This is a genomic window from Ideonella sp., assembly GCF_041287625.1.
In the GTDB taxonomy this organism is placed as follows: domain Bacteria; phylum Pseudomonadota; class Gammaproteobacteria; order Burkholderiales; family Burkholderiaceae_C; genus Ideonella.
This window is the reverse complement of the sequence record NZ_JBGGNH010000013.1, coordinates 55,891-97,339: the sequence shown is the minus strand read 5'-3', so window position 1 is coordinate 97,339 and position 41,449 is coordinate 55,891. Positions and strand designations below refer to the sequence as shown.

The window sequence follows — 41,449 nt, the reverse complement described above, 5'->3', positions numbered from 1 at the left end:
AGCATCTCTGGTGCGCCGGCGAGATGGCCAGCCACATCGCCGCGGCCTATGGTCCCGCTGCTCGTCATTTCGGCACGGTGGCGCAATTGTTGAGCCAGATCGGCCAGGCGCCGGCCTTCTCGTCGGTGCTGGTCAAGGGCTCGCGCTTCATGAAGATGGAGCAGGTCGTTGCAGCGCTGCAGGCCACGACCCCCCAGGCCGCCTCGCAGGACAACGCAGGAGGCGCGCCGCATGCTGCTTAGCCTGTCGCAGTGGCTGCAGACGCTGTACCCCGACCAGTTCGGGTTTCTGCGCGTCTTTCAGTACCTGACCTTCCGTGCGGTGCTCGCCGCGGTCACCGCGCTGCTGATCGGCCTGGCTTTCGGGCCCTGGGTGATACGCCGCCTGACCGAGCTGAAGATAGGCCAGCCCATCCGCGAGTACGGCATGCAAAGCCACCTCGCCAAGCGCGGCACGCCCACCATGGGCGGTGCGCTGATACTGATCGGCATCGGCACCTCCACGCTGCTGTGGAGCGACTGGAGCAACCGCTTCGTCTGGATCGTGATGCTGGTGACCTTCGGCTTCGGCGCCATCGGCTGGATGGACGATTGGCGCAAGGTGGTGCTGAAGGACCCCGAGGGCATGCGCTCGCGCGAGAAGTTCTTCTGGCAGTCGCTGATCGGCATCGTCGCCGCGCTTTACCTCGCGTTCAGCGTTTCGGAGACCTCCAACCTCCGGGTGATCGAGCTCTTCATACGCTGGGTGCAGAGCGGCTTCTCCAACGAGTTGCCGCCCAAGGCCGACTTGATGGTGCCCTTCTTCAAGACTGTCAGCTACCCCTTGGGGGTTTTCGGCTTTATCGGGCTGACGTTTTTCGTCATTGTCGGCGCCAGCAACGCCGTCAACTTCACCGACGGGCTGGACGGCCTGGCCATCATGCCGGTGGTGCTGGTGGGCTCGGCGCTGGGCATCTTTGCCTATGTGACGGGTAGCTCGGTCTACTCCAAGTACCTGCTGTTTCCCTACATCCCCGGGGCCGGCGAGCTGATGATCTTCTGCGCCGCGATGGCGGGCGCCGGCCTGGCCTTCCTGTGGTTCAACGCCCACCCGGCCCAGGTCTTCATGGGCGACGTCGGCGCGCTCTCGCTAGGCGGCGCGCTGGGCACCATCGCCGTCATCACGCGGCAGGAGATCCTGCTGGGCGTGATGGGTGGCATCTTCGTCGTCGAGGTGCTCTCGGTGATGATCCAGGTCAGCTGGTTCAAGTACACCAAGCGCAAGTTCGGCGAGGGCCGGCGTTTCTTCAAGATGGCGCCGCTGCACCACCACTTCGAGAAGTCGGGCTGGAACGAGACCCAGGTGGTCATCCGCTTCTGGATCATCACGATGCTGCTGTGCCTGATCGGCCTGGCGAGCCTGAAGCTGCGCTGATGAACGCCTTGCACGAACTCCCCGTGTTGATCCTGGGCCTGGGCGACTCCGGCCTGGCGATGGCGCGCTGGTGCGCGCGCCACGGCGCGCTGCTGCGGGTGTGGGACTCGCGTTCGAACCCGCCGCAGGCGGCTGCGCTGGCGGCGGATGTGCCGGGTGCCGTGCTGTTCAGCGGCGCGCTGGCGGCCGAGTCGCTGCTGGACGCGAAGCTGGTGCTGAAGAGCCCGGGCCTGGCGCCTGGGGACGAGCGCATCGCGCCGCTGCTGCAAGCGGCCCGCGCCGTCGGCATCGCGGTGCAGGGCGAGCTGGACCTCTTCGCCCGCGCGCTGGCCGAGTTGAAGGCGGCACGGCGCTACGAGCCCAAGGTCCTGGCGATCACCGGCACCAATGGCAAGACCACCACCACCGCGCTGACGGCGCTGCTGGTGGAGCGTGCCGGCCGCCGCGTGGCCATCGCCGGCAACATCGGCCCGACCATGCTGGATACGCTGAGCGCGGCGCTGGACTTGGAGCCGGCGCCGGAGACGGCGCTCGAGGTGCTCGTCGAGGCGCAAGCCGTGCCCGAGCTGCCGGCCTCACCCGAGATGCTGCCTGCCGAGACCGAGGCCGAGGCCGAACCGGCCGCCAACGACGAGATGCTGGAGCCGGACGACGACGTGGTCGATCCGCTGGAACTCACCGAGCTGGCCGCGCTGGACGGCGCACCCGAACCGGCCGATGCGCCCATGGCCGGCGCACTGCCCGAGGACGAAACCCCGCTGGTGCTGGCCCCGCCGCCGCCCGCGGCCCCGGTCTTCGAGCACCTGCCCGAGGTCTGGGTGCTCGAGCTTTCCAGCTTCCAGCTCGACGGCGTGCAGGGCTTCGAGCCCAGCGCCGCGACGGTGCTGAACATCTCGCAAGACCACCTGGATTGGCACGGCAACCTCGCCGCCTACGCCGCCGCCAAGGCGCGCGTCTTCGGCCCGCAGACCCTGATGGTGATCAACCGTGACGACGCGATGGTCGAGGCCATGGTGCCCGCCCCCGTGCTCGTCAAGACCGGCCGCGGCCGCCCGACCCGCGCCCTGACGCGCCCGGTGCTGCGCTTCGGTCTCGACGCCCCCCACAAGGCCGGCGACTTCGGCCTGGTGACCGAAGGCGGCATGGCCTGGCTGGTGCGCGCCTTGCCCGCCGACGAAACCATCAAGCGCCGCAAGGACGAAGAGGAAGAGATCCACCTGCAGCGCCTGATGCCGGCCGACGCGCTGCGCGTGCGCGGCCGCCACAACGCCGCCAACGCGCTCGCCGCGCTCGCGCTGGCCACGGCGATAGGCTGCCCGCTGGCCCCCATGCTGCACGGCCTGCGCGAGTACCGCGGCGAGCCGCACCGCGTCGAGCTGATCGCCCAGGTCGGCGGCATCGAGGCCTTCGACGACAGCAAGGGCACCAACGTAGGCGCGACCGTCGCCGCGCTGAGCGGCCTGGGTGCCGACAAGGCGCCGTCGCGCCTGGTCGTGATCCTGGGCGGCGACGGCAAGGGCCAGGACTTCACGCCGCTGGCAGCGCCCATCGCCCGCTACGCCAGGGCCGTGGCCACCATTGGCCGCGACGCCGAAACCATCGCGCAGACCCTGGCGGCCACCGGCGTGCCGCTGCAGCGCCACGCGACGCTGGAGGCCGCCGTGCCGTGGTGCTTCGAGCAGGCGCAGCCGGGTGACGCCGTGTTGTTGAGCCCGGCCTGCGCCAGCCTCGACATGTTCCGCAACTACGCCCACCGGGCAGAAGTGTTCGCCGCCGCCGTGCAGGCGCTGCTGGCTGAGCGCGGGGAGATCGGCACATGAAGCTCTCGGCCACGGCTCCCGGCTTCGCCGGCTGGCGCGAACGTGTCGGCAGCCTGCTCTTCTGGAACAAGAAGGAGGGCGACGAGCACCTGCCCATCCGCGACTGGATCCGCGTGGGCGGCAGCAAGCCCACGCAGGTGGCCGGCTTCGACCAGGCGATGGTCTGGGTGGTGCTGGCGCTGCTCGCGCTGGGCCTGGTGATGGTGTACTCGGCCTCGGTCGCGCTGCCGGACAGCCCGAAGTTCTCGCGCTACCTGCCCACCCATTTCCTGACCCGCCACGCGATCGCGATCGCCATCGCCTTCGTCACCGCACTGGTCACCTTGCAGGTGCCGATCTCGGTCTGGGAGAAATGGGCGCCGTGGATCTTCGTCGCATCGCTGGCGCTGCTGATCGTGGTGCTGCTGCCCTTCATCGGCAAGGGCGTCAACGGCGCGCGCCGCTGGGTGCCGCTGGGCCTGATGAACTTCCAGCCCAGCGAGCTGGCCAAGCTGGCCATCGCGATGTACGCCGCCAGCTACATGGTGCGCAAGATGGAGGTCAAGGAGAACTTCATCAAGGCGGTCTGGCCGATGGCGGTGGCGCTGGCCGTGGTGGGCGTGCTGCTGCTGGCCGAGCCCGACATGGGCGCCTTCATGGTGATCGCGGCGATCGCGCTGGGCATCCTGTTCCTGGGCGGTGTCAATGGCCGGATGTTCTTCCTCAGCGTCGCGGTGCTGGTGGGCGCCTTCGTGCTGATGATCGTCTTCAGCGAGTTCCGCCGGCAGCGCATCTTTGCCTACCTCGACCCCTGGAACCCGGACTACGCCCAGGGCAAGGCCTACCAGCTGACGCACTCGCTGATCGCCTTCGGCCGTGGCGAGCTCTTCGGCCAGGGCCTGGGCGACTCGATCGAGAAGCTGCACTACCTGCCCGAGGCCCACACCGACTTCCTGCTCGCGGTGATCGGCGAAGAGCTGGGGTTCTTCGTCGTGCTGGGCGTGATCGCGGCCTTCTTCTGGCTGACCCGCCGCATCTTCGTGATCGGCCGCCAGGCCATCGCGCTGGACCGCGTCTTCGCCGGCCTGATGGCGCAGGGCATAGGCATCTGGATAGGCGCGCAGTCCTTCATCAACATGGGCGTGAACCTCGGCCTGCTGCCCACCAAGGGGCTGACCTTGCCGCTGCTGAGCTTTGGCGGCTCGGGGATCCTGATGAACCTGATTTCGCTGGCGATCGTTCTTCGCGTCGATCAAGAGAACCGGCAACTCATGAGGGGTGGGCGGGCGTGACACGTCATCTGGTCATCATGGCTGCAGGCACCGGAGGTCACGTGATCCCGGGCCTGGCCGTGGCGCGCGAAATGCAGGCCCGCGGCTGGCAGGTCAGCTGGCTGGGCACGTCCACCGGCATGGAGAACAAGCTTGTGCCGCCGACCGGCATCGCGATGGACACGCTGGCCTTCACCGGCCTGCGCGGCAAGGGCCTGCTGCACACCCTGACCGGCGGCCTGCGGCTGCTGAAAGCCTTCTGGGATTCGATGCGCATCCTGCGCCGCCGCTCGGCCGACGCGGTGCTGGGCATGGGCGGCTACGTCTGCTTCCCCGGCGGCCTGATGGCCTCGGCGCTGGGCAAGCCGCTGGTGCTGGTGAATGCCGACGCTGCCCTGCTGATGAGCAACAAGGCCTTGCTGCCGGTCGCCGACCGGGTCGCCTTCGGCTTCGACGGCCCGGCGGTGGCGGGCATCAAGCGCGCCTTGGTGACCGGCAACCCGGTAAGGGCCGAGATCGAGGACATGGCCGCGCCTGCCGAGCGTTTTGCCGGCCGGCAAGGCCCGCTGAAGCTCTTGCTGGTGGGCGGCAGCCTGGGCGCCAAGGTGCTGAACGAGACCCTGCCCGACTCGCTGGCCGCCCTCTCGCCGGCCGAGCGCCCCAGCGTCACCCACCAGACCGGCGCGGCCCACCTCGAGAGCGTGACCGCGCGCTACGCCGCGCTCGGCGTGCAGGCCGAGATCCTGCCTTTCGTCGACAACATGGCCGAGCGCCTGGCCCATTGCGACCTGATCGTCTGCCGCGCCGGCGCGATCACCGTCAGTGAGCTCTGCGCGGCCGGCGTGGCGAGTGTTTTGGTGCCGCTGGTGGTCAGCACGACCTCGCATCAACGCGACAATGCAGGCTTGATGGCCGGACATGGCGCTGCAGTGCATTTGCCCCAGACTGAATTGACCCCCCAACGCCTGGCCGACGTGCTGCGCAACCTGAACCGCGAGACCCTGCTGGCCATGGCGCAAAAAGCGCGGGCCCTCGCTCGCCCCAAGGCCGCATCGCGTGTGGCCGATGAGATCGAACGCCTGGTGAACCCCCGGAGGGCCATGGCATGAAACACGCCGTCAAGCACATCCACTTCGTCGGCGTCGGTGGCGCCGGCATGAGCGGCATCGCCGAGATCCTGCACAACCTGGGCTACACGGTCTCGGGTTCCGACCAGTCGTCCACGGCGACCACGCGCCGCCTGGCCGAGCTCGGCATCCGCATCCACACCGGCCACGACGCAGACCACATCCGCGGTGCCGAGGCGGTCGTCACCTCGACCGCCGTGAAGGGCGACAACCCCGAGGTCATCGCTGCCCGCGCCCAGCGGGTGCCGGTGGTGCCGCGCGCGGTGATGCTGGCCGAGCTGATGCGGCTGAAGCAGGGCATCGCCATCGCCGGCACCCACGGCAAGACGACCACCACTTCGCTGGTCACCAGCGTGCTGGCCGAGGCCGGGGTCGACCCCACCTTCGTGATCGGCGGCCGGCTCAACAGCGCCGGCGCCAACTCGCGCCTGGGCGCTGGCGACTACATCGTCGTCGAGGCCGACGAATCGGACGCCTCCTTCCTCAACCTGATGCCCATCCTGGCCGTCGTCACCAACATCGACGCCGACCACATGGACACCTACGGCCACGACTTCGCCAGGCTGAAGAGCGCGTTTGTCGAGTTCCTGCACCGCATGCCGTTCTACGGCGCGGCCATCCTGTGCGGCGACGACGCCGGCGTGCGCAGCATCGTGCCGATGATCTCGCGCCCGGTGGTCACCTACGGCTTCGGCGAAGACGTGCAGGTGCGCGCGGTCGAGGTGCAGGCGCTGGAGGGCGGCCAGATGCGCTTCATCTGCCAGCGCCGCAACGGCGTCGCGATGCCCGACCTCGCCGTCACGCTGAACCTGCCGGGCGTGCACAACGTGCTGAACGCGCTCGCGGCCATCGCGGTGGCGACCGAGCTGGAGCTGCCCGACGCACCTATCGTGCGCGCGCTGGCCGCCTTCGACGGCGTCGGCCGCCGCTTCCAGCGCTTCGGCGAGCTGCCGGCGCTGCAGGGCGGCGAGTTCACGCTGATCGACGACTACGGCCACCACCCGGTGGAGATGGCGGCGGTGATCGCGGCGGCACGCGGCGCCTTCCCCGGCCGCCGGCTGGTGCTGGCCTTCCAGCCGCACCGCTACACCCGCACGCGGGATTGTTTCGAGGACTTCGTCAAGGTGATGGGCCAGGCCGATGCGGTGCTGCTGACCGAGGTGTACGCCGCGGGCGAGGCGCCCATCGTCGCCGCCGACGGCCGCTCGCTGGCCCGCGCGCTGCGCGTGGCCGGCAAGGTCGATCCGGTCTTCATCGACGACGTCAATGAGCTCTCGCAGGAGATCCGCGCCTTTGCCAAGGCGGGCGACGTGCTGATCACGATGGGCGCAGGGACCATCGGCGGCGTGCCGGCGCAGGTGGTCGAGCTGGCGAAGGGGGCGGTATGAACATCGATGTGAAGTCGCTCGGAAAAGTGGCGGTGCTGATGGGCGGCGATTCGGCCGAGCGGCCGGTCTCGCTGATGTCGGGCAACGGCGTGCTGGAGGCCCTGCGCTCGCTGGGCGTGGACGCGCACGCCTTCGACCCCAGCGAGCGCGAGTTGGCCGAGCTCAAGCGCGAGGGCTTTGCCCGCTGCTTCGTCGCGCTGCATGGCCGCCACGGCGAAGACGGCACGGTGCAGGGCGCGCTGGAGCTGCTGCGCATCCCCTACACCGGCTCCGGCGTGATGGCCTCCAGCATCGCGATGGACAAGGTCATGACCAAGCGCATCTGGATCGCAGAGGGCCTGCCGACGCCGCAGTACCGCTGCCTGAAGAAGGCCGAGCATGCGCGCGAGATCGTGCGCCAGGTGCCGGACCAGCTGGGCCTGCCGCTGATCGTCAAGCCGGCGCGCGAGGGTTCGTCCTTCGGCGTCACCAAGGTCGCCGGCTACTCGGGCATGAACGAGGCCGTCGCGCTGGCCGCGCAGTTCGACCCCGAGGTGCTGTGCGAGGAGTTCATCGAGGGCGAAGAAGTCACCTGCGCGGTGCTGGGCGAGGGCGACGGCGCGGTCGCGCTGCCGGTGGTGCGCATCCAGGCGCCCGACGGCAACTACGACTTCGAGCACAAGTACATCTCCAACGACACACGCTACCTCGTGCCTAGCGGCCTGCCCGAAGCCGAGGAGGCCGAGATCCAGCGCCTGGTGCTGCAGGCCTACCGGCTGCTGGACTGCCGCGGCTGGGGCCGGGCCGACATCATGATCCGCGGCGCCGACCGCAAGCCCTTCCTGCTGGAGATGAACACCTCGCCCGGCATGACCAGCCATTCGCTGGTGCCCAAGGCGGCCCAGGCTGCCGGCATGGGCTATCCGCAGCTCTGCCTGTACCTGCTCGCCGGCGCTGCCCTGGACACCGACGCCAAGACATGAAAGCCGCGAAGCTGCCCGCCGACATCCGCATGATGAACACCACCTCCACCCTGGTGTTCGTCGTGGCGGGCTGCGTGCTGCTCGCAGCGGCCGCGCTGTGGCTGGCCCGCCAGCCGCAGTTCGCGATACGCAGCATCAAGCTCGAAGGCGACGTGAGCCGCAACAACCTGAACACCATCCGCGCCAACGCGGCGCCGCGCCTGGCCGGCAGCTTCTTCACGCTGGACCTGCAGGCGGCCCGCCATGCCTTCGAGAGCGTGCCGTGGGTGCGCCATGCGGTGGTGCGGCGCGTCTGGCCCGACCGGCTGGTGGTGCAGATGGAGGAGCACCACGCGGTGGCCATCCTGAAGGACGAGAGCGGCAACGACCGGCTGGTGAACTCCTATGGCGAGGTCTTCGAGGCCAATGTCGGCGACGTCGAGGACGACCGCCTGCCCGAGTTCGACGGCAGCGACGAAGCCGCGCCGGCCCTGCTCGCGATGTACAAGCGGCTGCTGCCGCTGCTGCGCCCGCTGGAGGCGACGCCCGTGCGGCTGAGCCTGTCGGAGCGCGGCTCCTGGCTGGCCGAGCTGGATACCGGGCCGGTGCTCGAGATGGGCCGCGGCAGCGAGGCCGAGGTGGCGCAGCGGGTCCAGCGGCTGGTGAGCACCGTCAGCGGCGTCGCCTCCGCCCGCCAGCAGACCTGGACTTATGCCGACCTGCGCCACACCGACGGGTATGCGCTGCGGCTCAAGGGTTCCCCATCCGCCGCGACGCTGGCCGCCAGCGCGGCGGCCCGGCTTGCCAACAACGTCGCCATGAGTGCGTCAGCAACACACTGAGGGAAAGGCGCATGGCCAAGGAATACAAGAATCTGGTGGTAGGGCTGGACATCGGCACCGCCAAGGTGATGGCGGTGGTGGCCGAGGTGCTGCCGGGCGGCGAGCTGCGGGTCGCCGGGCTGGGCGTGTCCGCCTCGCACGGGCTCAAGCGCGGCGTCGTGGTCAACATCGACGCCACCGTGCAGTCCATACAGCAGGCCTTGAAAGAGGCCGAGATGATGGCCGCCTGCAAGATCGAGAGCGTCTACACCGGCATCACCGGCAGCCACATCCGCGGCCAGAACTCCACCGGCATGGTGATCGTGCGCGACAACCGCGAGGTCACGCCGGTCGATGTCGCGCGTGTCATCGAGACCGCCAAGGCGATCAACATCCCCAACGACCAGCGCCTGCTGCTGGTCGAGTCGCAGGAGTTCATCATCGACGGCCACGAGGTGCGCGAGCCCATAGGCATGAGCGGCAGCCGGCTGGAGGTCAAGGTCCACATCGCCACCGGCGCGCAGAGCGCGGCGGAGAACATCCTCAAGTGCGTGCGCCGCTGCGGCCTGGAGGTGGACCAGCTGGTGCTCAACCCCACGGCCTCGGCCGGCGCGGTGCTGACCGAGGACGAAAAAGACCTCGGTGTCGCGGTGGTGGACATCGGCGCCGGCACCACCGACGTGGCCATCTTCACCGGCGGCTCGATACGCCACACCGCGGTGATCCCTATCGCCGGCGACCTGATCACCAGCGACATCGCGATGGCGCTGCGCACGCCGACCAAGGACGCCGAGGAGATCAAGGTCGAGTACGGCGTGGCCAAGCAGATGCTGGCCGACCCGCAGGAGCAGGTCGAGGTGCCGGGCCTGGGCGACCGCGTGCCGCGCATGCTGAGCCGCCAGGCGCTGGCCGGCGTGATCGAGCCGCGTGTCGAGGAGATCTATTCGCTGGTGCACCAGGTGATACGCGATTCGGGCTACGAGGAGCTGCTCTCCTCGGGCATCGTGATCACCGGCGGCACCGCGGTGATGCCGGGCATGGTCGAGCTGGGCGAGGACATCTTCCTCAAGCCGGTTCGCAAGGGCCTGCCCATCTATTCGGGCGCGCTGTTCGACATGGTGGCCAACCCCCGTTCGGCCACCGTGATGGGTCTTCTCGAAGAAGCCCGGCTCGCCCACACGCGCGGCCACAAGGCCCAGCAGCAGGCGGGTTCGGTGAAGACGATGTTTGGCAAGGCGAAGGATTGGTTCCTGGGCAATTTCTGATGAAGTTCAACCCCGGGGCCGCAAACGACAACCTGTTTTTCCACGGCAAGAGGCTCGACACGAAGCCTCATGTTTCTCTCTCAACTGATACGGCAACTGCACACGGCAAAAGGAGCTCCACATGGCCATCGAAATGATCGAAGAGTTTGACCAAGGCACGCAGATCAAGGTGATAGGCGTCGGCGGCGGCGGCGGCAACGCGGTCGAACACATGATCTCGCAAGGGGTCCAGGGCGTGGAGTTCATCTGCGCCAACACCGACGCGCAAGCGCTCAACCGCAGCGCCGCGCCGCAGCTGGTGCAATTGGGCACCACGGGCCTTGGCGCCGGCTCCAAGCCCGACGTCGGCAAGAGCGCCGCCGAAGAAGCGGTGGAGGCGATCCGCACCGCCATCACCGGCGCGCACATGCTGTTCATCACCGCCGGCATGGGCGGCGGCACCGGCACCGGCGCGGCGCCGGTGATCGCGCGCGTGGCCAAGGAGATGGGCATCCTGACGGTGGGCGTCGTCACCAAGCCCTTCGACTTCGAGGGCGGCCGGCGCGGCAAGCAGGCCGACCTGGGCGTCTCCGAGCTGGAGGCCAACGTCGACTCGCTGATCGTGGTGCTGAACGAGAAGCTGCTCGAGGTGCTGGGCGACGACGTCACCCAGGACCAGGCCTTCGCGCACGCCAACGACGTGCTGAAGAACGCCGTCGGCGGCATCAGCGACATCATCCACATCCCGGGCCTGGTCAACGTCGACTTCGAAGACGTCAAGACCGTGATGAGCGAGCCCGGCAAGGCGATGATGGGCACCGCGATGGCCTCGGGCCCGGACCGCGCCAACAAGGCCGCCGAAGCGGCGGTGGCCTGCCCGCTGCTGGAGGGCATAGACCTCTCCGGCGCCCGCGGCGTGCTGGTGCTGATCGCCGCCGCGCGCTCGACCTTCAAGCTGGCCGAGAGCAAGAACGCGATGAACACCATCCGCCGCTACGCCGCCGAAGAAGCCCACGTGATCTACGGCACCGCCTACGACGACAGCCTGGGCGACCAGCTGCGCGTCACCGTGATCGCCACCGGCCTGTCGTCGGCCCGCCGCGCCCAGGCACCGCTGACGGTCGTCCAGACCAACCCGATGCTGCGCACCGGCACCGACAACCTGCCGCTGCTGCACCAGCCGCTGGGTGGCGGCTCGGGCGGCCAGCAAAGCTACGAGCACCTCTCCACCCCCAGCGTCTGGCGCACCGGCCGCACGCAGGCGGCTGCCAAGGTCGAGGCGCTGAGCTCGAACGGGATGGAGGAGATCGAGATCCCGGCATTCCTGCGCAAGCAAGCGGACTAGATGGGGCACCCGGTGCCGCGGGTACGCGGCACCACCCGCCGGGCGGGTTGCGCAGCCGCCTTGGGGCGGCCCGGCGCCGGCTGCGGGCGCGCGCAAGCCGACTCGGACAAGGGCGCCTTCTGGCGCTTTTGTCATTGATGACCGCGGGTTTGTCCCCTGTTCGGGTGACGCATGGTTGAGCCGATGCCGTCTCGCTGGCGATGCGGGGTCGTGGGCAGGGTGGTGGTGGCGGCCTGCCGGCCTACACTGCGCCCCACATGAATCCCATCTCCGTGGTCATCGTCGAAGACGACGAACGCTTCCGTGCGGCGTTCGCGTCCGTCGTGGCCGAGGCGGCCGACCTGCACCTGGCCGGCACCGCGGGGGATTTGCCGCAGGGGCTGCAACTGCTGCGCGAGCACAAGCCCGACGTGCTGCTGGTGGACCTGGGCCTGCCCAGCGGCAGCGGCATCGAGCTGATCCGCTTTGCCCACGAGTGCCTGCCGCAGACCGACGTGATGGTGATCAGCGTCTTCGGCGACGAGCCGCACGTGATGGCCTCGCTGGAAGCCGGCGCCACCGGCTACCTGCTGAAGGACACCCGCGCCGCCGACCTGACTGACCAGATCCGCTCGCTGCACGCCGGCGGCAGCCCGATCAGCCCGGTGATCGCGCGCCAACTGCTGCTGCGGCTGGCGCCCGAGGCCACGCCCAACCAGGCGCAGGCCGGCGAGCCGCTGCTCTCGGCCCAGGAGCGCCAGGTGCTGACGCTCAGCGCCAAGGGCTTCAGCTTCGAAGAGATCGCCCGCATGCTCAACGTCTCGCGCCACACGGTGATGACCTACGTGAAGCGCAGCTACCGCAAGCTGCAGGTGCACTCCAAGACCGAGGCGATCTACGAGGCGCGCAAGCTGGGGCTGGTGAGAGATTGAGCCCCCACGCTCCCTGGCGGTCGCTGCCCCCCGAGGGGGCTTGTGCAGCGGACCGGCGGAGCCGGATCCGCGCACAGTCCTTGGGGGTGGTGCTGCTAGCGACGTCGGGGCTGTTTGTTTTCGATTGGAGCGCTGAGCTGGGGCGGCGGTTGGCGGTGGCGGTCTTGGCCATGCTGTTCAGTGGCCTGGCATTGGCCCAGCCGGCGCAGCGCTTCGAACGGGCCTGGCAGGCCGAGCAGCCCTACACGCCGGCCTTGACCACCCCGAGTGCCGAGGTCGATCTGCGGGTGGACGCACCGCCGCCGGACGACACCGCGGCCTGGCAGCCCGTGAGCCTGCCGGTGTCCACGTCGCGCCAGGTGCCGCGCTCTGGCGGCGCGCCGCAGTTGCAGGTGCGCTGGTATCGCGTCATCTACACCGTGCCGGCCGGGCTGAAGGAGCCGCTGGCGCTGTACCTGCCGCGGGTGTCGGGCGGGGCGGTGCAGGTGATCCAGTTCGACGCCGGCCACTGGCAGATGCGCTGGGACGGCAGCGACCACCGGCGCGAGCAGTGGAACCGGCCGATCTGGGTTGATCTCGGCCCGGCGCCGCCGGCCGGCACGCGGCTGGACCTGGCGGTGGGCGTGGTGCACGAGGCGGGCGCCGGCCTGCGCGTCGCGCGCATCTGCGTCGGCCCGCGCGACGAGCTGGAGGGGCGGCTGGGCTGGCGCCGGCTGCTGCAGATCGTCGCGCCGCAGGTCGGCAGCATGACCTTCCTGGCGCTGGGCACGTTTTCCTTCATCTTCTGGCTGGGCCGGCGGCGCGAGCACGCCTACCTGCTGTTTTCGCTCTCGTCGGTGGTCTGGCTGCTGCGCAACCTGCACTACTACATCGACATGCCGACCGACCCGGCGGTGCTCAGCTGGTTCTGGTGGACCACCAATGCCTCGCTCTCGTGGGTGATGGTGCTGGTCTACCTCTTTGCCTTCCGCTTCGACCCGCGGCGCTACCCGTGGCTGGAGTGGAGCCTGGTGGGTTTCGTCATTGCGATGACGGTGGCGACCGCGCCGTTCTCGTGGTCGCCGATCAGCTCGCTGCTGCAACAGCACCTCATCAACACGGTCGTCGCGCTGGGGGTCACCGGCTGGCTCACGGTGGTGGCCTGGCGCGGCGGCGGACCGGAGTTCCGGCTGATCGCCGCGGCGCTGTGGGTGGCCGAGGCCTTCGGGCTGCACGACCTGCTGCTGGTGGCCGGCCGCATCACGCCGGAGAGCATCTACCTGCTGCCGTTCGCGAGCCTGGTGCTGCTGCTGTCCTTCCTGAATGCGGTGCAGAGCCGCTACGCGCAGGCGATCGACCAGGTCGAGCGCACCAACGCCCAGCTCGAGGGCCGGCTGGCCGAGCGCGAGGCCGAGCTGCGCGCCAACCACGAGCGGCTGCGCGGCATCGAGCGCGAGCAGGCGCTGCTGCTGGAGCGCCAGCGCCTGATGCGCGACATGCACGATGGCTTGGGCTCGACGCTGATGTCCTCGCTGGTGCTGGTCGAGCAGGGCCGGCTGGAGGCGCCGGCGGTGGCCTTGCTGCTGCGTGAATGCGTGGACGACCTGCGGCTGGTGATCGACTCGCTGGAGCCGATCGGCCATGACCTGATCACCTTGCTGGCGCTGCTGCGTCACCGGCTGGGCCGCCGCCTGGAAGCGGCCGGGCTGCAACTGGCCTGGGAGGTCGACGACCTGCCGCCGCTGAACTGGCTGTACCCGCCGGACGCGCTGCAGATCCTGCGCGCGGTGCAGGAGGTGCTGACCAATGTGCTCAAGCACGCCGGGGCCCAGCACATCCGCATTGCCACGCTGCAGCTGGGCGACAGGGTGGAGGTGCTGATCGAGGATGACGGCTGCGGTTTCGACACCGAAGAGGCGCCGCAGGGCCGGGGCCTGCGCCACCTGGCCCAGCGCGCAGCCAGGCTGGGCGGCGAGGTGCGCATCGACAGCGCACCGGGCCGCGGCACCCGTGTCAGGCTGCACCTTCCTTTACAGCGGAATTTGGCCGCTTGACGGACAATCCAGGGCTGCGCCGCAGTTCGCGATGCACCTTGCCAAGCCCGTCGCCATGCTCAAGCAACGCACCCTGAAGTCCCTCACCCGAGCCGTTGGCGTCGGGCTGCACAGCGGCCAGAAGGTCGAGCTGACATTGCGGCCGGCGGCGCCCAACACCGGCATCGTGTTCCGCCGGGTCGACCTGCCGCAGCCGGTGGACATCCCCGTGCGGCCCAGTTCGGTCAGCGACACCCGCATGGCCTCGACCATCTCGCCCGGCGGCGACCCCGGCGCGCCCAAGGTCCAGACCATCGAGCACCTGATGTCGGCCTGCGCCGGCCTGGGGCTGGACAATCTTTACGTCGACATCACGGCCGACGAGGTGCCCATCCTGGACGGCTCTTCGGCCGCGTTTGTGTTCCTGCTGCAGAGCGCCGGCATCGAGCTGCAGAACGCGCCCAAGCGCTTCCTGAAGGTCAAGAAGCAGGTGGAGATCCGCGAAGGCGAGGGCGCAAGGTTGATGTGGGCCCGGCTGGAGCCGTACCACGGCTTCAAGCTGACTTTCGAGATCGACTTCGGCCACCCCGCCGTGGACGCCACCGGGCAGCAGGTCAGCTTCGACATGGGCTCGGGCCGCTACAAGCAGGAAATTGCCCGCGCCCGCACCTTCGGCTTCACCAAGGATGTGGAGGCCATGCGCGCGCGCGGCCTGACGCTGGGTGGCAGCATGGACAACGCCATCGTCATTGACGATTACCGGGTGCTGAACAGCGATGGCCTGCGCTACGACGACGAGTTCGCCAAGCACAAGATCCTCGACGCGATCGGCGACCTGTATGTGGCCGGCGCACCGCTGCTGGCGGCCTACACCTCGTTCCGCGGCGGCCATGCGCTGAACAACAAGCTGCTGCGCAAGCTGCTGGCCGACGAGACGGCGTTCGAGTACGTCAGCTTCGAAGACGAAGCCCGCGCCCCGGCCGGTTTCGCCCAGCTCGCGCCCGCGTGGTGATGGTGCCCCCTACAGGCCTGCGGCCTGGTCCCCCCAAGGGGGAGCCGCCACCTTGGGGCGGCCCGGCGGTGGCTGATCTTCCCGATAGGAAACGATGCTGCTCTTTCGTCTGATCGTCGGCCTGCTGCTGGTCTCGGGCCTGTTGTGCTTCGCCGTCTTCGTCGCCACCGGCCGCCCGATCTGGCGTCGGCGGTCCATCCTCATCATCAAGTGGACGCTGGTGGCGCTGCTGGGTTTTGCGGCAGTGCTGGTGCTGGAGCGGATGACGGTGCTGCTGTAGCGGGCAGCGCGAGGCCGGACAGGAATTGCTGCACAGACGCGTCGCCGACCTCGATCAGGGCAAACGCCGCTGGGTTGCGCGTCCACTGGCGCAGCAGGCCATCCATCAACGCCAGCAGGCCCAGTGCGATGGTGCGGGTGTCCAGCGGCGTCTTGATCTGGCCCTTGGCCATGCCGCGTTGCAAGGTGGCTTCGAGCCGGTCCAGGAAAGCATTGAGGCTGGCTTCCTTGCGCTCGCGCACCGGTGCCATGTCATCGGCGTTGTACTCGGTGGCGTGCATCGCGATCGTGAAGACGCGGCGGCCGTGCTCGTCGTGCACGACGGCGTGCAGCGGCATCAGGATCATGCCCCGCAGCTCGTTGATGGTGTCGCCAGCGCGCAAGCCCATGGCCACCGCCCAGGGCATCTCCAGCGGCGTCTCCCAGGGCAGGGTCACGCGCTCCATCATGGCGCTGAAGAGCTCGGCCTTGTCTTTGAAGTGCCAGTAGATCGCGCCACGGGTCACGCCAGCGGCGGCTGCCACGTCCTGCAGGGAGGTGCGGGCGACGCCACGTTCCTGAAACACCTTCTCTGCAGCATCCAGGATCTGATTGCGGGTGATCTGCGCGTCCGCCTTGGTGCGCCGTACCATCTTTGAAAGACCCCGTATAAACCCCGTGAATGGACATACATTCTAGTTTGTATGTAAACTCGTTTCACTCTATTTCAGATAAATCCCTTCTACCGGCGTTGCCAGCGGGTGGAGGGGATTTGCTTGCGTTCATCCAGAAGGACTTCCATGGCCCACACGCCCTCCGCTTCTCTCGATGAGGTTTCGTCGCCCTGCGCCGCCTTGCGCAAGGCTTGGCACCTGGCGCCCCAGGCCGCGTGGCCGGTGCTGTCGCTGGGCGCGACGGCGCTGGTGCTGCTGTCATTGACGGCCTGCGGCCAGAGCGGTGACGCGGCCCACGCAGGTGGCCAGATGCCACCGCCGCAGGTGGGCGTCATCACCGTGCAACCGGCTTCGCTGGATCTCGCCACCGAATTGCCGGGACGGCTGGAAGCGGTGCGGACGGCGCAGGTCCGCGCCCGCGTGACCGGCGTGGTGCAAAAGCGGCTGTTCACCGAAGGCAGTGTGGTCAAAGCCGGCCAGAGCCTGTTCACGATTGACGCTGCGCCGTATCGCGCCCAACTGGACAGTGCCGTCGCGACGCAGGCCCGCGCCGATGCCGCACTGGCCAATGCCCAGGCCACCTACGACCGCTACAAGCCGCTGGCCGACGCCCGGGCCATCAGCCAGCAGGACTGGGTTGCCGCGCAGGCCGCGCAGAAGCAGGCGGTGGCCGACGTGGCCGCGGCCAAGGCGGGTGTGACGCAGGCCAGGCTGAATGTGGACTACGCCGCGGTGATCTCGCCGATCACCGGCCGCATCGGCCGCGCCGAGGTCACCGAAGGCGCGTTGGTCAGCGCCACCGAAGCCACGCTGCTGGCCACGGTGCAGCAAATCGATTCGCTCTACGTCAACTTCACCCAGTCGGCCACCGAAGCGCTGCGCCTGAAGCGCGCGATGGAGGCCGGCAAGCTGCAGTCCAGCACCAGCACCAAGGTCAAGGTGCTGCTGGACGACGGCAGCGAGTACCCGCTGCCGGGCAAGCTGCTGTTCAGCGACCTGACGGTGGACGCCACTTCCGGCCAAGTCACGCTGCGCGCCGAGCTGCCCAATCCAAAGGGCGACCTGCTGCCCGGCCTGTACGTGAAGGTGCGCATCGAACAGGCGCGCAGCGACGCCGCCATCCTGGTGCCGCAGCAGGCGGTGACGCGTGGCACCGCCGGCGACACGGTGCTGGTCGTCACCGCCGACAAGCAGGTCGAGCCGCGCCCGGTGCAGCTGAGCGGCTCCCACGGCAACCAGTGGGTGGTGCTGAGCGGCCTGAAGGCCGGCGAACAGGTCGTCGTCGATGGCTTCCAGAAGATCCGCCCGAAGACGCCCGTGAGCCCTGTGCCGTGGGCGCCGGCCGCTGCCGCCTCTGGCGCGCCTGCCGCGCCGTCGGCCCCTGTTGCTGCGTCGGCGGCTTCGGCCGCCAGCCATTGAGCGGAGTGCCCAGCGCATGAATTCCCGCTTCTTCATCGACCGACCCATCTTCGCGTGGGTCCTCGCCTTGTTCATCGTGGTCATCGGCGCGGCAGCCATCACCCGGCTGCCGGTTGCGCAGTACCCCACGGTGGCCCCGCCTTCCATCGTCATTTCCGCGGCCTACCCGGGCGCTTCGGCCCAGGTGCTGGAAGACAGCGTGCTGACTGTCATCGAGCAGGAGCTCAATGGCGCGCCCGGCATGATCTACATGGAGTCCAGTGCTGAAGCGACCGGCGCCGGCACCATCACCGTCACCTTCGAGCCGGGCACGGACGTGTCCATTGCCCAGATCGAAGTGCAGAACCGCCTGAGCCGCGCCACGCCGCGCCTGCCCGGCGCGGTCACGCAGCAGGGCGTGCGCGTCGACAAGGCGCGCTCGAACTTCCTGCTGTTCGTGATGCTGACGTCCAAGAACCCGGCCTACGACCCGGTGGCGCTGGGCGACTACGCTGCGCGCAACATCGTGCCCGAGCTGCTGCGCGTGCAGGGTGTCGGCCAGGCCCAGCTGTTCGGCACCGAGCGTGCGATGCGCGTGTGGATCGACCCCGCCAAGCTGGTCGGCTTCGGCCTGTCGGCGGCGGACGTCAACAATGCCATCCGCGCGCAGAACCTGCAGGTCTCGGCCGGCAGCATCGGCGCCTTGCCGACCGTGGCGGACCAGACGCTGTTCGCGTCCATCAACGTCAACGGCCAGCTGGCGTCCATCGAGCAGTTCGGCCAGATCATGCTGCGTGCCAACGCCGACGGCTCCACCGTGCGCCTGAAGGACGTGGCGCGCATGGAACTGGGCGGCCAGACCTATGCCAGCTCCTCGCGCCTGAATGGCGTGACGGCCACCGGCGTCGGCATCCAGCAGTCGCCTGGCGGCAATGCGCTGGCCACGGCCACCGCGATCAAGGAGCGCATGGTCGAGCTGCAGAAGTTCATGCCCGAAGGCGTGAGCTACGACGTGCCGTACGACAGCTCGAAGTTTGTCAAGATCTCGATCGAGGAAGTGGTCAAGACGCTGGCCGAAGCCATCGTGCTGGTGTTCATCGTGATGCTGGTGTTCCTGCAGAACATCCGCTACACCATCATCCCGACCATCGTCGTGCCGGTCGCCCTCACCGGCACCTTCGCAGTGATGCTGGCGCTGGGCTTCTCGATCAACGTGCTGACGCTGTTCGGCATGGTGCTGGCCATTGGCATCCTGGTCGACGACGCCATCGTGGTCGTCGAGAACGTCGAGCGGCTGATGGCCGAGGAAGGCCTCTCGCCGCGCGACGCGACGGTCAAGGCCATGGGCCAGATCACCGGCGCCATCATCGGCATCACCGTGGTGCTGGTCTCGGTCTTCGTGCCGATGGCCTTCTTCAGCGGCTCGGTGGGCAACATCTACCGCCAGTTCTCGCTGGCGATGGTGGCGTCCATCCTGTTCTCGGCCACGATGGCGCTGACCCTGACGCCTGCGCTGTGTGCCACGCTGCTCAAGCCGGTGCCGCACGACCACCACGAGAAGAAAGGCTTCTTCGGCTGGTTCAACCGTGGCTTCAAGCGCACCACCAAAAGCTACGAGTCGGTGGTTGCGCGCATCCTGCCGCGCGCAGGCCGCTTCCTGGTCATTTATGCGGTGATCCTTGGTGCCGTCGGCCTGATGTACACCCGCCTGCCCACGTCCTTCCTGCCCAATGAAGACCAGGGCTACCTGATCGTCAACGTGCAGCTGCCGCCGGGCGCGGCGCTGTCGCGCACCGAGGCGGTGATGAAGCAGGTCGAAGGCTTCTTCCTGTCGCAGCCTGAGGTGGACAAGGTCGTCGGCGTGCTGGGCTTCAGCTTCTCCGGCTCCGGCCAGAACGCCGCGCTGGCTTTCGTGCCGCTCAAGCCCTGGGACGAGCGCAAGGGCAAGGAGCACAGCGCACAGGCGCTGGCTGGCCGTGCCTTCGGTGCGCTGATGGGCATTCGCGATGCGTTCATCTTCCCGCTGTCGCCGCCGGCCATCCCCGAACTTGGCACCGCCACCGGCTTCAGCTTCCGGCTGCAGGACCGCACCGGCCAGGGACACACGGCGCTGCTGGCGGCACGCAACCAGTTGCTGGGCATGGCCTCGCAGAACAAGATCCTGGCTGGCGTGCGGCCGGACGGTCTGGAAGACGCACCGCAGCTGCAGCTGGACGTGGACCGCGAACGCGCTGCGGCGCTGGGTGTGACCTTCGACACCATCAGCACCGTGCTGTCGACCGCGCTGGGTTCCAGCTACGTCAACGACTTCCCGAATGCTGGCCGGCTGCAGCGCGTGGTGGTGCAGGCCGAGGCCAGTGCACGCATGACGCCCGAAGACGTGCTCAAGCTCTACGTGCCCAACAGCAAGGGCCAGCAGGTTCCGCTGTCGGCCTTCACGTCGACCCGCTGGGTCAACGGCCCGATCCAGACCGTGCGCTACAACGGCTACCCGGCGATGAAGATCAGCGGTGACGCAGCGCCCGGCTATTCCACCGGTGCGGCGATGGACGAGATGGAGAAGCTCGTCGCCCAGCTGCCGTCCGGCTTCGGTTTCGAGTGGACTGGACAATCACGCGAAGAAAAGCTCTCGGGTTCGCAGGCCACCATCCTGCTGGCGTTCTCGATGCTGGCGGTTTTCCTGTGCCTGTCGGCGCTGTACGAAAGCTGGAGCATTCCGGTGGCCGTGCTGCTGGTCGTGCCGCTGGGCGTGCTGGGCTCGCTGTCGGGTGTGTGGCTGCGCGACATGCCCAATGACGTGTACTTCAAGGTCGGCCTGATCACCATCATCGGCCTGTCGGCGAAAAACGCGATCCTGATCATCGAGTTCGCCAAGGATCTGCAAGCCGAGGGCAAGAGCCTGCTGGCGGCCACGCTGGAGGCCTGCCACCTGCGCTTCCGGCCGATCATCATGACCTCGTTCGCCTTCATCCTCGGCGTGCTGCCGCTGGCGATTGCCAGCGGTGCAGGCTCGGCCAGCCAGCGTGCCATCGGCACCGGCGTGATCGGCGGCATGATCACCGCCACCGTGCTCGCGGTGCTGCTGGTGCCGGTGTTCTTCGTCGTCGTGCGCCGCATCTTCAAGGGCGGCCATGAGCTGCGCCACCATGGCGCGTCGATCTCCGGCGGCAAGCCAGACCCCGCGGCTGTCGCCGCGATCACCGACAAGCAGGAGGGCCGTTGATGCGCCGCCATCGTTTCGCCTTTTCCGCGCTGCCGCTGGTCGCGAGCCTCTTGCTGGCCGGCTGCATCAACCTGACCCCCGAGTTGCAGCGCCCGGCGCTGCCGGTGCCGGCCACGCTGCCCGGTGGGGCGGACCCATCTGCCCCGCTGGCGCTGCCGGCCTGGCACGACCTGGTGCGCGACGACCGGCTGCGCCAAGTCGTCGAACGGGCGCTGGCTGCCAACCGCGACCTGCGCGTGGCGATGCTGCAGGTCGAGCGCAGCCGCGCCCAGCTGCGCATCACCGACGCCGACTTCCTGCCCACCGTCAGTGGCGCGCTGCAGTACGAGCGCGCGCCCAACAGCAGTGGGGTGCAGGCCACCACGGTGACCGGCGGCCTGGCCGTCAGCAGCTACGAGCTGGACCTGTTCGGCCGCATCCGCAGCAACTCCGACGCCGCCAACGCCACGCTGCTGGGCACCGAGGCCGGTGGCCGCGCGGCCCGGCTGTCGCTGGTCACGCAGGTCATCACTGCCTGGCTCACGCTGGCTGCCGACGAGGAACAACTGACGCTGGCGCGCCAGACCCTGGCCTCGCGCGAGGACACGCTGAAGCTGACCAGCCTGCGCGCGCAGGTTGGCGCCGCGTCGGACCTGGACCTGCGTGCCGCGCAGTCACTGGCGGCCCAGGCCAAGGCCACGCTTGCCCAGTACCAGCGCCTGCGCAACCAGGACGAGACGGCGCTGAGCCTGGCGGTCGGCGCGCCGCTGCCGGCGCAGCTGCTGCCCGGCCCGGCGCCGCTGTCCACCGCGGCGACGGCAGCCAACACCGCCACCATGGCCACCGGCGAGTGGCTGGCGGACGTGCCGGCTGGCGCTTCTTCCGAACTGCTGCTGGCCCGGCCGGACGTGATCCAGGCCGAGCAGGCGCTGCGCTCAGCCAACGCCAACATCGGCGCGGCGCGGGCCGCCTACTTCCCGAAGATCCTGCTCAGCGGCAGCTTCGGTGGCGTGACCGACTCGCTGTCCAACCTGTTCGACAGCGCCACCAAGGCCTGGACCTTCACCGCGCAGGCGGCGCTCACCTTGTTCGATGCCGGCCGCAATCAGGCCAACGTCAAGGTGGCCGAGGTCAACCGTGACATTGCGGTGGCGCAGTACGAGAAGGCGGTACAGACCGCGTTCAAGGAAGCTGCCGACGCACTCAACGGCCAGGGCGAATGGCGCCGCCAGGTGCAGGCCCAGCAGCTGCTGCTGGACGCCGAGCGCGAGCGCACCCGGCTCACGCGCATGAAGCTGGAGGCCGGCGCGGCCAGCCAGCTGGAGCTGCTGGACGCCGAGCGTTCGCTGGCCACGGCCGAGCAGTCGCTGGTGCAGGCCCGGCTGTCCGAGCTGCTGAACCGGCTGGCGCTGTACAAGGCGCTGGGCGGCGAAGAGCGCATGGCACCCGAACAGACGGCCTCGGCCGCGAAGTGACCGCGGGTGCCGCTCGGCACCGCGATGAAAAAACCCGGCAGGCGCAGCGCACCTGGCCGGGTTTTCTTTTGGGCGCTGGGCGCTGCCCCGGGCTCAGCCTCTCAGTACAGCTGCTGGGCCAGGAAAGCCAGGCTGCGGCCGTGGGCCAGCGTGGCGCTGCGCGGGTGGTAGCTGCCGCGGGCCCAGCAGTTGAAGCCGTGGCCGGCGCCGGGGTAGACGTGGAATTCGGTGCCCTTGTGGTCAGCCATCGCGCCGCGCACCTGCTCCACGGCGCTGAGCGGGATGTGGTCGTCCTGTTCGCCGTAGTGGAACTGCACCGGGCAGCGCACCTGTGGCGCCAGCGCCAGCTGGTTCTGGATGCCGCCGCCGTAGTAGGCGACCGCCGCGTCGACAGGCATCATCGCCGCGGCGCTGAAGGCCAGCCGGCCTCCCATGCAATAGCCGATCGCGCCGACCTTGCCGCTGCACTCGGCGCGGCCCTTCAGCACGTCCAGCGTGGCCTTCATGTCGCCCAGCACCTGGTCAGACTTGACGGTGCCCATCAGCTCGTAGGCACGCTTGGCGTCTTCGCCGTCATAGCCGAGCTCGACGCGTGGCGCGTGGCGCCAGAACAGGTCCGGCGCCAGCACCACGAAGCCGTCCTGCGCGTACTGCTCGGCCACGCTGCGGATGTGCGGGTTCACGCCGAAGATCTCCTGCAGCAACAGCAGGCCGGGGCCGCTGCCGCCGGGTGGCAGCGCCAGGTAGGCGTCAAAGGAACCGTCCGGCCCGCCCACGGCGAGCCATTGCGTGCTGATGGGATGAGGCATCGAAAAATCCTGAAGGGTGTTGGGTGTCCGATCCGGCCTGCATCTCAGCCGAGCTGCTGTCCAAGGAAGCGCAGGGTGCGATCCCATGCCATCTGGGCCCAGGCGGCGTCGTATTGCGTCATGGCCAGTCGGCCCGGGCCCACGGCGGTCTCGTTGGCAAAGGCATGGTGCGCCAGGTAGCGGTGGCCTTCGTAGGGCACCTGGGCTTCTTTCAGCTTGGCCTCCAGGGCTTCGACGCCGCTCAGCGCAAAGGCCTTGTCCTGCGTGGCCCAGTGGGCCATCAAGGGGCGAGCGCCGATCTTGCTGGCGTCGATGAATTCCAGCGGCGGGTAGCCGTACCAGACCACGGCCGCGTCGGCTTCGGGCGCCATCACCATGGACAGCAAGCTCAGCGCACCGCCCATGCAATAGCCGGTGACCCCGACCTTGCCGCTGCCCAGGCCCTGGGCCTTCAGGTGTTGCACCGCGCCGCGCACGTCGTTCGCGGCCGCATCGCCGAAGTCCAGGCCGGTCATCAGGTGGTGGGCCTCTTCCTGCGCCACGGTGCTTTTTCCCTTGTAGAGATCGGGCACCAGCGCGCTGAAGCCGGCGGCGGCCAGCCTGTCGGCCACGCCGCGGATCTGGTCGTTGATGCCCCACCACTCCTGGATCACCACCACCGAGGCCACGGGCTCCGGCGCTTCGGCGCAGTACGCCTTGGCGCTGAGGCCATCGGCACGCTTGAATTCAATGAGCTGTCCCATGGGGCGTGTTCCGTTCAGAGAAGTGGCTGAGCTGACGCCTAGCGTAACTCAACGCCTTTTGCTGCCAAGCCGGCACGGCGCCATGCCGCGCCGCGCGGATTGTGTGCAAAAACCGAGGGGGCGCGCCGCGTTCGAGGGTCGACCCTCGTTGTCCGGGGCAAACGGCGCTCCCACAATCATTTGACCAAGCCTAAAGCCAGGTGCGAGGGGAATCACTGATGAAGGACGATGATCGACCGCTGATGGCCGAACTCCTCGGCGTGGACGCGCCCTGGAAAGTGATGGATGTGCAGCGCAGCAGCGGCACGCAAACCGTCACGGTGCACATCGAGCGGCCGCCGCCTCCCCAGGGGCTGTTCGGCCGGCGCGCCGCGGTCCCCGTGCGGCGGCAGTTGCGCTGGGAGCATGTGACGCTGGCCGGATGGCGCTGCCGGGTGCAGGTGGGCCTGCGCGACGGCGACGCCTTGCCTGCCACCGCATGGACAGGTGAAGAGGCGCCCGGCTACACGCGTGGCCTGCAGCGTCTCATCATGGATCTGCTGCTGGCCGGTGCCACCACCGAACAGCTTTCGGTGTTGTTGAAACTGCCCTTCGCGGACCTGTGGCGTCACAAGTTTCGGCTGGACCAGGGCCGCAGCAACACGGCTGCGCCGCCGGCGGCCCCTGGCCTGCCGCCGGAGGGTTCACCTCTGTGGCCTGCGCTGCTGATGGGCCGGGTGTCGCTGGATGTGAAGGCCCTTGGCCTGAGGCTGCTGCTGGCCAAGCTGCAGCGCGAAGCGGCGCTGCATGGCGATGCGGACCTGCATCGCCAGGCAGCGCAGGAACTGCACCGCTATTTCCTTCGCAGCCAGGCCGTGTTGCGCCACGAATTCGGCCAGCTCACCGGCCTGATGGCACAGGTCCCGGCAGCCATGGAGCGGGCCGTCGCTGCGCCAGTCGCGCGGACGGCTGCTGTCTCGGCAGACGGCGTGCATTCTCCCGCCGGGCAGGGCTTCGAGCTGCCGGACGCCACCGATCCATTGTGGCTGGCGCTGCTGCAGGGCGAGTGTTCGCTGGATGTGCGTGCCCTGGGTCTGCGCCTGCTGCTGACCCAGCTGCGCTCGCAGATCCGCGTCATCCAGGACAGCGATGTGCGCATGCTCAAGCTCGTCGAGATCCATCGTTACTTCGCACGCCATCAGGGCTCGCTGAGCTATGAGATTTCCCAACTGCGCAACTGGCGCGCTCACTGAAGAAACGGCCCGGCATGAGCACCAAGACAAGCTTGCAACATCGCCTGATGAGCCTGGCGCAGGCCACCGAGCTGATCCGCGCCGGACGCCCGTGTTGCATTGCGGCGGACGAAGCGCTGCTGCGGCGCCTGCCGCGCGGCCCCTGGATAGGCGGGACGATCCCGTACTTCATGGCCGAGCGCGGCACCACCACGCGAGAAGCGCTGTTCGTCACCGAGCTGCCCATCTCCGGCAGTGGCCCGCGCATCATGCGCTACGACCGCAAGACCCTGGAGCGGGTCTGCACGGACGGGCCTGAGCATGGCTTCACGCTCATCGTGATGCCGGCCTTCAGCAGCGCCCACGAGGCCTTCGCGCAGGAGGCGCCCGGCTATGCCGAGATGTACCTGCGCCCGCTGGTGGGCTGGGTTTCGGGCGTGCACCTCGACGACCTAGGCCGGGCCAAGCCGCTGGTCTTCGACGGCAGCACCGGCCTGGCGCTGGAGGATGGCGCGGTCGCCATGCACGTGCCGGTGCCTGCTGACAAGTTGGTACATGTGGACATCGTCAACCCGGTCTCGCCCGAGACCGGGCCGGCCATCGAATTCACGCAGGGCGGGTTTTCAGCAGGCGATTGCCGCATCGATGGCCGCAGCCACAACCTGCACGACTGGATGGTGGAGCGTGGCTTCAACACGCAGTTGCCTCTGGTGGCCGACTATTGCGGCGCATTGGTGAACGTGTGCATCCGGAAGCTCGACCCCCAGTCCCGGCGCGTGGAGTTCTATGCGCCGGTCTTTCCCGGCACGGTCTATCGGCCGGCGCGGCCGGTGGGCAACTATGTGAGCACCTTTGCCACGGCACTGGCCAGCCACCACATTCCCGGCGAACAGGTGTTCAGCTGCAATTGCGTGCTGAACTATGCCTACGGCGGCCTGGAGGGGCAGACCGTCAGCGTACAAGGCCCGGCCACCTTCGGCGAGATTGCCTACCAGCTGCTCAACCAGACGCTGGTCTACCTCTCGCTGGTGGACGAAGGGCAGTGAGCCCTTCCCCCGGTCGCCGTGCGTGGCTCAGCTGCGCTGGCGAGGCAGTGCCACGCCCAGGGCGTGGCCTTGGCCGTCGAAGGGCTGTTGCGTCACTCGCCCGCCCACCTGCGCGCTGAGCTGCGCGACGATGGCCAGGCCCAGCCCCGCATGGCCACCGCGCCCCTTGCCGGGGCCCATGCGCACAAAGGGCTGCAGCGCTTCGCTCAAGCCTGCGGGCGGCAGGCCGGTGCCGGCATCCCGCACCCAGAGCCTGCATTCGTCGGCATCCCCCTCCGCGACGATGCACACTGGCGGCCGGCCATGGGCCAGCGCGTTGTCCACCAGATTGCCCAGCAGGCGCTGGATGGCGAGGTCGGGGTAGCCGGTGCGCTCGGCACCTGCGCTGTCCTCGATCTGCAGCTGAACACCTTGTGCCGCGTACTGCGTGGCCAGCGCACGCAGCTGCGCGGTCAGGAGCCGGGGCTGGCCCAGGCTGATCTCGGCGCTGCCGCGGGCGAAGCCCAGGAACTGGCCGACAAAGCGCTCGACCGCGTCAAAGTCCGGTGCCATGCGCTCGGCCACCGTGGCGGGGCATTCGACATCCACCCGCAGGCGCAGCCGCGCCAGCGGTGTGCGCAGGTCGTGGGAGAGACCGGCCAGCAACCGGCGTCGCGGTCATCGCGTCGGCAATGCGGGCGATGGGCCGGGTGATCAGGCGGATGCCCAACACCAGGGTCAGGGCTGCCGCGAGGCCTACCGCCGCCAGGGCGGCCAGCAAGGGCAGCAGCGGGCCGCCTGGCGGTGGCGTGTGGCTGGGCAACAAAGCGGCAGCCAATTCGGGTTTTGCAGGCCGATTTGTGAGCCCTGGCGCACAAATGGCGACGCGGCATGCTGTGCTGCAGCACGCGGCGTCATGCGGTGGGCGTTGGGGCCTGAAAGCCACGCCGCCGTTCATGCGGCCGGCGTCACGCCGCATCGCGCGGCGTGACCGAATCAGTAGGTGCGGCCGCCCTTGAACTGCGCATGGGTGCGGCGCTTCAGGTCGGTGGCCTGGGCCATTGCAGCGAAGGAGCCACCGGCGTGGGCATGGGTGATCGCCAGGCCCAGCGCGTCGGCCGCGTCCTTGCCGGGCAGGCCGGGCAGGCGCAACAGCCGCATCACCATTTCCTGGATCTGCTCCTTGCGCGCATGGCCGTGGCCAACGACCGACTTCTTCATCTGCAGCGCCGTGTACTCGGCCACCGAAAGGCCGGCCGTGACCAGCGCGGTCAGCGCTGCGCCGCGGGCCTGGCCCAGCAGCAAGGTGCTTTGCGGGTTGACGTTGACGAACACGATCTCGCACGAGGCCTGCGTCGGCTGGTAGCGCTCGGCCACTTCGCGCACGCCGTCGAAGATGATCTTCAGCCGGTTCGGCAGGTCGCCCAGCGCCACGCCGGAGGTGGTGCGGATGGTGCCGCTGGCGATGTAGTGCAGCGTGCTGCCTTCGATTTCGACGACGCCGAAACCGGTGCACTGAAGACCCGGGTCGATGCCCAAGACGCGGACTGGAACACTCATGGTGTCAGCTTGAAGTACCAGCGTACCGAATGGAAGAACACCGGTGCGCCAAAGGCCAGCGGAGCGATCCGGTCCAGCAGGCCGACCGCGCCGGTGACCGAGGCGCGGTTGCCCCACCAGGCGACGCCTGCGTCTTTTTTCAGCGCCCGCATCACGAACTCGCCGATGTTGCCGGCGGCCGCGGCAATGGTGGCGATCAGGATGGCCTGCGGCAGCTTGAACGGCGTGATCCAGAACAGCAGCCCGCCCGTCACGCCGCCGACCGCCGCGCCCAGCGCCCAGGCCTGCAGCGAGAAGCTGCGGCTGATGGCGCGCGCCACTGGGCGGCGGCGCAGGCGCTGGCTCAGGGTTTCCTGCGCGAAGTAGGCAACGATGGCGACCAGCACGTAGAAGAACAGCAGGAAGGCGCCGCGGCCGGCATGGCCGGGGAAGTCCAGCAGCAGCAGCGCAGGCGCATGCGACAGGCCGAACACGCAGACCATGATGCCCCACTGGATCTTGGCGTTGCGTTCCAGGAAGCGGCCCGGGTCACCGGCCAGCGCGCTGATGACCGGGATCACGAAAAACACGTAGACGGGGATGAAGACCGAGAACAGGTCGAAATGCTGCCCGCCGACCAGCACGTACTGGATGGGCAGCACGATGAAAAACGCGAAGATCAGGCTGCGGTGGTCGCTGCGGCGGGTGTGCATCAGCGTGATGAACTCGCGCAGCGCGAGGAACGAGAACACGCCAAACAGCAGCGTGGCGCCAATCGGCCCGGAGAGCCAGGCCAGCCAGAAGGTGACGAGGCCGATCCACATCGCGCGCAGCTCGCGCACGAAGCGGTCATGGCGCAGCTGGATCTCGGGCGGCGCGTCTCCCAAGCTGCGCAGCGTGGCCCAGGTGGTCAGGCCGGCGAGCACACCGAAGACGATCACGAATAGCAAGCCGATCTGATGCCCGGTGCTGAGTTGAAGCAGGTCATGCATGGGCTTCAGCCTCCCGCCGGCCGCAGCGCGACGACGGCCGCGCGTGCACGGTCCAGGAATGCGCGTTTGTCTTCGCTGGGGTTCAGCGCCATCGGCGCGCCGAAGGTCACAGTGCACAGGATGGGCACAGGCACCACTTCGCCCTTGGGCATCACACGCTGCACGTTGGCGATCCAGGCGGGAATGAGCTGCACATTCGGGAACTGCGTGGCCAGGTGATAGAGGCCACTCTTGAAGGCTTGCGGCTCACCCTTGTTGCTGCGTGTGCCTTCGGGAAAGATGACCAGCGAATCGCCGCCCTGCAGTGCCTGCACCAGCGGCTCCAGCGGGTCCTGTGCATCCGGGCCTTCCTTGGCCCGGGTGCGGCTCACGTAGACGGCGTTGAAGACCTCGCGTGTCAGCCAGTGCTTGAACGGCGAGGCGGTCCAGTAGTCCTTGGCCGCGATCGGCCGGGTCTGCGCGCGCAGCTCACCGGGCAGCGAGGCCCAGATCAGCACCCAGTCCAGGTGGCTTTGGTGGTTGGCAAAGTAGATGCGCTGCAGTGCCTGCGGCGGGCAGCCTTTCCAGTGCCCTTGGGCGCCTGTGATCAATCTGGCAATGAAGGCCAGCAACTGGCCCGCGAGGTCGGCTCTGGTCATGGGGGCGGATGTTAGCCGGCTGGCGGGTCATGCCATGCGCTTGCTTCAGCAGTGCGCAGACACCGGCATGATGGCCCGTCCGATGGCCTTGGTGACATGCTCGGAGTGCCCGAGGGCAATGGTCGGACACCCGCAAAAGGCGACCCGAGATTCGCGCCGCCCTTGGGGGGATCAATGGCGGAAGTGGCGCGTGCCGGTGAGCACCATCGCGATGCCGCGTTCGTCCGCGGCGGCAATGACTTCTTCGTCGCGCATCGAGCCGCCCGGGTGGATCACGCAGGTCGCGCCGGCGTCCACGACCACGTCCAGGCCGTCACGGAACGGGAAAAACGCGTCGCTGGCCACGGCCGTGCCGACCAGGCTCAGGCCCGCAGCCTGGGCCTTGATGCTGGCGATGCGGGCCGAGTCCAGGCGGCTCATCTGGCCGGCGCCAACGCCGAAGGTCATGCCGTCCTTGCAGAAGACGATGGCGTTGCTCTTGACGAAGCGGGCCACGGTCCAAGCAAAGCGCAGGTCCTGCAGTTGCTGCGCGGTGGGCTGCAGCTTGGTGACGACCTTCAGCTCGCCGACGATGTCGATGGTGTCGGCCGACTGCAGCAGCATGCCGCCGCCCACGCGCTTGAAATCGAGCGGGTTGGACAGCTTGCTGATCGGCAGTTCCAGCAGGCGCACGTTCTGCTTGGCGGCGTAGGCGGCGCGGGCGGCCGGCGTGAAGGCCGGCGCCATCGCCACTTCCACGAACTGCTTGTTGGCGTTGATGGCCTCGATCACGTCGGCGTCCACCGGGCGGTTGAAGGCCATGATGCCGCCGAACGCGCTGGTCGGGTCGGTCTTCAGCGCCTTCTCGTAGGCTTCCAGCAGCGTGGCGCCCACGGCCACGCCGCAGGGGTTGGCGTGCTTGACGATCACGCAGGCCGGCAGATCGAAGGCCTTCACGCATTCCCAGGCCGCGTCCGCGTCGGCAATGTTGTTGAAGGAGAGCTCCTTCCCCTGGATCTGGGTCCATTGCGACAGCGTGCCCTCGACCGGCTTGGCCTCCTTGTAGAAGGCCGCGCTCTGGTGCGGGTTCTCGCCGTAGCGCATGCCCTGCACCTTGCTCAGCTGCAGGTTGAAGACCTCCGGGTACTCGGCCCGGGCCGGCACTTCGGCGGTCTTCTCTTCCGCGCCGGCTTCCAGCGCGGTGAGGTAGTTGGTGATCATGCCGTCGTAGGCGGCGGTGTGCGCAAACACCTTCTTGGCCAGCCTGAACTTGGTGGCGCGCTGCAGGCCGTTGCCCTTCAATTCGGCCAGCACCTGCGGGTAGTCGGTCGGGTCGATGACGACGGCGACGTCCTGCCAGTTTTTCGCGGCGGCGCGCAGCATCGCCGGGCCGCCGATGTCGATGTTCTCGATCGCATCTTCCAGCGTGCAGTCGGCCTTGGCGGTGGCTTGCGCAAACGGGTAGAGGTTGATGATGAGCAGGTCGATGGTGCCGATGCCGTGTTCCTTCAGCGCGGCCATGTGCTCGGGCACGTCACGGCGGGCCAGCAGGCCGCCGTGCACGCGCGGGTGCAGCGTCTTCACGCGGCCGTCCAGCATCTCGGGAAAGCCGGTGATTTCCGAGACTTCGGTGACCGGCAGGCCGGCGCCGGCCAGCAGCTTGGCGGTGCCGCCAGTGGACAAGAGCTTGATGCCCTGTGCGTGCAGTGCTTGGGCGAATTCGACGATGCCGGTCTTGTCGGAGACCGAGAGCAGGGCAGTGAGTTGGGACATGGCGTTACGGAGAGAGAAGAGGTGTCGGTTCCGTTCGCCCTGAGCTTGTCGAAGGGCTTCGACAGGCTCAGCCCGAACGGCGGTGTGAATCACTTGAGCAGCTTATGCTCAAGCAGCTTGCGGCGCAGCGTGTTGCGGTTGATGCCCAGCCATTCGGCGGCCTTGCTCTGGTTGCCCTCGGCCTGGCGCATGACCACGTCCAGCATCGGCTTCTCGACAGCGCGGATCACCATGTCGTGCAGCGAATGCGGCTCGGCGCCGTGCAGGTCCTGGAAATACTGCTCCAGCGTCTCGCGGACGCACTCCTCGATGTTCTTTTTGCTCATGGCTCTGGCAGCTTGGCCGGCAAACGACTGCCGGTCCTCAGGGGAAAAGAAAAGCAGGCCCGCCGGGCATCCCGGCGGGATGTCCGAGGGCCGGGTTCAGGCTTGTTGTTCGATCAGGTCCTGGTTGGCTGCCGAAGCAGGCAGCGAAGGCAGCAGCGGGTGGATGTCGGCCAGGTCGTCGAAGAAGGTGCGCACGGCGCGCAGCTGGGCCTGGCCATCGTCGAGCGTGTTCATCACCGCGCGAAAGGCCTCGCCGCCGGGCAGTGAACGCACCGCCCAACCGATGTGCTTGCGCGCACTGCGCACGCCGGCTTCCTCGCCATAGAGCTGGTAGTGGTCCAGCAGGTGCTCGGTGAGCCAGCGCTGCACGTCGCGCGTCGGCGGCGGTGGCAGGTATTCGCCGGTGGCCAGGAAATGGCTGATCTCGCGGAAGATCCACGGCCGGCCCTGCGCGGCGCGGCCGATCATCAAGGCATCGGCCCCGGTGTGCTTCAGCACTGCGGCGGCTTTCTCGGGCGAGTCGATGTCGCCGTTGGCGACCACCGGGATGCGAAGCGCGGCCTTCACGGCAGCCACGGTGTCGTGTTCGGCAAAGCCTTTGTAGCCTTGCTCGCGGGTGCGGCCGTGGAGGGTCAGCATCGCGATGCCTGCGCTCTCGGCGGCGCGGGCCAGCGCCAGTGCATTGCGCTCGGTGTCGCACCAGCCGGTGCGCATCTTCAGCGTGACCGGCACGCCGCGCGGCGCACAGGCTGCGACGACCGCCTCGACGATGGCCAGCGCGCCGGCTTCGTCGCGCATCAGGGCTGAGCCGGCCCACTTGTTGCACACCTTCTTGGCCGGGCAGCCCATGTTGATGTCGATGATCTGCGCGCCGCGGTCGATGTTGTAGGCCGCTGCCTCGGCCATCATCAGCGGCTCGGTGCCGGCGATCTGCACCGCGATCGGCGCGCTTTCGCCTTCATGGTTGGCCCGGCGCGAGGTCTTCAGCGACTGCCACAAATCCTTGCGCGAGGTCACCATCTCGCTGACCGCATGACCCGCGCCCAGCTGCTTGCACAGCTTGCGGAACGGCCGGTCCGTCACCCCGGCCATGGGGGCGACGAACAAGGCGTTCGGGAGCGTGTAGGGGCCAAGCTGCATGGGTTCGGTGCGAAAGCAGGGGAGTGGAGTCGGGGGCGAGCGTGTCCGACAGGCGGCGCGCCGGTTGCTCAAAAAGGAGGCAGGATTATAGGGGCTGGGCCGACGGCTGGCGGACACACTGGCGGTGACAATCTCCGCATGGATGTGGATGTCTGGTTGCAATCCTTGCTGAGTTGGCTGGCGCTGCCGAGCTTTGGCCTGTCGACGCTGTTCGTGGTGGCTGTCATCTCGGCCACGCTGCTGCCGCTGGGCTCCGAGCCTGCACTGCTGGGCCTGCTCTACCTGCAGCCGGACCTGTTCTGGCCGGCGATTGCGGTGGCCACCGCCGGCAACACGCTGGGCGGCGCCATCAGCTGGTGGACTGGCTACGGTGCCGAGAAGGCCTGGGAGCATGTGAAGCACCGCCCGCCGCGCGAGATGCGGCTGCTGGCCTGGCTGCAGCGTTTTGGTCCCAAGGCCTGCCTGCTGAGCTGGCTGCCGCTGGTGGGCGACCCGCTGTGCGCGCTGGCCGGCTGGTCGCGGCTGCCGTTCTGGCCTTGCGTTGGCTACATGCTGATCGGCAAGGCTGGCCGCTACCTGGTGATGACCACGTTGGCGCTGCACTGGTTTGGGCCGGCTGTGGCTTGAGCCGCCGGTGTTGGTCCGTGCCATCCCCCAAGAGGGGGAGCGGTCAAGCTCATTTCCGCCGGATTGTGACAACGGCCGGGCCCACAATGGGCCGATGTCGATCGCCACTCCGCACTACGAAGCGCTGAAGCGCACCTATGGCCGCCTGCACCGGCTGACTCATCTGGAAAGCATGGCCTCCTGGGACCAGGCCGCCAACATGCCGCCTGGCGGTAACCAGGCACGGGCCGATGCGCTGACCGAAATGGCCGGCTTGCTGCACCGCATGCGCACCGATCCGACGCTGCAGGCCCAGCTGAGCGGCGCCGAAGCCGAGCCGCTGGACGAAGCCCAGCGCGCCAACCTGCGCGAAATGTCGCGCGAGTGGCGGCGCAGCAATGCGCTGCCAGAAGCGCTGGTCGAGCGCCGCTCGCAGGCCACCTCGCGCTGCGAGCATGCCTGGCGCAGCCAACGGCCGGCCAATGACTGGGCTGGCTTCCTGCCCAACCTGCAGCAGGTGCTGGCGGTTGCGCGCGAGGAAGCGCGGCTGCTGGCCGAGCGCAGCGGCCTGGGCCTGTACGACGCGATGATGGACCAGTACGAGCCCGGCATGACCAGCGCCACTGCGGCGCGCGTCTTTGGCGAACTGCGCACCTGGCTGCCTGAGCTGATCCGCGCAGTGGGCGAACGCCAGGCCCGCGAGACGGTGGTGCCGGCCGTCGGCCCGTTCCCGCTGCCGGCCCAGCGCGCGCTGTGCGAGCGCGTGATGAAGCTGCTGGACTTCGACTTTTCGGCCGGCCGGCTGGACGTCAGCACCCATCCGTTCTCGGGCGGCGTGCCGGAAGACGTGCGCCTGACCACGCGCTTCTACGAAGACGACTTCCTGCCCAGCCTGATGGGCACGGTGCACGAGACCGGCCACGGCCGCTACGAGCAGAACCTGCCGCGCGACCTGCTGGGCCAGCCGGTGGCGCTGGCGCGTTCGATGGCCATCCATGAAAGCCAGAGCCTGGCCTTCGAGATGCAGCTGGGCAGCCACCCGGGTTTTGCCAGGCTGCTGTCGCCGCTGGTCAGCGAGGCCTTCGGCGCACAGCCGGCCTTCGAGCCGGCCAACCTGCACAAGCTGCTGACGCGCGTGAAGCCCAGCCTGATCCGCGTCGAGGCCGACGAGGTGACCTACCCGGCCCACGTGATCCTGCGCTTCGAGATCGAACGTGCGCTGATCGAAGGCGAGGCAGAGGCGGCGGACATTCCGGCCATGTGGGACGAGCGCATGCGCGATCTGCTGGGCCAGGACACCCGTGGCAACTACAAGGATGGCCCGATGCAGGACGTGCACTGGCCGACCGGCGCTTTCGGTTACTTCCCGTGTTATTCGCTGGGCGCGATGTACGCCGCGCAATGGTTCGCGGCCATGCGGCGCGAAATGCCGGCGCTGGACGAGCAGATCGCTGCCGGCAACCTCAGCCCGGTGTTCGACTGGCTCAAGCGCAACATCTGGCAGCAGGCCAGCCGCTGGACCACCGACGAACTCGCGCTGCGCGCCAGCGGCGAGGCGCTGAACCCGGCGCATTTCCGCGCCCACCTGACGCAGCGCTACCTCGGCTGAAGCCGCGGTTCGCCGCCCAAGCAAAAGACGGCCCACGGGCCGTCTTTGTTTTTGGCGAGCGTGGAGCGGTCAGTCGCTGGCGCCATCGCTTGTCTTGCGCACTGCCTTGCGTGCCGGCTTGGCCGCTGCCGCGGCCTTCTTGGCCCGCAGGCCGGAAGCCGCCTTGGCGCTTTGCTGCTTGGTCTTGTGCAACTGGGTGCTGAGCTTGGCGACCTGGGCCGTCAGCGCCTCGACCTGCGCGTTCAACGAGGCCATGTCCTGCGCGGTCGGCACGCCCATCTTCTTCAGCGCCTGCGCGGTGCGGGCTTCGAACTTGGCTTCCAGCTTTTCCCAGGAAGCGCCGGCCTTGTGCATCGCCTCGCCGGCCATCGCGTTCAGCGTTTCGCCGAACTCGCCGAGCTTGTCTTCGGCGGCGCCCTGGGCCGTCTGACGCTTGCGCCGCAACTCGGCGCCTTCCTGCACCAGCGTGTCGAAGGCCTTGCTGCCTTCTTCCTGGGCCTTGGCAAACGCGCCCACGCCAGCCAGCCAGATCTGCTGCGCCGAGGCTTTCACCGCGTCGGCCAACGGGCCGTCGAACAGGCTGGCGGGGTCGAAATCCTTGCGGTGGGTGGGCATGGGCGAGTCTCTCCAGTCAAAAAACAACGCAGGCGCGCCAGCTTGAGGCCGGTGCGCCTGCAGGTTTCACTTCTTGCGGATCGCGGTCACGGTGTACTGGCCATCGACCTTGTCGGCTTCGAAGACGACCAGGTCACCTTCGGCCAGGCCGTTCAGCAACGAGGGCTGACGGGCCTTGAAGACCATGGTCATCGCGGGCATGTCGAGGTTCTTGATCGCGCCGCTCTTGATCGTGACCTTGGCCTGCGCCGTGTCGATCTTGCGGATCTCGCCATCGGTGGCATGCGCCACCAGGGCCAAGCCAGCCAGGGACAGGCCGGTCAACATGCGGGCCCAACGCGGGGTCCAGGTGCTCATTTCAGTTTTCTCCTTGCCTGTCTGCAACGCTGCAGTGGCGCTGCGGGATGACCGGCGGCGCCAGCAGCGACGCCCGATGGTAGACCGGGCAGCCGCGCCGCAGCCGCCTGTGAGCAACCGTAACTGTTGCGGAGCTGTTGCAGCACCTGCGCGAGCCAGCTTTGAAAGGGTGCCGCGGCAGCGTCGCGCGGGCATGGCAAAACATCCTGACACGCCAGACACGCCTGGTGCGAAGTTGCCCGTTGCGGCCCTGATGGGTGAAATTGGAATCGGTTCCAGAATCCGCCCGCGAAGCCGCCGGCAGGCAGTCCGATGCCCCGCTTCGTTTCGTGGGCCGGTTGATTGGCGTCGCGCCAGCGGGCCTGCCCTCCATGCGCCCGCTGTGGCGCAGCAAATGATGAAGGAGACAACGGCATGCATGCATCCATGGGAATTGCGGGAGACGGCACCTGGCGTCGCGGCCCACGGGCAGCCCGGACCTGGTCACTCGCCTGGGTCTGGCTGTCGATCTGCGCGCTGCTGCTGGGCAGTTTCGCGCTGCCGGCCCGCGCTGCGGATTACACCGACGGCGTGGCCGTCTCGGGCAGCACCGCGACGATCTGGTTCAAGTCCAACGTCGCGACGACCTGGGTCGACGCGCACTACAGCCTCAACAGCGGCGGACAGCTGAACGTGCGCATGACGTATTCGTCGGTCAACGCGCGCTGGGAGCAGGCCGTCACCGGCGTAGCTTCCGGCACCGTGCTGAAGTTCAACTTCACCTACAACAACGGCAACCCGGCCTATGACACGCCGCAGGAAATCTACACCGTCGGCGGCACGCCGCCGCCGCCGACCTCGGACACGCCGGACTTCGGCGCCAACGTGTCGATCTTCGACCCGGCCACGCCGATCGCCACCATCCAGTCCAAGCTGGACGCGGCTTTCAATGCGCAGCTCAACAGCCCCACCGCACAGTTCGGCAGCCAGCGCTATGCCTTCCTGTTCAAGCCCGGCAGCTACAACGGCGTGTTCGCCAACCTGGGCTTCTACACCGCCATCGCCGGTCTGGGCCAGAACCCGGACGACGTGACGCTGAGCGGCACCGTCAACGTGGACAGCGGCTGGAACTACGGCGACCAGGGCAACGCGACGCAGAACTTCTGGCGCTCGGCCGAAAACCTGGCTCTGATTCCCAACGGCGGCACCAACCGCTGGGCTGTCTCGCAAGCCGCGCCGATGCGCCGCATGCACATCCTGGGCAACCTCGTGCTGGGCCCGTCCAACCAGGGCGATGGCCAGGGCTACGCGAGCGGCGGCTACATCGCCGACAGCAAGGTCGACGGCCTGATCGCCTCCGGTTCGCAGCAGCAGTGGTACACGCGGGACAGCAACCTCGGCAACTGGTACGACGGCGTCTGGAACATGGTGTTCTCCGGCGTCGTCGGCGGCCCGGCGACCAGCTTCCCGTCACCGCCTTACACCGCGCTGGCCACCACGCCGGTCTCGCGCGACAAGCCCTACCTGTACGTGGACAGCAGCGGCAAGTACCGCGTGTTCGTGCCCAGCACGCGCACCAATGCGTCCGGCGCCAGCTGGGCCAATGGCGCGACCGCCGGCACGTCCATCCCGATGAGCCAGTTCTACGTCGCCAAGCCGGCCGACAGCGCCGCCACGCTGAACGCCGCGCTGGCGCAAGGCTTGAACCTGTTCTTCACGCCAGGCACCTACCACCTGAACGACACGGTCCGCGTGACGCGGGCCGGCACCGTGGTGCTGGGCATCGGCTTCCCGACGCTGGTGCCGGACAACGGCGTCAACGCGATGTCGGTCGCCGACGTGGACGGCGTGTCCATCGCCGGCCTGCTGTTCGACGCCGGCACGGTCAACAGCGCCGCGCTGCTCACCTTCGGCCCGGGCACCTCGGCGGTCTCGCATGCGGCCAACCCGAGCTCGGTGCAGGACGTGTACTTCCGCATCGGCGGCGCGGTCGCCGGCAAGGCCACCACCAGCCTGGTCGTCAACAGCAACAACGTCATCGTCGACCACATCTGGGCCTGGCGCGCGGACCATGGCAGCCAGCCCACCGGCTGGACCATCAACACGGCCGACACCGGCGTGCTGGTCAACGGCAACAACGTGCTGGCCACCGGCCTGTTCGTCGAGCACTACCAGAAGTTCAACGTGGTGTGGAACGGCCAGGGCGGCAAGACCATCTTCTTCCAGAACGAGATGCCTTACGACCCGCCCAGCCAGGCCACCTGGCGGGCGGATGCCACCGGCTACGCCGCCTACAAGGTGGCCGACAACGTCACCACGCACGAGGCCTGGGGCGTGGGCAGCTACTGCTACTTCAACGTCAACCCGAGCATCCACGCGGCGCATGCCTTCGAGGTGCCGGCCGTCGCCGGCGTGAAGTTCCACAGCGCGCTGACCGTCTCGCTGGGCGGCGTGGGCGTGATCGACCACGTCATCAACAACACCGGTGGCGCAGCGCAGGGCACGGCCACGGTGCCGGTCAATGTGATCAATTTCCCGTGACCTCTGGCTGTTGAGGTGTTGCCCTGGGGCCCGCTGCAGCGATGCGGCAGGCCTTTTTGCTTTCGGCCGGCTTCCCGCTCATTTCGGCGGCCCCCCGGCAACGCAAATCCCTAGAATGCCGGCCAATCCCCTTTCAGCACTGGCGCGCCCGCCAGCACCACCATGAGCACGCTGCCCGCCGAAGACGCCCTTGCCCACATCCAGCCGCGCGACAAGGCCGAGATCCTGGCCCAGGCGCTGCCCTACATCCGCAAGTTCCACGGCAAGACCATCGTCATCAAGTACGGCGGCAATGCCATGACCGACCCGGCCCTGCAGCAGGACTTCGCCGAGGATGTGGTGCTGCTGAAGCTGGTCGGCATGAACCCGGTGGTGGTGCATGGCGGCGGCCCGCAGATCGACGAGGCGCTGGCCAAGATCGGCAAGAAGGGCACCTTCATCCAGGGCATGCGCGTGACCGACGAGGAGACGATGGAAGTCGTCGAGTGGGTGCTGGGCGGGGAAGTGCAGCAGGACATCGTCGGCCTGATCAACGCCGCCGGCGGCAAGGCCGTGGGCCTGACCGGGCGTGACGGCGGGCTGATCCGGGCCCGCCAGATGAAGCTGGCCGACAAGGACGATCCGAGCAAGGAACACGACATCGGCCAGGTCGGCGAGATCACCGCCATCGACCCGGCGGTGGTGAAGGCGCTGCAGGACGACCAGTTCATCCCGGTCATCAGCCCGATCGGCTTCGGCGAGAAAAACGAGAGCTACAACATCAATGCCGACCTGGTGGCGTCCAAGCTGGCCACGGTGCTGAAGGCCGAGAAGCTGATGATGCTGACCAACATCAAGGGCGTGCTGAACAAGGCTGGCGAGCTGCTGACGGAGCTGACGGCGCGCGACATCGACGACCTGATCGCCGACGGCACCATCAGCGGCGGCATGCTGCCCAAGCTGGCCGGCGCGATCGACGCGGCCAAGAGCGGCGTGAACACCGTGCACGTGGTCGACGGCCGCGTGCCGCATGCGATGCTGCTGGAGATCCTGACCGAGCAGGCCTACGGCACGATGATCCGCTCGCATTGAAAGCCGTGCGCCGCGTGGCGCGCCTGCGCGAGGGCGAGCGCGTCTGGCTGTTCGACCTCGACAACACGCTGCACAACGCGTCTGCCTCGGCCTTTCGCGGCATCAACGAACGCATGGGCGCCTACATGACGCGCGAGCTTGGGCTGGAGGCCGGCGAGGCGCACCGGCTGCGCCAGCTCTACTGGCAGCGCTACGGCGCCACCTTGCTTGGCCTGGTGCGCCACCATGGCGTCAACGCCGGCCATTTCCTGCAGGACACGCACGTGCTGCCCGGCCTGGAGCAGCAGCTGCAGACGCATGCGCACGACGTGGCGGCGCTGCAGCGGCTGCGCGGCCCGCGGCTGGTGCTGACCAATGCGCCGCTGGCCTATGCCGAGCGGGTGCTGGGCGCGCTGGGGTTGCGTGGCTTGTTCGACGGTGTGATCGCGATCGAGCAGATGGCGATGTTCGGCCAGCTGAGGCCGAAACCGGACACACGCATGCTGCAGGCGCTGGTGGCCCGGCTTGGCGTGCCGGCGCACCGTTGTGTGCTGGTGGAAGACACGCTGGCGCACCAGAAGGCGGCGCATTCGCTGGGCATGCGCACGGTCTGGATGCAGCGCTGGCTGAGGGCTGCACACACGCCGCCGGAGCCCAAAAATTGGCGCCGCCGGCCCCCCTATGTGTATGCCAGAATCCGCTCGCTTCAACAGTTGCGAAGTGTGCTGTGATGTCCGAAATGCCCGAAGCGTCTGAGTTGTCCGTGCCGGGTATGCCCGAGGTGTCTGCTGCTGCGCAAGCGCCATTGGCCGCGGTGGCAGCCGCTGGCGAGCCCGCCGTGGCGGTGGCCCGTAAACGGCCCAAGCCGGGCGAGCGCCGGGTGCAGATCCTGCAGACCCTGGCGGCGATGCTGGAGCAGCCCGGCGCCGACCGCGTCACCACCGCTGCGCTGGCCGCACGCCTGTCGGTCAGCGAGGCTGCGCTGTACCGCCACTTCGCCAGCAAGGCCCAGATGTTCGAGGGCCTGATCGAGTTCATCGAATCCAGCGTCTTCACGCTGATCAACCAGATCGCCGAGCGCGAGATCACCGGCGCCCTGCAGGCACACCGCATGGTGCAGGTGCTGCTGCAGTTCGGCGAGAAGAACCCCGGCATGACCCGCGTGATGGTGGGTGATGCGCTGGTCTTCGAGAACGAACGCCTGGGGCTGCGCATGGGCCAGTTCTTCGACCGGGTCGAATCCCAGTTGCGGCAAAGCCTGCGCGTGGCGGCCGAGCAGGCCGGTGTGGCCACGCCCACGGTGCAAGCCAACGGCCAGGCCTCGGCGCTGACCTGCCTGGTCATCGGCCGCCTGCAGCGCTACGCGCGCAGCGGCTTCAAGCGCATGCCGACCGAACAGCTGGACGTGGCCTTGCACTTGCTCGGCTGAATGGCGGAGCCGCTCGCTGCGGCGCTCACGTCTTGTTGCAGTTGACCAAGCTTGAGGCGCTGGCGGGCCAAGGGCAATCCCTAGTGCCGGTCGTGGGGGCGTCAAGCAGATGTCACGCCGGCAATCTCCAATGAGGGCACCACATGAACCCCAGGGAAATTGCCATGTCCGTTTTCAAGATGAGCCTGCTGGCCGCCAGCGTTGCGCTGGCTGCCTGTGCCCAGCCTGGCCTGGCGACCGCCGCTGCGCCGTCAGCCCCGGCAGCCACCGCCAAGGCCAAGCCGACGCTGACCATCAAGATCCTCGCGCTGAACGATCTGCACGGCGCGTTGGAATCGCCCGGCACGTTCACCAATGCCGGTACCGCCGCGGTGCCCGCCGGTGGCGTGGACTACGTGGCCGGCTACATTGCCGCCGCCCGCGCCGCGAACCCGAACACCGTGGTCGTTTCGGCCGGTGACCTGATCGGCGCCAGCCCGCTGATCTCGGCGCTGTTCCATGACGAGCCGACCATCGAGACGATGAACCGCGCCGGTCTGGACTTCAACGCCGTCGGCAACCACGAGTTCGACGAAGGCAAGGACGAGTTGCTGCGCATGCAAAAGGGCGGCTGCCACCCGACCGACACCGCCAACACCTGCAAGGGCGCCAGCGTCGGCACGCCGGTGCCGTTCGAAGGCGCGAAATTCAAGTTCCTGGCCGCCAACGTGGTCAAGAAAAAGAACGGCGAAACCCTGTTCCCGCCTTATGGCACGCGCACCTTCGACATCGAAGGCAAGAAGATCAAGGTGGCCTTC

37 protein-coding genes and 1 pseudogene (1 of these 38 cut by a window edge) are annotated in these 41,449 nt (G+C 68.3%); 26 read left to right on the top strand and 12 right to left on the bottom strand.

The window, feature by feature from the left end; genetic code table 11:
• From ACAH41_RS04055 to ACAH41_RS03990, 14 genes and pseudogenes are all read left to right on the top strand, one after another.
• Window positions 1-242: pseudogene (locus tag ACAH41_RS04055) on the top strand (UDP-N-acetylmuramoylalanyl-D-glutamyl-2, 6-diaminopimelate--D-alanyl-D-alanine ligase); the annotation flags it as partial.
• Entirely contained in the window at window positions 232-1,413 is a 1,182-nt protein-coding gene (gene mraY, locus ACAH41_RS04050; protein WP_370538189.1) for a phospho-N-acetylmuramoyl-pentapeptide-transferase, read from the top strand. The pseudogene ACAH41_RS04055 and the gene mraY, both read left to right, overlap by 11 nt.
• Window positions 1,413-3,233 carry a UDP-N-acetylmuramoyl-L-alanine--D-glutamate ligase gene (gene murD, locus ACAH41_RS04045; protein ID WP_370538188.1) on the top strand — a complete coding sequence of 607 codons (1,821 nt, stop codon included), beginning with the start codon at window positions 1,413-1,415 and terminating at the stop codon, window positions 3,231-3,233. Before mraY ends, murD begins: the two co-directional genes overlap by 1 nt.
• Window positions 3,230-4,504, top strand: a complete 1,275-nt coding sequence (ftsW, locus tag ACAH41_RS04040; protein ID WP_370538187.1) for a putative lipid II flippase FtsW — start codon at window positions 3,230-3,232, stop codon at window positions 4,502-4,504. The genes murD and ftsW overlap by 4 nt, the downstream gene beginning before the upstream one ends.
• The gene (gene murG / locus ACAH41_RS04035; RefSeq protein ID WP_370538186.1) at window positions 4,501-5,592 is read left to right on the top strand and encodes an undecaprenyldiphospho-muramoylpentapeptide beta-N-acetylglucosaminyltransferase; all 1,092 of its coding nucleotides are present in this window, start codon (window positions 4,501-4,503) and stop codon (window positions 5,590-5,592) included. The genes ftsW and murG overlap by 4 nt, the downstream gene beginning before the upstream one ends.
• Window positions 5,589-6,998, top strand: coding sequence for a UDP-N-acetylmuramate--L-alanine ligase (gene murC, locus ACAH41_RS04030; protein WP_370538185.1), 1,410 nt, complete (start codon window positions 5,589-5,591; stop codon window positions 6,996-6,998). The genes murG and murC overlap by 4 nt, the downstream gene beginning before the upstream one ends.
• Complete coding sequence (locus ACAH41_RS04025; RefSeq protein WP_370538184.1) at window positions 6,995-7,960, top strand: D-alanine--D-alanine ligase; 966 nt, start codon at window positions 6,995-6,997, stop codon at window positions 7,958-7,960. The genes murC and ACAH41_RS04025 overlap by 4 nt, the downstream gene beginning before the upstream one ends.
• The gene (locus ACAH41_RS04020; RefSeq protein ID WP_370538183.1) at window positions 7,957-8,781 is read left to right on the top strand and encodes a cell division protein FtsQ/DivIB; all 825 of its coding nucleotides are present in this window, start codon (window positions 7,957-7,959) and stop codon (window positions 8,779-8,781) included. Before ACAH41_RS04025 ends, ACAH41_RS04020 begins: the two co-directional genes overlap by 4 nt.
• Before the next feature lie 11 nt (window positions 8,782-8,792).
• Window positions 8,793-10,025, top strand: coding sequence for a cell division protein FtsA (gene ftsA / locus ACAH41_RS04015; RefSeq protein WP_370538182.1), 1,233 nt, complete (start codon window positions 8,793-8,795; stop codon window positions 10,023-10,025).
• A gap of 121 nt (window positions 10,026-10,146) precedes the next feature.
• Window positions 10,147-11,349 (top strand): cell division protein FtsZ, encoded by a 1,203-nt coding sequence (ftsZ, locus tag ACAH41_RS04010; RefSeq protein ID WP_370538181.1) that lies wholly within the window; start codon window positions 10,147-10,149, stop codon window positions 11,347-11,349.
• A 257-nt stretch (window positions 11,350-11,606) separates the two neighbouring features.
• Entirely contained in the window at window positions 11,607-12,260 is a 654-nt protein-coding gene (locus ACAH41_RS04005; RefSeq protein ID WP_370538180.1) for a response regulator, read from the top strand.
• 170 nt (window positions 12,261-12,430) lie between these two features.
• Window positions 12,431-14,293, top strand: a complete 1,863-nt coding sequence (locus ACAH41_RS04000; RefSeq protein ID WP_370538191.1) for an ATP-binding protein — start codon at window positions 12,431-12,433, stop codon at window positions 14,291-14,293.
• A gap of 55 nt (window positions 14,294-14,348) precedes the next feature.
• The gene (gene lpxC / locus ACAH41_RS03995) at window positions 14,349-15,284 is read left to right on the top strand and encodes a UDP-3-O-acyl-N-acetylglucosamine deacetylase (RefSeq protein WP_325655169.1); all 936 of its coding nucleotides are present in this window, start codon (window positions 14,349-14,351) and stop codon (window positions 15,282-15,284) included.
• A 94-nt stretch (window positions 15,285-15,378) separates the two neighbouring features.
• Window positions 15,379-15,564 carry a hypothetical protein gene (locus ACAH41_RS03990; protein WP_325655112.1) on the top strand — a complete coding sequence of 62 codons (186 nt, stop codon included), beginning with the start codon at window positions 15,379-15,381 and terminating at the stop codon, window positions 15,562-15,564.
• Here ACAH41_RS03990 and ACAH41_RS03985 read toward each other — a convergent pair.
• Complete coding sequence (locus ACAH41_RS03985) at window positions 15,491-16,195, bottom strand: TetR family transcriptional regulator (protein WP_325655114.1); 705 nt, start codon at window positions 16,193-16,195, stop codon at window positions 15,491-15,493. The two genes, ACAH41_RS03990 and ACAH41_RS03985, sit on opposite strands and share 74 nt — an antisense overlap.
• Window positions 16,196-16,342: 147 nt before the next feature.
• Here ACAH41_RS03985 and ACAH41_RS03980 point away from each other — a divergent pair, with 147 nt between their 5' ends.
• Genes ACAH41_RS03980 through ACAH41_RS03970 form a run of 3 tightly spaced genes read left to right on the top strand, consistent with a single transcriptional unit; the run spans window position 16,343 to window position 22,291 of the window.
• On the top strand, window positions 16,343-17,635 hold the full coding sequence (locus tag ACAH41_RS03980; protein WP_325655116.1) for an efflux RND transporter periplasmic adaptor subunit: 1,293 nt from the start codon (window positions 16,343-16,345) through the stop codon (window positions 17,633-17,635).
• 16 nt (window positions 17,636-17,651) lie between these two features.
• Window positions 17,652-20,837 (top strand): efflux RND transporter permease subunit, encoded by a 3,186-nt coding sequence (locus ACAH41_RS03975; RefSeq protein WP_325655119.1) that lies wholly within the window; start codon window positions 17,652-17,654, stop codon window positions 20,835-20,837.
• Window positions 20,837-22,291, top strand: coding sequence for an efflux transporter outer membrane subunit (locus tag ACAH41_RS03970; RefSeq protein ID WP_325655121.1), 1,455 nt, complete (start codon window positions 20,837-20,839; stop codon window positions 22,289-22,291). Before ACAH41_RS03975 ends, ACAH41_RS03970 begins: the two co-directional genes overlap by 1 nt.
• Before the next feature lie 101 nt (window positions 22,292-22,392).
• Here ACAH41_RS03970 and ACAH41_RS03965 read toward each other — a convergent pair whose 3' ends face one another.
• Together ACAH41_RS03965 and ACAH41_RS03960 are read right to left on the bottom strand one after the other, a co-directional pair.
• Window positions 22,393-23,100 carry a dienelactone hydrolase family protein gene (locus tag ACAH41_RS03965; RefSeq protein ID WP_325655122.1) on the bottom strand — a complete coding sequence of 236 codons (708 nt, stop codon included), beginning with the start codon at window positions 23,098-23,100 and terminating at the stop codon, window positions 22,393-22,395.
• 44 nt (window positions 23,101-23,144) lie between these two features.
• Window positions 23,145-23,843 (bottom strand): dienelactone hydrolase family protein, encoded by a 699-nt coding sequence (locus ACAH41_RS03960; RefSeq protein ID WP_325655124.1) that lies wholly within the window; start codon window positions 23,841-23,843, stop codon window positions 23,145-23,147.
• A gap of 218 nt (window positions 23,844-24,061) precedes the next feature.
• Here ACAH41_RS03960 and ACAH41_RS03955 point away from each other — a divergent pair, with 218 nt between their 5' ends.
• Together ACAH41_RS03955 and ACAH41_RS03950 are read left to right on the top strand one after the other, a co-directional pair.
• Window positions 24,062-25,075, top strand: a complete 1,014-nt coding sequence (locus ACAH41_RS03955; RefSeq protein WP_370538179.1) for a hypothetical protein — start codon at window positions 24,062-24,064, stop codon at window positions 25,073-25,075.
• 14 nt (window positions 25,076-25,089) lie between these two features.
• Window positions 25,090-26,100 carry a hypothetical protein gene (locus ACAH41_RS03950; RefSeq protein WP_325655128.1) on the top strand — a complete coding sequence of 337 codons (1,011 nt, stop codon included), beginning with the start codon at window positions 25,090-25,092 and terminating at the stop codon, window positions 26,098-26,100.
• 27 nt (window positions 26,101-26,127) lie between these two features.
• Here ACAH41_RS03950 and ACAH41_RS03945 read toward each other — a convergent pair whose 3' ends face one another.
• From ACAH41_RS03945 to dusB, 7 genes are all read right to left on the bottom strand, one after another.
• On the bottom strand, window positions 26,128-26,745 hold the full coding sequence (locus ACAH41_RS03945) for a HAMP domain-containing sensor histidine kinase (RefSeq protein WP_325655130.1): 618 nt from the start codon (window positions 26,743-26,745) through the stop codon (window positions 26,128-26,130).
• 330 nt (window positions 26,746-27,075) lie between these two features.
• Complete coding sequence (gene ruvC / locus ACAH41_RS03940) at window positions 27,076-27,639, bottom strand: crossover junction endodeoxyribonuclease RuvC (RefSeq protein ID WP_325655132.1); 564 nt, start codon at window positions 27,637-27,639, stop codon at window positions 27,076-27,078.
• A complete protein-coding gene (locus ACAH41_RS03935) occupies window positions 27,636-28,610 on the bottom strand; it encodes a phosphatidate cytidylyltransferase (RefSeq protein ID WP_325655134.1) in 975 nt (324 codons plus the stop codon). The genes ruvC and ACAH41_RS03935 overlap by 4 nt, the downstream gene beginning before the upstream one ends.
• A 5-nt stretch (window positions 28,611-28,615) precedes the next feature.
• A complete protein-coding gene (locus ACAH41_RS03930) occupies window positions 28,616-29,248 on the bottom strand; it encodes a lysophospholipid acyltransferase family protein (RefSeq protein ID WP_325655136.1) in 633 nt (210 codons plus the stop codon).
• Window positions 29,249-29,419: 171 nt separating this feature from the next.
• Window positions 29,420-31,000 carry a bifunctional phosphoribosylaminoimidazolecarboxamide formyltransferase/IMP cyclohydrolase gene (gene purH, locus ACAH41_RS03925; RefSeq protein WP_325655137.1) on the bottom strand — a complete coding sequence of 527 codons (1,581 nt, stop codon included), beginning with the start codon at window positions 30,998-31,000 and terminating at the stop codon, window positions 29,420-29,422.
• A gap of 89 nt (window positions 31,001-31,089) precedes the next feature.
• On the bottom strand, window positions 31,090-31,326 hold the full coding sequence (locus ACAH41_RS03920) for a Fis family transcriptional regulator (protein ID WP_325655140.1): 237 nt from the start codon (window positions 31,324-31,326) through the stop codon (window positions 31,090-31,092).
• 96 nt (window positions 31,327-31,422) lie between these two features.
• Complete coding sequence (gene dusB / locus ACAH41_RS03915) at window positions 31,423-32,466, bottom strand: tRNA dihydrouridine synthase DusB (protein WP_325655142.1); 1,044 nt, start codon at window positions 32,464-32,466, stop codon at window positions 31,423-31,425.
• Between the two features lie 144 nt (window positions 32,467-32,610).
• On the opposite strand from dusB, the gene ACAH41_RS03910 reads away from it, so the two are divergent.
• Both ACAH41_RS03910 and ACAH41_RS03905 read left to right on the top strand, forming a co-directional pair.
• Entirely contained in the window at window positions 32,611-33,093 is a 483-nt protein-coding gene (locus tag ACAH41_RS03910; RefSeq protein ID WP_325655170.1) for a YqaA family protein, read from the top strand.
• A gap of 94 nt (window positions 33,094-33,187) precedes the next feature.
• Window positions 33,188-34,681 carry a carboxypeptidase M32 gene (locus ACAH41_RS03905; protein ID WP_325655144.1) on the top strand — a complete coding sequence of 498 codons (1,494 nt, stop codon included), beginning with the start codon at window positions 33,188-33,190 and terminating at the stop codon, window positions 34,679-34,681.
• Between the two features lie 69 nt (window positions 34,682-34,750).
• On the opposite strand, the gene ACAH41_RS03900 is transcribed toward ACAH41_RS03905, so the two are convergent.
• Window positions 34,751-35,296, bottom strand: a complete 546-nt coding sequence (locus tag ACAH41_RS03900; protein WP_325655146.1) for a phasin family protein — start codon at window positions 35,294-35,296, stop codon at window positions 34,751-34,753.
• A 66-nt stretch (window positions 35,297-35,362) separates the two neighbouring features.
• Complete coding sequence (locus tag ACAH41_RS03895; protein WP_325655148.1) at window positions 35,363-35,653, bottom strand: copper-binding protein; 291 nt, start codon at window positions 35,651-35,653, stop codon at window positions 35,363-35,365.
• Window positions 35,654-36,067: 414 nt separating this feature from the next.
• Here ACAH41_RS03895 and ACAH41_RS03890 point away from each other — a divergent pair, with 414 nt between their 5' ends.
• From ACAH41_RS03890 to ACAH41_RS03870, 5 genes are all read left to right on the top strand, one after another.
• Window positions 36,068-38,173 (top strand): hypothetical protein, encoded by a 2,106-nt coding sequence (locus tag ACAH41_RS03890; protein ID WP_325655150.1) that lies wholly within the window; start codon window positions 36,068-36,070, stop codon window positions 38,171-38,173.
• A gap of 162 nt (window positions 38,174-38,335) precedes the next feature.
• Window positions 38,336-39,244, top strand: a complete 909-nt coding sequence (gene argB / locus ACAH41_RS03885; RefSeq protein ID WP_325655152.1) for an acetylglutamate kinase — start codon at window positions 38,336-38,338, stop codon at window positions 39,242-39,244.
• A gap of 5 nt (window positions 39,245-39,249) precedes the next feature.
• On the top strand, window positions 39,250-39,954 hold the full coding sequence (locus tag ACAH41_RS03880; RefSeq protein ID WP_370538190.1) for a pyrimidine 5'-nucleotidase: 705 nt from the start codon (window positions 39,250-39,252) through the stop codon (window positions 39,952-39,954).
• Window positions 39,954-40,652 (top strand): nucleoid occlusion factor SlmA, encoded by a 699-nt coding sequence (gene slmA, locus ACAH41_RS03875; RefSeq protein ID WP_325655156.1) that lies wholly within the window; start codon window positions 39,954-39,956, stop codon window positions 40,650-40,652. Before ACAH41_RS03880 ends, slmA begins: the two co-directional genes overlap by 1 nt.
• 164 nt (window positions 40,653-40,816) lie before the next feature.
• Window positions 40,817-41,449, top strand: partial view of a 5'-nucleotidase C-terminal domain-containing protein gene (locus ACAH41_RS03870; RefSeq protein ID WP_325655158.1) — the start only. It continues 1,224 nt past the right edge of the window; only the first 633 of its 1,857 coding nucleotides appear in the window; its start codon is at window positions 40,817-40,819; its stop codon lies beyond the right edge, outside the window.

Excerpts from the sequence above, each read along its gene's own strand:
- mraY (WP_370538189.1), top strand. The coding sequence starts at position 232 with ATGCTGCTTAGCCTGTCGCAGTGGCTGCAGACGCTGTACCCCGACCAG.
- murD (WP_370538188.1), top strand. The coding sequence starts at position 1,413 with ATGAACGCCTTGCACGAACTCCCCGTGTTGATCCTGGGCCTGGGCGAC.
- ftsW (WP_370538187.1), top strand. The coding sequence starts at position 3,230 with ATGAAGCTCTCGGCCACGGCTCCCGGCTTCGCCGGCTGGCGCGAACGT.
- murC (WP_370538185.1), top strand. The coding sequence starts at position 5,589 with ATGAAACACGCCGTCAAGCACATCCACTTCGTCGGCGTCGGTGGCGCC.
- ACAH41_RS04025 (WP_370538184.1), top strand. The coding sequence starts at position 6,995 with ATGAACATCGATGTGAAGTCGCTCGGAAAAGTGGCGGTGCTGATGGGC.
- ACAH41_RS04020 (WP_370538183.1), top strand. The coding sequence starts at position 7,957 with ATGAAAGCCGCGAAGCTGCCCGCCGACATCCGCATGATGAACACCACC.
- ftsA (WP_370538182.1), top strand. The coding sequence starts at position 8,793 with ATGGCCAAGGAATACAAGAATCTGGTGGTAGGGCTGGACATCGGCACC.
- ftsZ (WP_370538181.1), top strand. The coding sequence starts at position 10,147 with ATGGCCATCGAAATGATCGAAGAGTTTGACCAAGGCACGCAGATCAAG.
- ACAH41_RS04005 (WP_370538180.1), top strand. The coding sequence starts at position 11,607 with ATGAATCCCATCTCCGTGGTCATCGTCGAAGACGACGAACGCTTCCGT.
- ACAH41_RS04000 (WP_370538191.1), top strand. The coding sequence starts at position 12,431 with ATGCTGTTCAGTGGCCTGGCATTGGCCCAGCCGGCGCAGCGCTTCGAA.
- lpxC (WP_325655169.1), top strand. The coding sequence starts at position 14,349 with ATGCTCAAGCAACGCACCCTGAAGTCCCTCACCCGAGCCGTTGGCGTC.
- ACAH41_RS03990 (WP_325655112.1), top strand. The coding sequence starts at position 15,379 with ATGCTGCTCTTTCGTCTGATCGTCGGCCTGCTGCTGGTCTCGGGCCTG.
- ACAH41_RS03985 (WP_325655114.1), bottom strand. The coding sequence starts at position 16,195 with ATGGTACGGCGCACCAAGGCGGACGCGCAGATCACCCGCAATCAGATC.
- ACAH41_RS03980 (WP_325655116.1), top strand. The coding sequence starts at position 16,343 with ATGGCCCACACGCCCTCCGCTTCTCTCGATGAGGTTTCGTCGCCCTGC.
- ACAH41_RS03975 (WP_325655119.1), top strand. The coding sequence starts at position 17,652 with ATGAATTCCCGCTTCTTCATCGACCGACCCATCTTCGCGTGGGTCCTC.
- ACAH41_RS03970 (WP_325655121.1), top strand. The coding sequence starts at position 20,837 with ATGCGCCGCCATCGTTTCGCCTTTTCCGCGCTGCCGCTGGTCGCGAGC.
- ACAH41_RS03965 (WP_325655122.1), bottom strand. The coding sequence starts at position 23,100 with ATGCCTCATCCCATCAGCACGCAATGGCTCGCCGTGGGCGGGCCGGAC.
- ACAH41_RS03960 (WP_325655124.1), bottom strand. The coding sequence starts at position 23,843 with ATGGGACAGCTCATTGAATTCAAGCGTGCCGATGGCCTCAGCGCCAAG.
- ACAH41_RS03955 (WP_370538179.1), top strand. The coding sequence starts at position 24,062 with ATGAAGGACGATGATCGACCGCTGATGGCCGAACTCCTCGGCGTGGAC.
- ACAH41_RS03950 (WP_325655128.1), top strand. The coding sequence starts at position 25,090 with ATGAGCACCAAGACAAGCTTGCAACATCGCCTGATGAGCCTGGCGCAG.
- ruvC (WP_325655132.1), bottom strand. The coding sequence starts at position 27,639 with ATGAGTGTTCCAGTCCGCGTCTTGGGCATCGACCCGGGTCTTCAGTGC.
- ACAH41_RS03935 (WP_325655134.1), bottom strand. The coding sequence starts at position 28,610 with ATGCATGACCTGCTTCAACTCAGCACCGGGCATCAGATCGGCTTGCTA.
- ACAH41_RS03930 (WP_325655136.1), bottom strand. The coding sequence starts at position 29,248 with ATGACCAGAGCCGACCTCGCGGGCCAGTTGCTGGCCTTCATTGCCAGA.
- purH (WP_325655137.1), bottom strand. The coding sequence starts at position 31,000 with ATGTCCCAACTCACTGCCCTGCTCTCGGTCTCCGACAAGACCGGCATC.
- ACAH41_RS03920 (WP_325655140.1), bottom strand. The coding sequence starts at position 31,326 with ATGAGCAAAAAGAACATCGAGGAGTGCGTCCGCGAGACGCTGGAGCAG.
- dusB (WP_325655142.1), bottom strand. The coding sequence starts at position 32,466 with ATGCAGCTTGGCCCCTACACGCTCCCGAACGCCTTGTTCGTCGCCCCC.
- ACAH41_RS03905 (WP_325655144.1), top strand. The coding sequence starts at position 33,188 with ATGTCGATCGCCACTCCGCACTACGAAGCGCTGAAGCGCACCTATGGC.
- ACAH41_RS03900 (WP_325655146.1), bottom strand. The coding sequence starts at position 35,296 with ATGCCCACCCACCGCAAGGATTTCGACCCCGCCAGCCTGTTCGACGGC.
- ACAH41_RS03895 (WP_325655148.1), bottom strand. The coding sequence starts at position 35,653 with ATGAGCACCTGGACCCCGCGTTGGGCCCGCATGTTGACCGGCCTGTCC.
- ACAH41_RS03890 (WP_325655150.1), top strand. The coding sequence starts at position 36,068 with ATGCATGCATCCATGGGAATTGCGGGAGACGGCACCTGGCGTCGCGGC.
- argB (WP_325655152.1), top strand. The coding sequence starts at position 38,336 with ATGAGCACGCTGCCCGCCGAAGACGCCCTTGCCCACATCCAGCCGCGC.
- slmA (WP_325655156.1), top strand. The coding sequence starts at position 39,954 with ATGTCCGAAATGCCCGAAGCGTCTGAGTTGTCCGTGCCGGGTATGCCC.